Origin of the sequence: Chryseobacterium sp. SIMBA_028, from assembly GCF_046535285.1 — a bacterium.
Lineage (GTDB): Bacteria > Bacteroidota > Bacteroidia > Flavobacteriales > Weeksellaceae > Chryseobacterium.
In genome coordinates this window covers 230,686-288,356 of the sequence record NZ_JAWRWZ010000007.1, presented here as the reverse complement: position 1 = coordinate 288,356, position 57,671 = coordinate 230,686, and the positions used below count along the sequence as shown (strand labels likewise).

Sequence of the window (57,671 nt, the reverse complement as noted above, 5' to 3'; positions counted from 1 at the left end):
GCTGAGAAAAAAAGACTGAATAAGCAAAAATTAGTAACAGTAAAAATTTATATTTATGTATCATATTTTCGAGTAAACAAAAGCAATATTATATAATATTGCTTTTGTTGTTATTTTTTTTATATAAAATTTTAACCACAGAAAAGATTCTCCCCTTCCCATGCATTGATTAGCATTTGCATTGTAGTGCTACCGCACGCATAGCCTTTAACTCCACAACTATAAGCTACAGGAACACAATTAAACATAGCAGTTGTTTTACTTGCTTCTTTCTTTGATTCTGTTTTTTCTTTTGTTGTTACATTGTTTACTACAGCACTCTTTGCACTTACGATTCCCGTTGTACCTATTGCTGCAATTAAAAATAATTTTTTCATAATTGTTTAATTTTAAAAATTAATATTTTTGATTCTAAACTTAAACAAGTTTACAAAGATATTTTTAATCACCATTACGGGAATCTGTATTTACTAAAACTTTATTATTATAGAGAATATATGCAAGGTGAAAAATTGTTTTAGCTTCATAAAATTCTTTTATTTGCTTCAATCACTTTTCAACTGAACTCAAAATATTTGGTTTAATACCATTTTGTTTTAACCTTTTTGCTATATCTTGCTGTCTTAAAGTATTCTTTAGATAATCAAGATCAATCATTTCGGGAATAAAATTATTATGGGTTCCAATGGGTTTTATTTTTTATTGTTATTGATTTCTTATACAAAGTAAAAACAATATTACGCAGTATTACTGCGTAGTAATTCACTCTTGTCAATTTTAAAATTTTAAGAAAATATTACATTAAACAAATGTTTAAAAAAGTGTAAAAATTAATTAAAGTACAGTTAACAGCATTCTACAATAGATACTGTTGTTTTGCAGAAAAAATAATGATGGAAAACAACAACCAGATCAACAGAAGAAGGTTTCTCAAAAATTCACTATTGGCAGCAGGAGGAATCTTCATTGCTCCTTTAATTGAAAGTTGCAGTGATGATTTTACAGAGAATAGTAACGTCCCGAATGATCTTAAAAATGCAGGATTTGAATCTGGTGTAGCAAGTTTTGATCCTACAGCAACGGGTGTGATTATCTGGACAAGGTATTCTGTAGGTACAGATGCTGAAATTATCTGGGAAATAAGCAGAAATAGTAACTTTTCTGAGGTGGTAAGAAAGGGACAGGCTAATGCCTCATCAGTCAATGATTTTACGATAGCAGTGGATGTACAAAACATTCCATCCAATACAAAATATTACTATAGATTTTATAATTATAAAACCAAGGAAAGCAGTGTAATAGGAGAGACACTTACATTGCCCTCCAAAACAGATTCTGTAAACGAGGTGAAAATGGCTGTGGTATCATGTTCCAACTTTCCTGCAGGACTTTTCAATGTTTATGGGGCCATTGCTCAATCTGAAGCAGACGTAGTGGTGCACCTTGGTGACTATATTTATGAATATGCTCCTGGACAGTACGGAACAAACCCTTACACCAATCAACTTGGCAGAGCCCATAAACCGGCAAAGGAAATCCTTAACCTTAGTGATTACCGAGAAAGATACAGGCAGTACCGAAGTGATAAAAATCTTCAGCTTCTTCATCAGAAAAAGCCTTTCATTTGTGTATGGGACGATCATGAATTTGCCAATGATACCTATAAATCCGGTGCAGAAAACCATCAGCCGAATGAAGGAGATTTCCAGACAAGAAAAATGGCTGCATTTCAGGCATACAGTGAATATATCCCCTTGAAAACAGGGAAGGATTTAAGGATTTACAGAAGTTTCACTTTCGGAAATATTGTATCTCTTTACATGATGGATACCAGAGTGATTGCAAGAGATAAGCAAATGGAATATTCAGATTATCTGGATAGTGCAGGCAACTTTAATCAGGTACAGTTTAAAGCAGATTTTTTAAGTACAAACAGAAAACTGATTGGAAGTGAGCAGATGACTTGGCTGGGATCTCAGATCAATTCCGATACTGCAAAATGGAAAGTATTGGGACAACAAATTCTAATGACGAAAATGATGGTTCCGGCAGAACTTCTGATGTTACTAAACCAAATCCTTGCAGAAATAAAGCAGCATGGAAGTGCACAGCCCGCAACGATGCAGGCTCTTCAAACTACAATTACCCAATTGATTGTTCTTAAAACAAGATATAAGCAGCAGGATCCAACACTTACTCCGCAGGAAATTGCAAGAATTACAACCACCTTACCTTATAATTTAGATGCATGGGATGGATACTTTATGGAAAGAGAACAATTATATTCCATTCTGGCTGGGAAGAAAGTGGTAGTACTGGCTGGGGATACCCATAATGCATGGCTGGGAACACTTACTAATGCTCAGGGTAATTTTATTGGAACCGAATTGGCTTGCAGCTCTGTTTCCTCTCCCGGGCTTGAGGGGTATCTTGGTATCTCTTCTGATCCTACCAAGGCAATAGAATTGGCTCAGGCATTTTCATTGCTTATAGATGACCTGGATTATGCAAACCTTTATAAAAGAGGATATCTGCATGTAAAGTTTACTTCTGGAAGCTCTATGGCAGAATGGAGGTTTGTAGATAATGTAATCTCTGAAACCTATAACGTAACAACCGAAAAAACATATACAATCTCATAGTTTCAAAAAAATATATCTTATTTTCAATTTTGTATAAGAGCTGCAGGTACCCCTGTAGCTCTTTTTATTTTAACAATTTTTTTGTATCTTGAACATATGCAAGAGGATAAACGAAAAGAGTTTTTACCGTTAGTTTCTAAGCCATGGTTCTTCATGACATGGGTGACCCGATTTTTCGCAGCACTTTTATTACTGGTGATGTTTTTGGTGATCTTAGCGTTGCCAGCTGTCATTGGTGGGCAGTTAATATGGTTTATTATAGTAGGTGTGCTATATTATCCTGTTTTAGGATTTTTGCTTTACCGTTTTTTTCTTTATCAAAAAAAAATCAGAAAGAGAATCATCAAAAGAATTGTGGTTGATGACAAAGGGGTTCATTATGAAAGAGCAGATGGAACAATAGATGAGGTTCTTTACAGCAATTTAAAAGAATATTCCTTTTCAGATCAATATGATGTAGGTGTCAGTCCAAGAAACAAGCAGTATATGCTGAAAGTAAATAATGGTGGTCATATAGCAGATGTTGATTTTGATGGAATGGATGCCGGCTACAGTTATTATTTTACCAATCTGAGTGCCTTGCGCAGAAAGTATATTCAGGGAATTGTATACTTCAGACCAGACTTACGCATAAATCCTTTTGTTTTTGATGTATACTATATCGATCCTGTGGATTTTACTTTCGATTGGAAAACCTATTGGATGAGTATTCTAAAAGTAGGAGGAGTATTGATATTTTTAACTTTAGGAAGTGCTTTTTTACTGTATAAATTAGTGAGCTAATCTCTACAATAAACGAAAGAACAATTTTTTGTGTAATAAAACAAGATGGATCTTCTTTCTGTATTTTGAACATCTTTTTAAAGTAAAATACATTCTGATTCGTTCTGAAAATTAAAATCATATCCTTATATTTATTTTTCTATTAAGACTTATTAACCAGATAGAAACAGAGAGCGTTTCTCAAAAAATATATATAATTTGGTTTAGAAATTAATTGAAAAACAAATGGTAGAAAATTTTATTTATTACTTAGGGCTGGTATTGGTGATTATTGGGGCCATTATGCTGGCCAATCGTTTAAAAGTGGCCTATCCCATTATTTTGGTTATTGCTGGTCTGCTCATCAGTTTTATTCCTGGTTTGCCCACTATAAAAATAGATCCTGAGCTTATCTTTATTATTTTCTTACCACCACTTTTGTATGAAGCTGCCTTTGCCGTTTCGTGGAAAGAAATCTGGAAACTGAGGCGGATTATTACAAGCTTTGCTTTTATTGTCGTTTTTCTTACCGCAATATCTGTGGCTTTTATAGCCAATTCATTTATTCCAGGGTTTTCATTGGCTTTAGGTTTTGTGCTGGGGGGAATCGTTTCTCCACCGGATGCCGTGAGTGCCGGAGCCATTTTAAAGTTTGTAAAAGTTCCAAAGAATGCATCTACTGTCTTGGAAGGAGAAAGTTTGTTCAACGATGCTTCTTCGCTGATCATCTTTCGGTTTGCAATGGTTGCCGTAGCTACCGGACAGTTTGTATGGCAGGAAGCAGCTTTAAGTTTTGGCTGGATGGTATTTGGAGGTTTGGGAATAGGGGTGGTATTGGCTTTCATCTTTTTAAAAATTGAAAAAATATTTCCTACCGATGTCAATATGGATGCTATTCTCAGTTTGGTAGCTCCTTATGTAATGTATATTGCTGCAGAAGAGGTACATGCTTCAGGGGTATTGGCCGTTGTAAGTGGCGGGTTGTTTCTTTCCGTAAGAAGACATGAAATTTTCAGAACATCAGAATCCAGATTAAGAGGTTCCAATGTTTGGGAAAGCTTTGTATTTCTGATTAACGGAATCGTCTTTTTATTGATAGGGCTGGATCTTCCTGAAATAATGGTAGGTTTAGATAAAGAAGGAATCAGTTTGTCTGAGGCTATCAGCTACGGTTTATTGGTTACAGCAGTACTGATTGTTGTTCGTTTTTTAGCCTCATTTGGAGCCGTTCTCGTTACATTAATTATGCGGAATTTTATCGATGTAGCAGATAGAGATCCTGGTATGAAAGCCCCTATACTGATGGGCTGGACAGGGATGCGTGGGGTGGTCTCTCTGGCGGCGGCTTTATCCATTCCCGTCATGATGGAAAACGGGCAGCCTTTTCCACACCGTGACCTGATTCTCTTTATAACCTTTGTTGTGATTTTGGTTACCCTTATCATTCAGGGATTAACCTTGCCTGCATTGATTCAAAAACTTAATCTGTCAGATTCCCAAGGAGGGTATATCTCTGAGGAAGAATCAGAAAATTTCCTGCGAAAAGGAATGCGCCGTATAGCAATCAGCCATCTTAATGAAAATTATAAAGAAAGGAGAAATGAAAATGAATATTTCAATAGATTGATGGATCGTTGGGAGCAGGAAGATCGAGATGATTCCATTCACAAAGTTTCTGATGAGATCAAGGAAATCTACTTTGAAACATTGGAACAACAGCGTATCTGGCTTCGTGAAGAAAACAGACGCAATCCGAATATAGACGAAGAATATATAAGACATTATTTAACAAGGCTGGATCTGGAAGAAGAAAGACTCAGAATGTAAAAATACCAGAAATGAATTTAGTAAAACAACTCGGGCAGTTTCCCGATGATAAAAGAAAAGACTATTTCAGTACACTTTCCAATTATGCAAATGGAAAATTTCAGAATATACTCATTACTCCTCCTTTATTAGAGGGAGAAAGTATGACCAAGGCATTGCTTAACAGTCTCTGTAAAGTAGAAAATACTTCACCAAGAACGGCACTTCCATTTGTAGTAACAGACCTGAAAAATATAGCTCCGGAAGAGAATGTACTCATATGGTTCGGGCACAGTTCTTATTTCATTCAGATTGATGGGAAAAGGTTTCTGGTAGATCCTGTTTTCAGTGGAAACGCATCTCCTATGCCTGGATCCATCAAGGCATTTCAGGGAACAGATTACTATAAACCGGAACATATGCCGGAGATAGATTTTCTACTGATCTCTCATGATCATTGGGACCATTTAGACTATAAAACCGTTCAGGCTTTAAAGAATAAGGTTACTACTGTCATTTGTGGTCTGGGAACTGGTCAGCACTTTGAATATTGGGGCTGGGAGCCGGAAAAGATCATTGAAAAAAACTGGTGGGACAGTATAGATATTGCAGATGGTTTTAAGATTACACTGACTCCCGCAAGACACTTTTCCGGAAGACTCCTGAATCGGAATATCTCACTTTGGACTTCCTTTGTTTTAAAAACCCCTACCAAGAATCTCTTTTTAGGGGGAGACAGTGGCTATGGAAATCATTTTACCGAGATAGGAGAGAAATACGGACCTTTCGATTTAGCAGTAATGGAATGCGGACAGTACAATGAGAAGTGGCCCTACATCCACACCTTGCCCGATCAGCTGATCGGGGAAGTACAGGAATTAAAAGCGAAAAACTTTATTCCGGTGCATCATTCAAAATTTAAATTGGCTCAGCATGCATGGTTTGAACCTTTGGAACTGGCCGCCAAAAATGCAGAAGAAAGCCAGCAGCCAATTACTTTACCTGTTATGGGTGAAAAAGTAGATTTGGACCAATTAGGAAAAATAACCTGGAAGAAATGGTGGGAAGACTATAAATAAAAATAAAACCTGCCCATTATGGAGCAGGTTTTCCTTATTATAAAAAAAATAATCACTATTGAGGCTCGTTATGACTCACCTTAGTATGAATGATATCGTAAAATACTGCCGGATTTGTTGCATCAGGAGTAATTCTGTAAGTAAACGTAGTTTCGTTCAGCAGAAGAATATCCACAACACGGGTGAAAGTAACATTACCATTATTATCTAAACCAACAAGGGTTCTTTTCTTTCCATCAGGAGAAATAGACCATGTTCCCTGAGATCTCAACGCATCGTTTAATCCGAAGATTTTAAAAGTACCATTGGCTTTAAAGTAAGAATATCCTACATAACCAGCCACACTGGCATCATTTAAAGCTACGCTATTTCCACTTTTATCCTTAGCTCCGGTAGTTTCCCATGGAGTAGAAGCCAATGTAAGCTGTCCGTTACTTGGTTCCGCATGAGAAGTCTTCGTATGGATGATGTCATAATAAATAGACGGATCAGCTGCATTAGGACGAATTCTGTAAGTGAATTCATTTTTATTTAAAACAAGGATCTCAACATCACGTGTGAAGATGGTAGATCCATCCGGATTCAAGGCTGCAATGGTTCTTGTTTTTCCCTGAGGATCTACAGACCATGTTCCTCTGGATCTTAATACATCCGTTAGGCTGTAAATGGCAAACTTTCCGTCTGCTTTGAAGTAAGCAAAACCTACATAACCAGCTACACTAGCATCAGCTAATGCTACATTATTACCATTTTTATCCTTAGCTCCGGTAGTTTCCCATGGAGTAGAAGACAGAACCTGTGAAGGAGTCTGCTGTTCAATAACAATTTCAGTATCATCATTAGAGCATGATACGAAAGAAGCAGATAAAAGAACTGCTGCAGATAGATAACATAATTTTTTCAGTGTAATCATAAGAGTATTTTTTAAGTCTTTGCAAACTTATCTCTAATAAATATCAATACATTGTACAAAATATCTTTTTTGTTGTAAAATATATAACAGATGGTATGCAATGCAGATAAAATGATATTACCATCCGGTTACCAATAAATTTCTTGCCGCTTTCTCACTGCATTTTTGATATTTTGAATAGGCCAGTGCAGCCTTACTTCTGATCTGTTCCCCAGATTCATTATTGACGTATCCGGCTAATGCATCATGAAGAATATAAGCTTCCGGGGCCATAAGGTGGCTAGTCCATACCAAAGGATTAGCCTTGGTTTTCTGTAACAAAGGAGAAAAGAATTTTTTACTGTAACAGGCAAGAATAATACAGTCCCGGATTTTTCCATCCGTATTTTTAAAAGATTCCGACAACTGGAAATCCATTAACCCATCGTGACCTATATAAGAAACCAGGCTTGAATTTCCATAAATACCAATCCTTGTATTATTAACCCGAAGAACATCTTTCATTTGCCCCGAACTGCTGTAGAAAAAATCCTTTGTGCAGTTTTTGATGTATTGTCCATCATAGGCATCAGCAACCAAATAATAATTCTTTTGGGTGACATGCTGAAAAACAAGTCTTTCCATCCTTATCGAATCCTTTTTTTCAGACTTTAAAAATTTCCAGTCCTTACTTTTTTTGAAATATGTACGAACTCCATAACCTGCTCCCCAATATAAATTTTGATCAGGATCCTGACCATTTCCTATTTTTTCAGGAACAGGGACAATTCCCTGATATTTATTGTCGCACAAAGCTACTAGAACATGAATTGTTTTCGTATCCTTGTTAAAGTTGTCAATATTCTTCAGTTTTCCCTTTGCTGAATTTCCAGATAAGCCAACCTTGTTCGTAGACCTTCCTTTACCCTTATTTTCACAACCTATACAACATAATCCAAAAGAAATTAACAGTAAGAAAATCGAAACTTGATTTTGAATATTCATAATTCTGTGTATTTTCCTTAAAAATACAATAAACGATCAGTACAAGACAATTATTTATCGAAGTTTTGGATGAAAATTGCCCAAAATAGATCCCATTCAAACCGAAAATAAGTAGATTTTCAAAAATTTAAGTGAACTTCTTTAACTTGTATTTTTATAGCTAAAATTAATCTCCACTTCACAACAAAACTCTATTTTTGAGTATGAATAACAGAAACCGCGGGAAAAATACTGGTGACGACAATTTATTCGGTTCAGAAAAACAGATCAGCAAGCTGAAACTGGCAGTTGAGGATATGCAGTATTTGCTAACAAAGGGATATGCAGAAAAAGCTTCCTCCGAGCTTGTAGGAAATAGATATAGATTAAAAACAAGACAGATACAGGTGTTACGGGGAGCCTCAGCTTCAGATATACAAATTCAGAACAGACAGCTTAAGCAATTAAGTGCTTCTGATCTAAAGGATAAAACCATTTATCTTGATGGCTTCAATGTTCTGATTTTATTAGAAAGTTTATTGTCTGAAGCCTACATTTTTGAGGGTGTTGATGGGTGTTTTCGAGACCTTTCCGGAGTTCATGGGACCTATAAAAGAGTGAATCAAACTTTAAAAGCGGTAGAACTTGTTGCCGGATTCTTTCAAAAAAATCAGGTTCAGAAATTGGTTTGGGTTTTTGATCAACCTGTTTCCAACAGTGGAAGAATTAAACAGATTATTCTTGATTTTGCCATGGAAAATAAGCTCAGTTGGGAGGCTGAATTACAATACAATCCAGATAAATTTCTGGCTGAAAGTTCAGAAATAATTATTTCATCAGATGCATGGATATTAGATCATTGCAAAGAATGGTTCAACCTTATTGAGTATTTGATTGAAGAAGAAAAACTGGCTGTTAATCTGATCAAAACACGATAAAAAAGATGAGTTTATTCAGCAAATATATTCCCCTGATTTCAGATTCGTGGAAAGACAAATATCAGGGTATTTTAGAAGAAGAGCATCTGAAAAGCCTGAAAGAAAATATAAGGAAGTATAAAAATGATACTTTAGAATGGAACTTTCCTTATTTTAATGAAGAAATAAAAATAAACAGGGCAGATAGCTTTGATAGGTTGATCAATATCATCAGAAATACAGATTCTGATGAGGTCAAGGCAAAACATCTGGAGACTATTCCGTTTGAAGACTGGCTTATTGTTTTAGGACAAAGGCTTACTTCAGCGAGCATGCGTGATGAAAGCGCAATTCCTCCTCTTCAGGGTGTACTGATTGATGCTTGCAAAGAACCTTTTAACAATGAAATTACCATTGCCCAGCGAGCCTGGGAAAAGCATACCGGAAGAATGGATGATCATTTCTGGGGTGAAGTCAAAGGAAATAATCAACAAAAGCAGGAGAAAGTAATGCAGAAAATTCATTATATTCTTGAAAATAAAACATGGTGGAACGTCTTCTTTCACTATAAACACAGACTTGTTTTTGAAGTAAGGGAAAAGGAAGGACATGGAATCCGCTGGAGCCATGGAGGAAAAAAATTGATTGGTTTTCTGGAAAAATTTATCAATGAATAATTATACTACGCAAAAAGATTGCGTCATTAGCCCATAACTTTGCGTCCATTAAAAATTACTAAGATCAACAGGGCAAGATCACTATAAATTCTTCAGCGTTAATTGAAAATAATTTAACTTACGCTCTATAAAACCCAATCACATCCTATGAAATATATTTTACTTTCCACTTTGGTTCTGTTTTCATGTAAAGGAAAAGAAGATAAGAAAACCATTGAAAAAAAAGATTCCATAACAGTTGTAAAAACCGATGAGGTTGCACCACAAGAAAATTTTGATATTCTTAAAGTTCTGCTGGATGAAGAAGTGGGTAAAGAAAAGCCTGAAGAAATAGACTATAAAAACTATACTGTTTCTTTCAAAAATGATGATGATCCGTATACGGTAACCTATCAGAAAATAGCTTCTGATGATTTTAATAATGATGGGATCATGGATTATATTGTGGAAAGGAACTCAGAGGGAATGTTGGGTGGAAACTCCAATACCAACTCAGAAATTCTATATATCATCACAGGAAAAGACCATAAAATTAGTCAAAGACATGAGATACAGGCTTCCGCGCCCTTTTCATATAATGTTGTGGATGGATTGTCCTATGAAGGCGGAAAGTTGAAAGCCTCAGCAATGCAAAACTACCGCTCCTATAATAAACCCATAGACAGTCTGGAATCTACAGAACTCTCCTTTGTCTACAAGGATGGAAACGTTTACGAAGAATCCTATCTCACCAGCTGTGCCCTGGCAAAATGGAAAAATAAAAAGATCTTCAATTCCGGTACTGAACACCGAAGAAGTATAGACAGACATAATTATACGGAAACAGTTGAGGACAAATACACATCAGACGGCTTTAAAGCTTCAGCAGAGCTTTCGGGATGTGATAATTTGGAGATTATTTTTGAAGGAAACTATAAAATAAAAGATATAAACCCAAAATCTATTGAGGAAAAGAGAAGACAGTTTCTGAACTTTTTGGTTAACAATACAAGTGTTCAGAAAGATCTTTCCGTAATTCAGAACTATTATCTTACGCATCAGTCCTCTGAAGAATCTACTACTGTAGGAAATCTTTCATTCTATATTTTTACTCATAAAAATAAAGGAGAACTCAGCTTTCGACTTGTCATGACCGAAAATAATAATCCAAAACAAGAAGAAAACTGGGACATTGTAACCCGGAAAAAATAATAGTTATAAACAAATTAAAAACAATGAATACATACATTGATATTGGCATTAACCTGACCAATAAACAGTTCTATAATGAACACGAAGAAATTATCAACCGAGCCCTCGATAATGGGGTAGATCATATGATCCTCACAGGAACAAGTGTTCGTGGAAGTAAGGAATCTGCAGAAATCGCAGAAGAATATCCTGATATTTTATTTTCAACAGCAGGAATTCACCCTCATGATGCCAAATCTTTTCATCATGAAAGCATCAACGAGTTAAGAAAACTACTGAAACAAGATCATGTAATTTCTGTTGGAGAATGCGGGCTGGATTTTGATCGAGACTTTTCGCCAAGGCCCATACAGGAAAAATGTTATAAAGCACAGTTAGAATTAGCAATGGAAGTAGATAAGCCTCTTTTTCTTCATGAAAGATCAGCTTTTAAAAGATTTAATGACATTACCGATGAATATCTTTCTAGTCTTCCGAAAGCTGTTGTTCACTGCTTTACCGGAACATTGGATGAAGCAAAAATATACTTGGATAAAGGCTTTTACTTAGGATTTACCGGAGCCATCAGTGATGAGAAAAGATTTAAACATTTGGAAGATGTTATTAAATATGTCCCTCTAGACAGAATGATGATTGAGACAGATGCTCCTTTCATGCTGCCGAAGAACATGCCAAGAATGCAGAACAGGCGGAACGAACCCTCATTTTTACCTTATGTTGCGCAAACCATTGCCCATCTGAAAAAGATAAGTATTTCCGAGGTTGCAGATGAAACCACAGAAGTTGCCAGAAATTTTTTCAAGCTATAAAAAAGAGCTCTACTGATAAAGTAAAGCTCTTTTTTTATAGCAAACTGCTAATATATTATTGAAAAGTGAGAGGTCAATACACAAATTGCTTTTTCTCCCTTTTATTTTCTTATAAACTCTTAATTGCTGATTCTAAAGCCAGTTCCATCATTGGTTTCAAGGCTGTTTCTCTCTCGTCAGCAGAGATTTTCTCATGAGTCGGGATAATGTCAGTTACTGTAAGGATAGTAGCTGCATTTTTACCTAAATGCTGAGCATTGGCAAATAATCCGAAAGCTTCCATTTCTACCGCAGGGCAGTTATATTTTGTAGCAATCTCAGGAGTGTTAGGATCTTTTCTGTAGAAAATATCACTACTGTGGATATTGATTGCCTTAGCATTTAATGATAGCTCATTGGAAGTTTCATTGATAGTATTGAAAATATTTCCCTGGTGAGTAAGAATTTCATCTTCAATTCCCCATGCATACTTAGCATAAGTACTTTCGCTGGCAGCGTTTTCAATATTTAAAATATCAAAAAGCTTAAGGTCAGTATTGTACGCCCCACAAGTTCCGATTCTGATGATTGTATCTACTTCATACTCTGTAAATAACTCAAAAGAATAAATTCCGATACTTGGGAAACCCATTCCACTAGCACCTACAGTGATCTCCTTACCTTTGTAAAGTCCTGTATAATAAAATATTCCTCTGGTTTTGCTTACCAGTTTTGCATTTTCTAAATAATTTTCAGCAATATACTGTGCACGAAGCGGATCCCCCGGCTGCAATACTACTTTGGCAATTTCTCCTTTTTTTGCACTGATGTGAATACTCATAATTTTATTTTGACAGGCACAAATATAATAACTTTTATATTGATCATATCATTGCAGGGATGGAAACAACAGAGCAATTTCAGAGTGCTGGAATGCATAAAATATTATCAATAAATGCTTTAAACATGATTGTATATAAAGTCTGTTGAAAATGTCACATTCTGTAAAGTCAAAACTGAATATAGCCAATACAGAACAAGAATAGAATAACAGGGAGCAGGTATCACTGGATGAGACCTGTTAATTTTGCTGCATTTAATAGTATTAAAATAAAAAAATGAAAATAGAACATATTGCTATTTGGGTGAAAGATCTTGAAGTGTCCAGAGCATTTTATCAGAAGTATTTTGGAGCTACTTCCAATGAAAAGTACCATAATCCTGTTAAAAACTTTGAATCCTATTTTTTCAGCTTTGATAATGGCTGCAGAATAGAAATTATGAACAGACCAGACATTAGAAAAAGCGAAAACTCTTACCAGTTCCAGCAGTTGGGAATCATACATCTGGCATTTTCCGCAGGCAGTAAAGAAAATGTGAACGAGCTTACAGAGACATTGAGGAAAGACGGATATACAGTGGTAGGAGAACCACGGACCACAGGAGACGGCTACTACGAAAGCGTAATCCTAGACCCGGAAAACAATATTATTGAAATTGTCGCCTAAAGCAATATAGAAAGGCCCCTTCAAAACCTTAAAGATTTCTTACTTTAAGGTTTCTTTATTTTAAAGCTAAAAAGATTCAGTATTTAACATTAATCCCCGAATTAAAATTTTATTCTAAACGAAATAGTTTTATTTTTGTTAGATGATGGAACCCAAATCACCGTTTTTGGATACGATTTTTCTACTCAGAAAGAATGAATGTATAACCCTTTTCTCAAACTTGCAGGAAATTTCCCTAAAAGAAGAGAAAGAGGCAGGTGATTATTTTGAAACAGAATTTGAAAAAGAAAGACTTGAGTTTTTATCTGATCAATTAATCTGTGATAAAACGTCAGCAGTCTGGGCAGCGAAAGTTCTGTATCATAGTGCACAGTTGTATCTCATAAGAGAAAACACTGCAAAAAACCTTGAAAACCTCATCCCAAGGTTTCAGGGAACAAGAGATGTTTCCTCCCTATTGTCAGCAGATTTATCATTAAGGTTTCTACCCGAAGTAATTATTGCTTTGAACTCTGTAGATCCTGAAGATACTTTGATTACACTCCTTGAAGATATCCTCACAGAATTTCATTACTCAGGAATCGGATATGATCTTGATCTGAAACAGGTGAACTGGGAAGAAGAGCTGAAAGACAACACCTACCGGAAATTATATCTGGAAAGAATTGTTGATAAAAGAGATTACAAACTGGCGGAAATTCCGTTTATCAATAAACTGCTTATCGCAGAATTCGGAATGCATAAAGAGGCATTTTGGAGAGAATTAAAAATAATAACCGAAGAAAACTAATGACTCAGAATATCAATACACTCAATACCGTTCTCAACTACGTAAAAGATACTTTCGTAGGCAAAAATGATGTAGTAGACCTATTGGGAATCTGTCTTTTGGCAAGAGAAAATGCCTTTTTATACGGTCCTCCGGGAACTGCAAAATCAGCCATTGTAAGAACATTGTCAAAAACGGTAAAAGACGGAAAAAACTTTGAATATTTACTAACCCGTTTTACAGAACCTAATGAAATTTTCGGCCCATTTGATATCAGAAAACTAAAAGAAGGAGAACTTCTGACCAATACAGAAGGAATGATGCCTGAAGCCTCCATGGTTTTTTTGGATGAGATCTTCAATGCCAATTCCGCTATCCTGAACTCACTGCTTATGGCATTGAATGAAAAAATGTTCAAAAGAGGAAAAGAAACAAAGCACTTACCGGCTTTAATGTTTGTGGGGGCAAGTAACGTTCTTCCGGAAGATGAAGCCCTAAATGCCTTATTTGACCGTTTTCTGGTGAGAATAAATGTAGATTACGTGAATCCTGAATTATTACAGCAGGTTCTTTTGGCAGGAAGAAAATTAGAAAACGAAGAAGAAACGGAAGTTCCTGAAATTCATGCCGATGAGATAAGAGAACTGCAACATCTTTGCAGAACAGTAGATCTTAAGCCCATCTATGAAGTGTACCTGAATACCATCATGAGTTTACGCAATACAGGAATTGCCATTTCGGACCGTAGAGCAGTGAAGCTTCAAAACCTTATTGCTGCAAGTGCTCTCATCTGTGGAAGAAATGAAGCCGTTCTTTCTGATCTTTGGGTTTTAAAACATATCTGGGATACAGAAGAGCAAATCGAAATTCTTGAGGGAATCATCAATAGAACCATAGAGAAAGACGATCACCCAAAGTCTCATCCTCAGGCCATGCAGAATAAAACACCTAATCCGGAAGAGGTGATGAAAGATGTGAAAATTCTTATGGATAAATGGAATGAGGGGTCATTGAGTTTTGAAGAGCAAAACGTCATCAAGGATAAACTAAGATACTTACAAACACGTTGCGACTGGATCAGAAACCCTGAACAAAAGCAATATATTCAGCAGGAAATTGAAAGCTTATGGCAGAAAATTCTTCAAACAATATAAAGGAATTTTGGGCAGAAATTCCCCGTAAAGATGAAGACGCTCTTGGCTCTATAAGAGATTGGAAGAATGTTCAGATTGCGGTGGATGATGAAATGATATGGCTCAAAGGCTTTACCGATGAACAAGCGGTTTCCTCGGAAATGCATCAGTTACCCAACTTTTTGCTGTACGAGCTGCGTGATGGCCTTTTATTTAAAAAAGGAGCATTGGTTCCCAGCAAGAAAATGAGAACAGCCTTGCTTTGGATGCCTATAGATAAAGCATTGCGCCTCAATTTTCCGATTTCTAACAATAACTATTTCGGAATTAGTGAAAAAGTTCAGATTAGGTTAAAGGAAAGCGACGAAGAACATCCGGTAATTGGCTTGCTGTGCAACATAGCGGATAGTAAAGACTGTATTGCAACAGTACCCAAATTCAGATTGGAAAAAATAGAATGGACGGTGATCGGGGATAAAGCTTTTTTTTTAGGAACCCCTTTATTAAGCTTGCCGGGAAAAACCTATTGGCTAAAAGACAACCATTTATTGCCGTCCGGTTTTGATTTTGAATTTAAAAATCTGAGTTTGCCTTTACAGGAAAAATATAATAAAGAACTAGATGGGTGGCTTCTATGGGATGAAAAAGGGAATTATCTTTCACTTAAGAAAACAGATTTCCGGGACCTGTCCGTAAGCTCATTCCGTCTTACTGAAAAATCAAAAGAATGGAACTAAAGGCCTATTTCCAGTCCTATGAAAACTATTTCTGGGAATGGAAAACTGATGAAGATATTCCCGGAGATTCCGGATATAATGATAATAACCTCATTTCTGTACCGGGAGTGGGAGCTATTGCCTATAGGCCCTACATTATTGAGATTTTAAAAGAACTTCAGCCACAGGGTTGGCCTCCGTTCGGAGCTTTGTTGATGGTTTTGTATGCCATGCAGGATGGATACATCAACTTTGCAGTTCCCTTAAGACACACCACAAAACTATACAGTGTTGGAAACTTTGAATTCAATGCTGAAAAAGAAATTGAATTTCTAGAAAAAATAAAGGCTCTTCCTTTAATCTACAAACAAAAGCAGAACAAAATTATTCTCTTGCAGACTTTGTTTAAAAATGCACACAACAGAATATCATCCACAACTGCTGAAGCAATTCTGAAAGTTTATTATAAACGACCACAGGAGCTTGCCTATAGTGCTGATCAACAACATGCAGGACCATCTGTCCTGAATAAGGATCTTACTGCTATGGATCTTAACGAAAGATTTCCAACTACACAATCCATTATTGATGCAATGAAAGGGTTTATGGAGGGTCCGGAATTGGATAATGAAGTGATAGAGGAAGAAGCCACTGCAGATGCAGATAAAGATTTTATCAGGGAACTGATTGAAGAGCCAAAGACATTTCAGGTGGGAAGTCTTATCAAAAGAATTTGGAGCGGACTGAAGATCCCGATGCGTCACATTTCTCCGGGAGAACAACCGATAGGAGGAATTTCTGATATGACCAACAAAGGAGATTTTCACAGAATGCTTTTGTCGGAATTTGCCAATGAAGATGAGGTATTCATGAATCGGGTAGCCAATAATGAAGCATTGTACATTCAAAGAGAGATTCCCCCTGAAGAAAATATCTTTGAAAGAATAATTCTGATTGATACTTCCCTTAGAAACTGGGGTACACCAAAGGTATTAGCATTTGCATCAGCCATTGCTGTGATCAAGCATCCAAAGGCACATTCTGAGTGTCAGGTTTTTGCATTGGGACAGTCAGGAATTCCTATTTCCCTGAATAAAGTTGAGGATGTTATTGAAAACCTTAATCAGGTAAGTCCGATTCTGGAAGCTTCAGAAGCTTTGGAGAAATTTTTTATTGAAGAGCATACTGAGAAAGATATAGAAGTATTTTTCATTACCCATGAGGAAAATATTGCAGCCGAAAAAATTCAAAAAGTGATTCACCAGCACAGAGACAGACTTAAATTTTTGGTAACCACCAGCTCAGATGGTGAAATCAACTTTTATAAACATCATAAAGGAGCAAGAAAACATATTCAGAAAATAAAACTTCCGCTTCACGAATTATGGGCAAACCCGCCACAACAGAAAATATCAGGAATTAATTTGGATGGGAAGAAAACAGAACTTCCACTGAATTATCCAATTTTATACCCAACACCGGTTAATAAAATTGCACACTTTCTATACGAGGGTGAATTTTTTATACTGAGTTCCAAAAAGCAATTGCTGAAAACCTACCTTTCAGATAATTATTATGACAGACATTATTACGAATATTATAAAACCTATCATGGCTGTGAAATTTTGTTTGAAAATATCTCTGTAAAACCCACGGGAAATTTTGCTTTAGCGAAGAATAAGCAGCAACATTTTATACTTTGCCAGTACCAGCCGGCTAAAAAGTTAATATCAAAGCTTAATTTAAATACTAAAGAATATTCTGAGCAAAATGTTACCGGATTAAATATTCCGGATTCTTACGAACTGATCTATTTTGGGAAGAGTTTTTATCTTCATCAATTTTCCAATCCACTATTATACAAAATAAATATTGAGGGAAATATTTCGGTTGAAACAATTTCCGGAAAAGATAAAGAAATAGAAAAAAACAATACAAAAGCAGAAGCAGAAGTGGCTAAGCTGAGCCAAACCGGACTGAAAATCATCAATAGTTTTAATAAAATTGGAATTAATAATCAAAAGAATCTGGTTTTTTCAGGATGTGAAATAAGCAGTGTATATGATAATACATTGAGCTTGTGCAAAAACAGATTCGAAATAAAAATTTTTGCGGAGCAGGACAGAAACAAATTTACCTTTCCCGACGGCAGTGAAATCATTGCAGATTACCGTGGAATACTTACTTTCAGAAGCAGCAATAAAGGGATAGACGAATTTTATATGCCGGCTACATCATATGGTTTTCTTTCTCTGGCTACCTATACAGAATTTAGTGGACCAGAATATTATCTTCCGGAACATACTTTACAGAAAGTAAGAACCGTGGAGGAAATGTATTTCCAATACTTAAGACCATTTATAGATCAGATTTTGGATTATGGAGCTTAGAATTAAACCTTTCCCGAAAAATAATTATCCTAAAAAAGGGCTTTTAATCAAAGGCTCTTCCCCTGTGATATGGCTTCAGGAAATGGAAACACTTGGGATTAATCTCAATCAGGTAAAATCCTATGCTATTCCGGCAGATCTTCCGAATGTACTGTATGGATGCTTTCTTGTTTTTAATGATTATGCCCCACAGGAAATTGGTAAAAATGCTTATTTTCAATGTGTGGATAATAAATTTTTTATTCCTGAAAACACAACGTTTTATCCGAAAATAAATCCTGAGGACTGGGAATTGGTAACTTCAGATTTTCTCATTATGCATCCTGAATTTGGATTGGTAAAACTATCAGAACAGATCGATTGGATGATATTGATTCAGGAACCGGGAAATATTGAGGAAATAATCAGAAAACCTTTGAGTGGAGTTAGAATTCCTCACCAGATACAAAGCTATACGGTTGAAATGGATGATGAGAAAATGCTTGAAGCATTACAGAAGCCTCAAACCGAAGAAGAATGGATGAATAATCTGCCTTTTGATATGAAAAAAGTAATGGCAGGGAATAAAAAAGAGATTGAAAAATATTTAAAGTACATTGAAAAGTATCCTGAAAGAGTTGTAGAATTAGGTGTTCCTTTAGATATTATGGGAACATCCAGAGGTGATGGAGCCGGAAAATTTACATGGCTGGAAACATTGTTTGGTGGCAATTCTGGTGATAAACAGGAAAGTAAAGGGACCCAAAATTTCCGCAGAATATTCTGGGCTGTTATTGTGATTGCTATTGTTTTAAAAATAGCGCTTCCATCAGATAAAAAAGAATCTGAACAGGAAGAAAATGTTACGTCTTCAGGAAAAATTGTGAAAGATGCTGTAAAGGCACCATCAGATATGATAGCCTTTCAGTCCGGTATCACGGAAATAGATCAGAAGATAGATTCTATATACCAACAGAAAAGAAAAAGATTGTCCAACGAACTTCTGAATGCAGGAATACTGGAGGGGCAGACAGAAAAAGCAAAAGAGGAATATAGAAAGAAAGGTGGAAGAGAGGTAAGTGAAATAGGACGTGATATTCAAAAGCTTAACGGTAAGGAGCAACAAAGTAGAGACTCGCTCAAAATAATTTATAAAAAGAAAATAACAAGGCATATTGAAGAAAGAAGCGAAAACCTGAAACGTGAAATTTCAGATTCTCTTAAACAATATACCAAAGGAAAACCTGTAAACGGAGATGTTGTAAAATACCTTTTAAAGAAAAAACAGGTGTTGATGGAAGACTCTTTAGGAAAGCTTTACGGAACAATTGATTTTGCGGATATGTCACCACCATCAACAATAAAAGATTCAAAGGTAAAAGGAGTTGAGTCAGGGAATAACCAGTTGAAAAAAGACACCCCTGTTTCAGATATTCTGTATATGGTGATCCTGATGATTGCAGCAGTGGGACTATATTCATTTCTGTTTAAAAATAAATCCCTGAATCTTGGTGGGGATAACGTACCGGGTTGGGTAAAGTTTCTTTTGACAACAATACTTGTAGCCATGCTGGTATATCTGTTCTATCCATTGGTAAAGATGTTTGGGTACAACTGGTTTGTATGGGTACTTGTAATTTGTGTGATCTTACTTCTCTATCGTTTATTCAGAGATGATAAAACTATTTTAAACTCCGAAGATGATGAATAAGCAGAAATTTATAGACAAATTTATGGCAGCCTTTGTGCTGTTGGCCATGTTCAAAATCATCGGAATTGTTGCGCAGCTCTTCCATGAAAGCTTCTGGAGTGTTATCGGAACCTTGATTATTTTCCTGATCGTAGCCTTTATTATTCTTATGGTAATTGCTGCCCTGAAAGATAAAGAGCAAAACGAACGAAATTCAGGAAGAAAAGGAGCTGCTGGAGGAAATTTCTATCTGGAAACCTCATTGTTTGACAGAATCAGAAGTAAATACGAAGAACTTGCTGAAAAATACATAGCAGAAAAGGATTATAAAAAAGCAGCAAAAGTCTATATGAACTTGCTCCAAGACCATTACAGAGGAGCGAAAACATTAGAAAACGGAGGGTTTTATAACGAAGCCGCTGCAGTATATCTTAAAAAGTTAAAAAATAAATCTGATGCAGCAACCTGCTATGAAAAAGCAAAGCAATACAAAAAAGCAATAGATCTTTACAAGGAAATGGAGCAGAAAGAAAAAGTAGGAGATCTTTATAAAGAAATCAATGATCTTAAAAATGCCCATGCCTATTACCAAATGGTTGCAGATGATTATACAACCAATAAACAGATGGTAAAGGCTTCCCTCGTCTATCGTAAAAAAATGGAAAAAACAGACGAAGCTCAAAAGATATTGCTAAAAGGTTGGGAAGAAGACAAAGATGCATTCAACTGTCTGAATAACTATTTTGCCAATATTTTTGATTTTAAAAAACTGGAAACAGAAATACAGGAGCTATATGCAAAAACTCCAGCCTACAAAAAGATCATCTATCTTGATGCTCTAAAACATGAGTTTAAAAAAGACCCAAAACTACAGACTACTACCAGAAACATAGCCTATGAGATCATAGCTGAAAAAGTAGGAACCCGCTCAGAAATAATAAATGAACTGAAATATTTTAATCCCAATGATGAGGTGATTCTAAAAGATATTTCGAGATTCAAGACAGGACGTAATAAAATGTTTAGAAATTAAAAAATGGAATTGTTGTTCAACCTTAAAATGAGGGAGCGATTTGAATCTTCAGTTTCTGCATTATTAAAGCAGTTTTAAAGGCAAACTATTCCCCTTGTTGGTGAAGAATAATTGAGTGAAAAACATTTTTTCATATCTTTGCACCAGAAAATTATGACAATACAAAGAGCACATATCAATGCAGAACTATACGAAAGCCCATCAAAACTGGGATTATTCGGATATGATTGGATGATATGGAATGAGGCGAAATGTGCTGACTTTGGAAATTATTTACTGTAAACTCGTAAAAAATTAATCAAAATACTACAAAAACGCCTCGATTTTTCGAGGCGTTTTTTGTTTTTTAGGTCAGAAATTATTTAGAATGAAAAAAAATAACCATAAACATGAAAATTTTTTAATTAACAATGAAACTTTAATACGATAAAATAGAGTGATAAGCAACCCGATGAGAGACAGTCATTTAGGTATTTAAGATATCCGCAAAATATTGCGGACAGAAATTGTCTACTCTAGAAACTAGAAGTAACTATCTGATTTTCAATAATTTAATTTGATAATTTATTTGTGAGTTTCGAAAATTCATATTTACTTTGCAACCGAAAATTGAAAGCAACAGATTTTCAGGATTCAACAAAAATAATTTAAAGACAAAACAAAAATAAAATGAAACAATTGCCTAACATATTTAATCAATACTCAGAACTATTCGGACAAGAGCCGGCAGGAGCTGTGTGTGTTTATGATAGCAGAATTGTGGATAGAAGGTGCTTATATACGTGGGTCAGTTAATGATCTTTCACGTCAAAATATACCAAGCGCCTCCCAAAAAGAGGCGCTTTTTTTATGGTTCCGTAGCTCAACCGGATAGAGCATGGGTTTTCTAAACCCAGGGTTAGAGGTTCGAATCCTCTCGGAATCACAACATATAAGGTCTATTGAGGTAATGGCTAACCTGCCCGACTGTCTCTTGGGCACTGCGAGTTCGATTCTCGCATAGACCGCAAAGATTTATGGAAATTTCAGCTCCGACTGTCTCTCGGAAAAGAATGTTGAAGTGAATCTGTAAAACTGGAAAGATAACGGTGGTTGTTTACCCGTCTTGGACGCGGGAGGTCGCAAGTTCGAATCTTGCTTTCCAGACAAAATGCAAATGAATGAATAGTTAATTGTTTCAGGAGAAAAGTAAAAGTTTGTCGAGAGCAGAAGATCTTTACGCCAAAACACGAAAATACAGACAAGCTTTTTCTTATCTCAGTAAAGAACAATTAGAATTAAAAAATATCATTTATAAAATTTTAGGTAAAATAAAGTTTGTCGAGCGCAGAAGTTCTTATATCAAACAAAAAATTAGGACAGGCTTTATTTTTTTAATGAAAACTAAATAAAAATGATGGTTCGCCGAAGTGGAAGAGTCGGAGCGGTCTGCAAAACCGTTGCTTAAGCTGAGTGGGTTTGAATCCCATAGCCATCTCAAATAACTAAAATGAGATTAGTTCAGGAGAAAAAATAAAAGTTTGTCAAGCGTAGAAGTTCTTGTATCAAAAAATGAAGACAAACTTTATTTCCTCCAAAGAAAAATTAGGAAAAAGTATTCATTACTTATTATTCCTGAAAATTGGAAGTACGCCGAAGTTGGAGAGTCGGGGCAGACTGTAAATCTGTTGCTTCATTGCTGAGTAGGTTCGAATCCTACTACTTCCACCAAACCACTGATAATGTAATGGCAGCATGCAGGAAATATACTCTTGTTGTTTAGGTTCGATTCCTAGTCAGTTGGTTTTTAAAGGCTCTATTCGTCTAACGGTCAGGACGCCTGCCTTTCGAGCAGAAAATAAGGGTTCGATTCCCTTATAGAGTACAGGATGTGAATGAACTGGTCAATATTGAATTGATTATAACCATGAAAGTTCAAATTTGAAAATACATTGGCCAGTCATCATTCACAACAAAATAGGAAAAGAGAAAGATTTGTCGAGCGCAGAAGATCTTTACAAACAAAAGCAAGCATAGTTTATAGTAGACAGAGCTTTCTCAAACCTACTTTATCATAAAAATGAGTACAAGGTAATTTCAATACTATCAATGACTCATAAAACTGCGGGAATGGTGGAATGGTATACACTCTTGATTTAGGATCAAGCTTTTGGGGGTTCGAATCCCTCTTCCCGTACCAAAGTATCAATTATAACAGGGAAGAGTGGTGTAGAAGGTCTGCACGCTAGTCTGAAAAACTAGAGGTACAGGTTCAATTCCTGTCTGTTCCGCTAAAAATAGAAAGTAGAAACGTAGAGGTTAGAAAATAACCACTTAGAAATCAATATCAATTATAAATATGTAGAAAAAATGGAAACGCAACAACAAACATGGCAGAATATGAATGGAAAAATTTTCCAACACTCTATCACACAGCTGGTAGAAGAAGCCATCATTCGCGAACAGGCAAACGGACACCGTCTGAAGGTATGTGTGGGATCAGACTCCCACGTATACGGGGAAGCCATCAATTATGCTACGGCAGTAGTGTTTATTCGTGAGGGAAAAGGAGCGTTTACCTTTATTAGAAAAGAAAGAGAAATACAGAGTATCAGTATCAAGGAGCGAATGCTGAATGAAGTCAACAAATCCGTTGAAATTGCATACGCCATCTGCTCTGTGTTGGATACCTATGGTGTGGAAATGGAGGTACACGCAGACATTAATACAGACCCAGACTTCAAGTCCAATGCAGCATTAGGAGATGCTATGGGATATATTTTGGGAATGGGATATGTGTTTAAGGCAAAACCCTTTGCTTTCGCCAGCTCCAACTGTGCTGATATGATGGTTTAATTTTCTAAATAATAACTATAAAAAGTAATTAAAACATTGAATATTTACTTTTTCAATTAAAAACTAACAACATGACTCATAATAGAATAGCCGTTATCGGTTTACACGAACAGGAATATGAATATATAAGACAACATTACGAAGGGCTCATGATCTGGCATCAATCCATTCCCAAGATAAAAGTAATGGACGGAATATTATATGTCGAAAAAGCTCAGGGAGTAGGAATGCTTCCGGTTGATAAGGTCGTTTATCACGGGATTTTTGAGGATGATCTGGATTTTATTTCAGGATTGGCCCTGTGGAATGGTCCCTGTTTTCCAAACGCTTATGGAATGCTTGAATGCAGATTGAAAATTCCTTGTCTGGTTAAGGCAATGAAGTTTTCAAAATTTAACTCCCAAAGAGGATTTATCTCTGCAAATACTTATATAAATACAAACTATGAGCTGGTGGCCAAATGGGGAAACTGGCATTGTGGAGAAAACAAGCATAAGTTTACAGGAAGTTGGGAAAGTACAGAAGATAGTGTTCTGGAACCTTATTTTGAGGGTGAAGCCGTAAGAATTTTAAACATTGGTGAAAAGTCCTGGCAGATTAAACTTGAAGGAGAAACATGGTTAAAATCCATTCATCCTGATAATGCCCAATTCATGGAAATGGATGCAGAACTTTTACAGGATACATTAATGTTGAAAGATAAAATTGGAATGGACGTCATTGCTAATGATTATATCGTTCAAAAAAATGGAACCAGGCATTTACTGGAGATTAATCACATCCCCAATATAACAAGATTTGAAGAAGTAAGATTGCATTTTCTTGAAACTGTTGTGGAGTGGATTGATGAAGACTAGATAAAGCTTAATGATTAAAAAATAAGCAGAGGAAATGACAAAAAGATTATTGTTTCTGGATGATATACGATATCCGATTGAGGCTTATCATTATACCAAACAAGATGTTTTCCTAAAGAAGGATTGGCATATAGTTCGGAACTACGAGCAGTTTGTCAACAGAATTTTGGAAAAAGGACTTCCTGAAATGATCTCTTTTGACCATGACCTTGCCGATATGCATTATCTGAAACAGGATTCTCAGGAATGTATTGAAAAAACAGGCTACGATTGTGCAAAATGGCTGGTAGAATACTGTATGGATAACTATTTAGAACTTCCAAAATTCTATTGCCACTCCATGAATCCCGTAGGGAAGAAGAATATTGAGAGCCTTTTAAAAAACTTTAAAAAATTGTAATGGACATTTTTAGATTAATTCGAGATATTAAAAGCCATCTTAAGTTTAGTTTTGATGAAGTGGATAGGTGGTTTGAAAAAGACAGTAAAACGTTGAATTTCCAACCTTCAAATGGAGGCTGGACGATTCATCAGATTTTAGAGCATATTTACCTTACAAACTTTTACCTATTGATCCTGATTGAAAAAGGCTCAAAAAAAGCAATGCGAAACTCCATGAATTTGGATTTGGAAGCTGAAATAAAGAATTACAGTTTTGATAAAGAAAATTTTGAAAAAATAGGAGAGTATGGTGCTTTTGAGTGGATCAGACCAGTCCATATGGAGCCAAAAGGACAGCTAAGTTTAGAAGAAATCAAAAACTTGATATCTCAGCAATATCATCAATGTATAAGCTATTTGGATTTGATGAAAAATGGGGAGGGAGTTCTTTATAAAACCACAATGACAGTAAATGAATTGGGGAAAATCAATGTATATGAATACATCTATTTTCTCTCACTTCATGCTCAAAGACACCTTACTCAGATGAGGAACAATGAATTAGAAACAATTAAAAACTAAAAAAATGATTTTCAAAACATATAACTCTATAGAAAATGCTTACCAGGCCCGCATGATCGATCAGATCAGATTGCAGGGTTTTGGGGATGAGGTTTTCATCGTGCAGGAAAAAGTTCACGGGGCTAATTTCTCTTTCTTTACCGACGGAAAGGAAATTAAGATCGCGAAGAGAACAGCTTTTATTGAAAAAGATGAAAAATTCTATAATGCACATCATATTCTGGAACACTACAAAAAAAATGTAATTGATGTATTTCAAAAAGTGAAAACAAGGTACCCGAATGTAGAAGCGGTAGTCATCTACGGTGAATTATTCGGTGGCGGTTACAACCACAAAGAAGTAGAACCTGTAAAAGGTTCTGTAAGAGTACAAAAAGGTATTGAATATGCACCTTACAATGAATTCTACGCATTCGACATTAAGTTGAATGGAGTGACGTATTTGGATACAGATATCGTTAATGAAATTTTCGAGAAAACTGGATTTTTCTATGCTAAGACTTTATTTCAAGGGACTTTAGAAGAAGCTTTGAGGTTTCCGAATGTTTTCAATTCCAAAATTCCGGCTTGGCTGGGATTACCAGAATTGAATAATATGTGTGAAGGAACCATTATAAAGACTTTGAAAACCAAGTATTTTGGAAACGGTGCAAGAGTCATTCTGAAAAACAAGAATGAAAAGTGGATCGAAAAATCTAAAATGGTTAGAAAACAAGGGAAAACAGTTCATAAACAGATTGTTTTTAGTGAAAAGACTCAAAATATTTGGGAAGAAATCCAAAAATATGCAACTGCAAACCGCTTGAATAATGTTGTAAGCAAAATTGGTGAATTCGAACCCAAAATGATGGGGAAGATTATTGGCCTTTTTGCACAGGATATCTTAGAGGATTTTGAAAAAGACTTTCCATCAGTTTTCACTGCAATAGAAAAAGAAGAAGAGAAAAGGATCAACAAAAAGTTGAATACTTTAGTTATAGATTTTATAAAAGAAGAGCTAATGACTCTTAAAGTTTAGTTTCGGTAATTCATTATCGAAACTTTTTTACGTGTAAATTCAACCATAAAAGTCACAAAGGAATGTTGACAGGATGGTTTTAAAACAGGAAAAATGATACAAGCAGAAATTAAAAGTCTTTTAAAAGAAGACATCAGTATATTAATAAAAGTTCTCAATTCAGGAAAGCATTATGTATGTGATTGTGGTGAAGCAAGTTTATTGACTGTGAAAGAAATACAGTCTGTATCTGCAATATTCATCAGCCATACCCATATTGATCACTTTGCCAACTTTGACGGAATTTTCAGACACCAAATGGGGAGCGGAGAAAAAGTGGTCATCTGTGGACCGAAGAATATTCATCAGCAAGTGGAAGCAAGGTTAAAATCCTACACCTGGAATTTAGTAGATGAAAATGCCATTGAATATGAGATCAGGGAGATTGTTTCCAGAGAAGAAATCAATGTTTATACCCTTCGCCCACCTTATTGGAATCCGGAATTTATAAAGACTCAGAATTTTCTTTTTGAAGATGAGTGTGTGAATGTAGATTTTGCCATTCTTGATCATAAAACAGATTCTATTGCTTATCTGTTTAAAGAAAAAGATACAGTGACTTTTCATGAAGAAGCTTCCGGTTTCAGAAAGGGAAAATGGATTAGTGAGTTGAAAAGAGCTTTTGAATATAATGATTCAGAGAAAGAAATGGAGATAGAAGAAACAATTTATAAGGCATCAGAATTATTTCATCTACTCACAAGAAATGCGGGATATAAACTAGGCGTAATTATGGATCATGCAGTAGATGAAAACAATTATGAAAAGATCAGAACTGTTTTTAAAGATGCAGATAAGGTATACATCGAAACATTTTATAAAGATCTTGATCAGGAATTTGCAAAGATTAATTATCACAGCTTTGCGTCTGCATCAGGAAAAATTATGAATGAATGCAAGGTGAAAGAAGCCATCCCGATCCACTTTTCAAGAAGATATACGGAAAGTGACCAACAGGAAATTGAAACTGCTTTTTATAAAGCATTTCGAGAAAATTAATTAAACAACAATTAAAAAAATGAAACCCAATATATTTTTTACAGCAGACCATCATTTTGGTCATGAAAACATTATAAAATTCTCCGGAAGACCCTTTGAGTCTCCAGAACATATGAATGAAGAATTAATCAAAAGATGGAACGAGAAAGTCGGAGTCGGAGATACAGTCTACCACCTAGGTGATTTCAGCTTGGGAAAACCCGATTTTACAAAAGAAATTCTTGATCAGTTAAACGGGAATATTCATTTAATTAAAGGCAATCATGAGGGTTTAGCGTTAACTTACCCTAAACGATTTGCCTCCATCAGAGATTATCACGAATTGAAGATTGATGAGCCGGAAAACAATAACGGAAAACAGAAAATCATTCTTTTCCACTACTCAATGCGTACCTGGAACGGTTCACATCGTGGAGTCTGGCAGTTATACGGACATTCACACGGGACTTTACAGGATGACGAAATGGTGTTAAGCTTTGATGTTGGGGTAGATTGCCACAATTTTTACCCGATTTCCTACGAAGAAGTCAAGGAAATTATGAATAGGAAAAAATGGACACCTCCATTCGGACCAAGAGAATAATAATACAGGAAAGTTGTAAAGTAGGAGAGAATTAGAACTTAAATTCTACCATCTAACCTCTCCTCTGTACAACACCCATTTTATAAAACCATGAAAACAACCGATGAAATAGTAATTGTCGATTTGGAAGCTACCTGTTGGGAAAATGACAGGATTCCCATCGGACAAAAAGTCGATATTATAGAAATAGGGATTTGCAAACTGGATCTGATATCCAATGCTATTTCCCAAAAGCAAAGCATCTACATTATTCCTGAAAGATCAGAGATCAATAAATTCTGTACAAAACTCACAGGAATTACTTCACAACTAATCCAGGAAAATGGAATCTATTTCGAAGAAGCTTGTGAAAAGATCAGGGATGAGTACCATTCTGCCTCTCTTACATGGGCGGGATATGGAAATTTCGACAGGGAGCAGATCATTGAACAATGTGATTGGCTTGGAATAGAAAGCCCTTTTTCAGAACAATATTTGAACGTGATGTATGAATTCAAAAAACATTTCAGACTGTATAAATCAATAGGACTTAAAAGAGCCCTGGATTATCTGAAGATGGATTTTGATGGAAATCATCATAGTGGAGCAGATGATGCCTATAATACAGCTAAGATCTTAAGTAAGATTTTAGCATAATTTGAAAATTAACAAATAGAATTATTAAAAATTTAAACAAGTGAAAACAACAGAAAATATATTAATTATAGATCTTGAAGCCACGTGTTGGGATAACCGGCCGCCAAGAGGTCAAGAAAGTGAGATCATTGAAATAGGGGTTTGCATCATGAATGCGAAAACCGGACAGATCTCCAAGAATGAGGGTATCCTAATAAAGCCTCAATATTCAAAGGTAAGCCCTTTTTGTACAGAACTTACAACGCTTACACAGAGTTTGCTGGATAATGAAGGCATTATGCTGGATGATGCATTTGATATCCTTAGAGCAGAATATGATTCCGAGGAATTAACCTGGGCAAGTTATGGAAACTATGACCTTAATATGCTTAAGGATCAGGCCAGAAGATTCTACACAGATTATCCAATGGGTGATGATCATATTAATGTGAAAACATTATTTGGAGAGTTGCATCCAACGGTAAGAAAAAGTGTAGGAATGCAGAGAGCCTTGAATGAGCTGGGCTTTAAGCTTGATGGTACCCATCACAGAGGAGTAGATGATGCCAGAAATATTGCAAAGATTTTGCACTGGTGCCTGAAGAATTACTCAATGATAAGATAACCTCAATACGATCACTATGAAGGACTCTCTGCAAAGAGAGTCTTTTTTATTTTGACAGTAAGAATTGCTTTTAGTTTTTTATGATTTAAATTTGATAAAACTTTTTATTCATTGGAGGCACTCGTTGAATTACTTGAACAGACCAACAGAAGCGTGTTTTTGACAGGGAAAGCAGGAACCGGAAAGACTACTTTCCTAAATGATTTTGTGAAAAAGACCCGTAAAAAGCATATTATTGTTGCACCTACAGGTATTGCAGCCATTAATGCTGGCGGGGTAACCATTCATTCATTATTTGGAATTCCTTTCCGAACCTTTGTGCCTACTACAGAACTCATTGATCCTAATCTGGCCATGAATATTAATGAACTTTTTCCTCATTTTAAATATCGAAAAGATAAGCTGGACCTGTTTCGTGAGATAGAACTCATTATTATTGATGAGGTTTCTATGCTAAGAGCTGATCTGCTGGATATTTTGGACCATTCCTTGAGGCGTGTAAGGAGAAATCAATTTCCGTTTGGAGGAGCGCAGTTGCTGTTGATAGGAGATTTGTACCAGCTACCACCGGTTGTCAAAGATGATTCAGAAAAGATCTTGTCAAAATATTATCAGACTCCATTTTTCTTTTCTGCCCAGGCATTACAACGAATTCCATTAATAACAGTAGAATTAACAAAGGTTTACAGACAACAGAACAAAGAATTTCTAGAGATTCTTGAGGCAGTTCGGCACGCAGATATCCGTAATCTCGATTTTGAAAAATTGAACTCTCGGTATAAACCGGACTTTGAACCTGAAAATGAAACTTACATCCATCTTTGTTCCCATAATCGTATTGCGGATCATATCAATAGGAAAAAATTGAGTGAGTTACAGGAAACCTCTCAATTTTATAAAGCCACTATTATTGGTGAATTTAAAGAAACCCAATATCCCAATGATGAAACGATTGAATTGAAAGTAGGTTCTCAAATCATGTTTATTAGAAATGATTCATCTCCTGAAAAGAAATTCTACAATGGCAAACTTGCAAAAATTTCCTGTTTGGAAGAAAATCTTATAAAGGCTGTATTTGAAGAATCTGGAGTAGAATTTACACTCACAAAAGAAGTCTGGGAACAAAAGAAGTATACTCTCGACGTTGATAAGAATATAAAAACAGAAGTATTGGGAAGCTTTGAGCAATATCCAATACGTTTAGCCTGGGCGGTCACCATTCATAAAAGTCAAGGACTTACCTTTGACCGCATTATCATTGATGCCGGAAGATCTTTTGCCAGTGGACAGGTATATGTGGCATTAAGCCGATGCAGAACCCTAGAGGGAATTGTTCTGAAATCTAAAATTAGCCCTGAAGCTATATTTTGTGATCCCAGAATTGAAAAATTTCAGGAATCAACCAATGCTAATGATAGGTTAGAGCAACTCCTCGAGAAAGATAAATATAGTTTTACGCTTCTTAAAGTTCAGATGACACTAGATGCAGGCTGGTTAAAAGATTCGGTAATAAAGTGGATGGATGAGAAAGTATCGGATGAAAAAGTAAAAAAACAAGCAGAAAGCTTCACAATAGAAAGCGAAAAACTTTTTTATATCTCTGAGAAATTCAAAAAGATTATTCATCAGAAAATGGAAAGCTTTATAGCCGGAAGAATTCAATGGGCTGAGATTGAAGATAAATGTAAAGGTGCTGTAGACTTCTTTTATAAAAAGGTAGCTGAAGATTTTTTATTGCCTTTAAAAGATCTTTATTCAGAAACTATAAATACAAAAGGGCTTAAAAACTTCAACGAAAAAACTAAAATATTCCTGCATGATCTTGAAGATTATCTTGAAAAGCTGAAAGAATGCCGTCTTTTGGAAGCATCTTTATTTGATAAAACCCTGGAAGTAGACACTTCTGTAGTCGTTGTGAAAAAGCTTACTCATTTGATTACATTTCAGCTATTTGAAGAAGGAATACCTCCCTTTGAAATTGCCGAAAAAAGAAATCTTACCCTATCAACAGTGTACAGGCATCTGGCGAAAATGGGTTTAACCGAAGTTGAAAATATTTTCAAGAGGTAATGGCCTAATATTGTTGGTTTTCAAAAGTGTTTTTTTATTTAATAGCCTTTTATTGAATCATAAATATCAGAAAGAATAATTGAGTCTTTAAAAATAGTAAATAAGCAGCGATTTTAATACATATATCTTCAAACAGGGAATTTTTATTATGGAGATAAAATTAGAATTAGAAGTACTTTCAATACCTTAATTTTTTGTTAAAAAATTCACATTTTGGGGATAATTTACTGTCTGTCAATCAATTTTTGTTATTTTAGCCGGTAAGAATAAATTTATGCTTATTGAAGAGGAGTTTAGGGCAATATATTTAAACTATAAAATAAAGGAAATTGTTCCGTTTCTTGAAAAGCTTACACAAAAAGATAAAAAAGAAGTCGCTGCCATTTTAAAAAATAATATTAATAAAGAATGGGGGCACAACAATATTTCTGTGTTGGCTACTTTGGTATGCTCTAAAACGAAGAATGAATATGAAAAAATAAGCCCGGGATATTATTCGATGCCAGTTAACATTATTGATGAACTCTTTGAAACTTATGTTCCGGAATGGATTGGTGAATGCCATTTATTTTTAAGCGAATTTGAATATATAAAAGTGCTGGAATGGGAACAGAAAGGCTATTTAAAGCTAAATGATCATATAAGTGCTTTATTACTTTCCTCTTCATTGGTGTCAAGTTATACCCTGGAAGAAATTCTTTTTACCTATCCTGTGACTATAGATTCCCATATCTGGCTTTTATTTGAGCATGAATCCAACGTTACTTATCATTCTCATGGTAGGAACTGGAAAGAAATATTGAAAACCTTGGTTCAGGATAATAAAATTGAACGTAGTAAGGTTTTAAAATCAAGTCTTAATGCCATTAATTCCAATTTTTCAAAAGAGAATAATACTTGGTTTCTGGAGCTATTGATCTATCTTAAGCCAACCGACATGGAAATTATAGCGTTGCAGGAAGAATTGTTTGTCGTTTTTTATTCCTTGCAATATTCATTGTTTTCCGGAATACTCAAAATGGTCAGTCCGGTAATCACGCAGGATGGTTTTAAAACTGAAGAATTTCTACAAGCTATAGCATCTTTGATGACCCTTACAACGAAGAATATTGTAAATGCATTGCTTCAGATTTTGGAAAAAATAGCCAAGAATAGTAAAGAGTTTCATGAAGAAGTTTGCTTTCTCCTAATGCCTGTTTTTTTGAATAAAGATAAGGCGCTTCAGACAAAAGGCGCAAAGATTCTTGCCCAATATGGGGATCCAAAATCTATAAAAATACAGAAAGAACTGATGTTGTATACTGGGTCCATTCTTTCTGATGCCCGAACCTTGCTAACAAATTTCTTTGTAGAACATGAAATTCTTCAGAAAAAAGAAATCCAGAATTATGAAATATCTTCATGGTATTTATCAGAGCCTATTGCCCCTATTGAAACAGTAGATGACTTTATATTTTTAGCCTCCCAGATATTCAATAACAATGAAACCTATCACTTTGATTTGTTTTTGGATGCATTGGTTAGATTTAACGATGGCTTTAAAGAAGAAGATTTTAATAAACTTGAACCTGTTTTTAAGGCTGCACTGAAAAGAAAGGAAGTAGGAGGACTTCATCATTTATGGGCTACCTTTCTTATTAATTATGGCCTATTAAAACAGACAAAAAAGTCACAGGTCTTGCAGGATGCCTGCCTAGCCTTGCCAACCCTTGAAAATTGGAGTGAAAAGAAAACGCCCTTTATTTTCAAGGCATATCATCAGTTTTTGTTAGGCATATTTGAATTATTAAAACAAAATAAAAAACTCCCTGTTCTTTCTGTTCCGGATCATACGCCATGCTGGATTACTATCCATTCCCTTGTTGATAAGTTGAGGATCTATCAGCAATACAATGAGCAACCTATCTCTTTTGATTGGGAAATTGCCATGCTCCGTGCTATAAGAGAAAACCTAGAACAAGCAGAGCAGTATGCAAAAGAGCAGCTTAATGAAAAATATTTTGAGCTTTTAAAACCTGTTTTCGATCAAAACTATTTCAAAGATCAGTACAAAAAGGAATTTTTGGAAGGAAACTTTGATTGGGAATTAGGGTACAGGAAAGTTTATAAGTGGAATAATACAGAAGAAATTCCACAAATACTGATATCTGTTGAAAACCAAAAAGAACTTTCTGAAAATGCTACTTTTTTAGATTATTTATTCAACTCTTATCATGGTGTTTATGATAATGATCTGATTCATATTTTATATCTTGCTCCTTATTTTTCAGGATCTGTTGTGGCAAAAAAACATAATGAAGATTTGTCAAATGCTGTTTATCAATATGATATCAAAGGGAATGTAAGGTTTCTTGATGCATGGATGAAACTGAATCTGTCTTTCCAACCTGTACATTATTTATTCCTATCAGCGGGACTGTTTAATAAAGATAAGACCTTCTCTGGTATGGCTTTTGAAGTCTTAGTGAACAAAGCAGTTTCGGAGGATTTCAGAGTACAGGAACTAGGAGTAATGATTGGTAAAAAGATCAATTTTGAATGGGCACCCGTAAAACGATTTACAGATGGTTTGTCAGGGTTTATCAATTTGAGTACCAGTCATAACCAGGCTTTTGAGAAATTGCTGATTTCCATTCTTTCAGCGATTGAAAAACCAGTTTTTAACCTTAAAAAGCTTTTAGAGCTTTACTATGAACTGCTCAACCAAAATCAAACCAAGGTCGATAAAACGATTGTCAGTTTGCTTATAGAATGGGAAAAAGAGAATAACCTGAAAAAAATTATACATCAAATTAAAAACCAATGAAAGAAAGACTCTATGAAATTCTTAATGAGGAAAAAATACATGAGATTATCCCTTTTTTGAAACAGCTAAGTGTAGAAGAAAAGAAAACATTAGTGCCTACGATAAAGAAAATGGGGCGTGAGATCAGTAAGATTGTCATGACCAAAAATTCTTATCATACCGCAGGATCTGTAAATCAACACTCAATTATTGACATTGCATCATTTGTCTGCATGGATCAGAAAAACTTTGGTAAAAACTACTGGAGTCTTTTCCGAAACATTGAACAGACAGAGCAAATATTGGAGTGGGGATGTCCGGACTGGTTTTCAGACTTTATCAATGATTCTATAGATGCTGAATTTACAGCCTTTAATTATCAGCATATTTTAGGATGGACAGAAAGAGGCTATGTACAGCCTAAGCCTGAATTGCTGGGACATCATTTAAGTAATTATCCCTCTAATCTGGATCATCATCCGGAAACACTCAGTACTCACTTCTGGTATTTATGTGAATATCCATCCAAATCGTTGCCGTTCCGTAAAGAATGGTTTCCATTGGTGCAAAAACTTATTACAGAACAGAAAATAGAGAGAAAGAGATTTCTAAAAGAATGCCTTCTGGCTTCCAACAGAAACTTTAATAAGAACGTTACAGGCTGGTTTATGGATGCATTTACAGCATTAAAACCAACCGAAGAAGAACTGGTTGAGCTTCAGGATGAGTTGCTTGCCGGATTGACATCTGCACAGTCAAAGGCAGTCAATACCATTCTTGTACATTTGAAGAAATTAGTAGAATTATCTACCTTTAAAAGTGATGAATTTTCACACTATCTTCCCAACTTACTGAGCTCAGAAATTAAAACAGTAGTTATTTCCGGATTGGCTTTAACAGAAAAAATATTCCAGCACAAAAAGCTTGATCCCGAAATGTTGGGAATAGCCCTAAGTACTGCATTTGTAAGCAAAGATGACGGTATACAGTCCAAAGCGGCAAAGATTATTGTGAAATACATCCCCGCCTCTGAAAATATAAAAGAAGCACTTTCTCATTATTCGGACAATATACTGAGTAATGTACGTCCTGTTTTGACAAAATATATTGAAGATAAACAACAAGAGCTTGAAGCTATAGCCTCAGAACGAATATTACTGACAGCAAAGGAAAATAAGGTCAAAGAGCTTGAAAGCTTTGAGGATTTAATGTTTTTCCTTCCTTTGGCAATAGAAGACCCATACAGCTTTCACTGTGATATTGCTTTGGATGGGCTGATGCGCTTTGCTAATAAAACCGATGCAGAGTCTGTTAAATTAATAGAACCTGTATTTCTAAAAGCCTGTAAAACAATTGCCAAATGGGAAGTTCCCTATTTGAATGTTCTCCTGTGCAATCTGATTATAAATTATGGATTAAGTTTATTGGAAAAATATCCAATTCAACTTAAAAATCTGGAGAAAATATATCATAAGACCTGTGAAGATGAAGCTTCAAGAGAAATCTATTCAAATTATCATAAAAAACTAGGTCCAATAGAAAAGGTTGGGACAAAGGATGCTGTTACAAAAGCTTTCAAGGAAATGGCTGTGTATATTTCTCAAAAAATAAAATCTGGTGAAAATATTCCATTGTTATTTACGGTAACTCATACTCCTTGTTGGATTTCTCCCGTTAGCCTGGTGGAAAGATTAGAAACTTATCAAAATAAAAATATTGAACCCAATCATTTGGACATGCAGTTGGCATTGCAACGCTGTGCTCTGGACAATACTTCGGAAGCTGTGCAGCTGGTTGAGGAAAGATTAAAAGGTGAATATAAAGAGCTGCTGCTTTTCTTCTTTGGTAAAAATGAAAAACCAAAAGGAGAACTTATCCACTCATCATGGTGGATGACAGCTGGAATTACACGCTCACCGGAAACTGTTTTTGAGGAGTTTGGTAGTTTCGGATATGATGATATTCCAATGGAATTCCTTTCGGGAGCTTACCAATGGAAAACAATTGACAGCAAGAAAAACTCATATTATCCTGTTGAATTGAATATTGTTATTCCAAAGTATCATCTTGAAAAAAGAGAAGCGCCTTTGTTTCTGGAATATTTTATTGCTGAACAAAAAGAGCTTTCCGAAATTCCTGCAATGATGTGGTGCTTTCCAAATACACCGGCAAATACTTTGGCAAAAGTCATCAGATATTGTCTTTTCTATTCCGGTATTGCTGAAGTTTATGAAAGAAACCTGGTTTTAAATACAGTACAGGCTTTTTATCAGATCAAAAGACCTTTGGATGAAATGGGTTATCTGTTTTTAGGAACCATCTTTTTGGATGGAGATAAAACCATCAGAGGTACTGCAGCTGAAATCTGGCTGGAACAGGTTTCTTATCAAATGATTGACAATGCACAGCTCGGTAAGGTAATTGGCTTGCACGAAAAACTGGAGTGGGCTCCCATTAAAAGATTAACAGACCTTATCCAACATCATATGCTGAATGTGAGCAAAAATCATAATGCTGCTCTGGAAGAGTTGATTTCAGGTATAGTGCTTCAGATGGAAAATCCGGTGACCAATTTGAAAAAATTGTTAGAGATTTATCATGAGGTATTGGCTTTAAATCAATCGGAGGCGAAAGAAAATATAATAAAAAAACTGAACAGCTGGAAAGAAAATTCGAGCCTGAAAAAAATCTGCAATCTTCTTCTAAAAAAATAAATTATGGAAGATATGCTTACTTACAATTATTCCAGATCATCTGCACTGGTAAAGAAAGATGCCCTGGAAGAACTGTTTCTCTCCAAATATAGCGAGATACAGAAAAATACCGATGTCCCTTGTTTTTTCTGGGGAAATGTAGGACAACCTTTTATTTTGGCCCGCTGCCTAATTATACTTTCCAATATTGTAAAGTCAAGCTTTAACCTGTCACCGTTCCAAATGGCATTACTCAAAGATCCGATTGTGACAGCTGGAAATGAGAGATTACGATTTGAGGGGTTCTCTCATTGTGCAGGAGTGTATGCACGAGTGGATGTTCTTCCGGATGGTTTGGATGGAGAATTCTTGGAAAATGGAACGACTAATGTAGATTTCAATCAACCCATGATAACTGCCCTTGGAAGTATCCGTCCCAATGAAAAAATTATGCTTTCTGTTGGTGACAAAGAATTCGGGTTATATAAGGAAGAAAAAAAAGTGGTGGAAAGAAAAGTTCCATTACCTACAAAATGGATTAAGGGATTGGGAACGGTACAGGTATATCTTTCTGAATCACAAAAACAACATAGTTTTAATAAGATACAAACCCAGCAGTTATTCAGAGGGATGCCAAAAGGGATTATAAAATCAGACTATTATCTTATTGTGAGAGGAAACAAACCTATGTTTTCTCCTGTAAAGTCAGCTGATGCTGTTTGTATTGGAGGGCTTCACAGGCTTCGACTATTGGAGCCGTTGCTTCCCTACATAGATCATATGCAGGTATTTCCACATCCTAATATGCAGTCTACTACCTGGCAGCTTTATATGGGGAATATAAAATTTAGTTTTTCTCTGTCAAGAGAGAGCTGGAGAGGATTTTCAGGAGAGGGGGCTGTTTTGGATAGTCTTACCACAGAAGTATCAGATGAATGGATTGATGCTCTAGACAAATATGCCTACGCCAATCAATCATTCAATGCAACGATTTTAGCATTAGAGGATAACCTCAGCCTGAGTAAAACGGATAATATTACCGGAAGATTGGCTGCAATGGGATTATTGGGATATGATCTTGATGATAATGAGTTTTTCTACCGCAGATTACCTTTTAGGCTAAGCCGTATTTTAGAATTAAATCCACGTATGAAGAATGCTGAGAAATTGATTGAGGATGGAAAAGTTGAGATTTTAAGCAATCATAAACAAAGAACAGAAGCCAGGGTACAAGGGACAGGAGTACACCACACTGTAATTATTGAAGACGAAAAAGAACGTTGTACCTGCGAATGGTTCAGTAAATATCAAGGTGAAAGAGGGCCTTGTAAGCATGTGCTTGCAGTGAAGAAGCTTGTAAATAATTAATAATAGAAATGTTGATAAGCGCAGAGGCGTAAAGAAAATGCTTGTGATTCTTAAAATCTATTGCGTCTTTGCGATTACCAACACATTAAAGCACCATTTTATCAGTGTTGTGCCTGTTTTATCCATTCTTCATAAGTCAAAACACCTAAATCAGGTTTCCCATCACCTTCCAAAATAGAAATAAACTCAAGTTGGTTGCCATCAGGATCATTGAAATAAATGGCCAGTGCAGGCATCCAGGAAAATACCATAGGTTCAATACTGCCATTTTTCAGAAAATTGTACGGCTTTAGGTTCTTGTTCTCCAAAAATTTTACAGAGTAGTTTAGAATATCTTCTTTACTGCTGGAAAAAGCAAAATGTCTGGGTTGAAGATTCTCTTTCTGCTCCCACAATCCCAGCATAAACTCTTTCTTTTCTCCGATCCATAAAAATGCTATAGGTCTTGCTTCATCTCTGTGAGCCAACTTTAATCCCAATATTTCTGTATAAAATTGAATGGCTTTTTCCAAATCACTTACCTGAACATGGGTTTCATATAATCCTTTAATCATAGCTTTAATCTTAATGAAGACAAAGCTAGAGAACAGAGGTGAAAAAACCGGAGATTGCCGATTTCTTTATTTGAAATGAATGATAGAAGCTTTAAATGAATGATGTTTTATCATTCCGATATTCATTTAGTCGGCTTAAACGGAAAAATCATCTTTATTTGGCTTTAGGCAAAATTTGATTTTAAAATATATTTCTCACAATTTTCTTAAAATAAAAAATAAAATTTTCACAGAAAAATAAACTACGTAAAATGATTGCGTAATACTGTTTTTACTTTGCATTAGAAATCAGAGAGGAAGTAATAATCCTCTTAATGTTTAACAAAAAAACAGTAACTCATGAAATTTAATTTTTTGAAAAAAGAAAATAAAATAGTCTTGAACTATGAGGGAGCAAAAGCATATGTGATGACTCCTGCAGAAGAATTGTATAGTGCTGTGGTTACAACAGGACTGTCTAATATTACCTATGAAAAAGGCAATGAGAGATTGGAGAGAATACAGGCTCTGATTAAGAAAAATGATCCCGAATTTGTAGCAAAACTAGCTGTATATGCGAGAAAAGATATGTACTTGCGTTCCATTCCCTTAGTTTTGGCTACAGAGTTGGCAAGAGAAGCTTCAGGTTCTGATCTGGTAAGCAAAACAGTAGATGGAGTTGTTCAAAGAGCTGATGAAATCACAGAACTGTTAGCTTATTACCAGATTGCCAATGAAAGAACAGAAACAAAAAAACTGAACAGGCTGTCTAAGCAGATTCAGAAAGGATTGGTAAAGTCATTCAATAAGTTTGATGAATACCAGTTTGCAAAATATAACAGGAAAGGAGAGGTAACCTTAAAAGATGCTCTTTTCCTGGTACACCCAAAAGCTAAAGATGAAGATCAGCAAACCATTTTCAATAAAATTGTATATGACATGCTGGAAACTCCCTATACCTGGGAGGTTGAGCTTTCAGTATTGGGACAGAAAAAATATGCTCATCAAGCAGAAAGAAAACAGGCTTTTAAAATCAAATGGGAAGAACTGATCTTCAGTAACCAACTGGGATACATGGCAACCCTTCGAAATCTAAGAAATATTCTGGAGGCAGGCGTATCATCAGATGCTATGAATAAAATTTGTCGTTATCTGGCTGATGAAAAAGCAGTAAGCTATTCAAAACAATTACCATTCCGATTTTTGGCAGCATACAGAGAATTGAAAACCATTGATTCGCCTTATTTATCTTCTGTACAGGAAGCATTGGAAAATGCAGTTGTGGTAAGTGCTCAGAATATCAAAGGCTTTGGCTTCAATACTTCAGTGGTTATTGCGGCTGATGTTTCAGGCTCAATGCAAAAACCGGTTTCTCCAAAAAGTAAGGTCTTGCTGTATGATATTGGTTTGTTGATGTCAATGATCTTGCAGTCACAATGTAAAAATGTAGTAACAGGGATGTTCGGTGATCGCTGGTTGAGAGTTCCAATGCCCAAAAATGGTATTTTAAGAAATGTAGACGCATTCTATAAGCGCGAAGGCGAAGTGGGATATTCTACCAACGGTTATCTGGTCATCGAAGACTTGATTACAAGACAAGAAAAAGTGGAAAAAGTAATGCTTTTCACAGACACCCAAATGTGGGATAGTTCCGGAAGCAAACATTCATTTGAAGATTCCTGGAACAGATATAAGACCATAGTTCCTGATGCAAAACTGTATATTTTTGACTTGGCAGGCTATGGCAGGCAACCCATCGATGTGAAAAAAAATGATGTATACCTTATTGCGGGTTGGTCAGATAAAATCTTTGAGGTGCTGAATGCTTTGGAAGATAAAATGTCCGCCATAGAAATGATACAAAAAGTAGTGCTGTAACAGGCACTGCTTTTAATTTGAACAGAACATTGTTACTTGGTTTTAATATAAAATATAACTATGGGTGATTTATTGTATAAAATTGAGCAAGATATTAAAGAGGGCCGAAAGAAAAAAGCATGTGACAGACTAAGAAATATGATCAATCAGTTTCCTAATGATCTTTCCCTGAGAAACAAATTAGGACAGATTTATTTTGAAGCAGGATTTCTTGATGAAGCAGGCAAATTTTGGATTTTATCAACACCGGAGAATAATGAAATGGAAAATGCAGTAGAAATTTACAGACAATCTTTAAAAAATTCGGGAAATACGATTTTAAAAGATATTGTTTTCAGAGGAGATAAAGAGCTGCTTGACGGGCGTACAAAGAAAATAATCAATGATCTTGAGTATAATAGTTTTAAGCAAACAAAACAAATTCCTGTTTTTAAAGCTAAATCAAAAGAAAAAGGAAATTATTCAGAAAATCACATAAATCTTCTAAGTAAAGTCGGGATTTTTTTGCTCATTGGATTGATTATTTTGCTTCCGATTTTGGGGATTTTTAAATTGTTTGAATTGATATCTTCATTGTTTGTCTAATAAAAATAACTACGTAAAAAGATTGCGTACATACAATGTAATTTTGTAGTGTTAATATTACTGGTGCCGTTAGAAAGACATTCTTCGATTCCAAACATGCAGAGTCTTTCACCAGATTGCCCGGTAGCTAACCAATGCCGTTAATAAGAGTTTCATCGTCAACTTTTAATTGAATACCATTTACTCTTATAAATTATTGCTTGGTTTTTAATGAAAAATAACTACGTAAAAAGAATGCGCAGTAAGTATGTAAATTTACAACCATAAAACTAATAACGATGAATCAATATAAAAAGCAAGTGTCGTAAAATAGAGTTACTTCTTAAGGGACGGTAATACAGGTTCGAATCCTGTTCTGCATCAGCAGATAGTAGAAATGGCAATACCCCGTATAGATCTCTGTTTGATTTAATTACCTTGCTTACATCCTATCAAGTGTCGTTTTAGAATCATACTTCGATTACACGTCATCCGGTCGCAGGTTCGAGCCCTGTCATTCTTGTTGTAAACGGGATGTAGCTCAGGTGGTAGAGCAGATGGAAAAGAAAGATTCCTCCATTTTTACCTTGATAATTTATAAAAGAGTGCCGTAGAAAAGGCTTACTTCGGTAAATCTTATGATATTGGTTCAATTCCAAAACAGATCATGAAAATGATCTGGCGAGTCTTTTCAATCTTTTGCCTCTTTTAAAAAAAATAATTACAATGAATATACCAAGTAACCTGACTGAATTCCTGTACTGGGTCAAGGAACGTACAGAAAAACTTTGGTCTGTGAATGATGAAAATTGTCCTAAAGGATTTTATGGTGCCAAATGGCAAGGGCTTTCTAAAGAACAGATTGATCAAATTGAGAAAAAATATAAAATCAGTTTTATCCCTGAGCATAAAGAATTTTTAAAGATTCTTCATACGATTGACAAAAAAGAAATTATTGAATATGAGGATGATGGAGAACTGATTACTGAAGAACGTAATTTCTTTTATAATTGGCTTACTGATGAAAAAGAAGTCTTAGAAATAATAGAGGGCTCATATAGTTGGATGAAGCACGATGTGAATGAGGAAAGTCAGGTTTGGCTTAATTCATGGGGGGTAAAACCTGTATCTTTGGAAAAGAGAATAGAAGTTTTTGAAGAATGGTTTTCTCATCTTCCGGCTCTTTTACCTTTAAAAGGTCTCCGATATATTATAAGTGATGAAAACCTTGAATGGAAGCCTATTATTTCTTTAGGATCTTCTGATATTATTGTTATGGGTTGGGATTTAAGAACTTATTTATTAAATGAATTAAGTAACTATCTTGATATTTATATTGATGTATTTGATGAAGAAGAACAAATGTTTTATCCTGAACTTATTGATGAGGTAAAGAATATATTTGATGAAAATTTTAAGTATGACCAAACCAAGGATATTCCTTATCTGAAAGAAAGAATTCTCTATTGCTCTAGCGGATGGAGTAGTTTCGGTTTAAGCTATTATCCGGAAAATGCCATAATTCATCCTGTTGTTAAAACGGATATTGTTGGAGAAGAAAAATAAACTATAATCAGGTGTCGTCTTAGAATCATACTTCGAGATTGAGTAAACATTGGGTCGCAGGTTCGAATCCTGCCTTTTCCCTCGAAAAGGAAAGGTAGCTCAGCAGGTAGAGCAAATGCACGGAAGATTCTGAAAATATTACCTTGATTTACACAAAGAGTGCCGTAGAAAAGACCTACTTCGGTTTAATTTGGTTCGACTCCAGAAAGTCATGAAAATGATTTTGTAAAAGTCTTTTTGAACTTAGCCTCTTTTTTATTTAGAACAAAACAAGTGCCGTAGAATAGTGTTACTTCGATCATCACGACGGGGACACGGGTTCGAGTCCCGTCTCTTCCACAACAAAAAACACAATCATTATAGGAAGAGTAGCTCAGTTGGTAGAGCACGACATCACTTTTTGCTTGTTGCCTTGTTTTATCATAAGTGTCGTTAGAAAAAGCTTCATCGTCACACAATTTTGGAGAGGAATAGCGAAGTCGGTAATTCCGGCAAGGTTATCCGGTTCGACTCCGGCAAGTGTAGCCCCGTACTTTTTCTTATGGTTACCTGTACAAAAAAGCCGATATATTATTTATCGGCTTTTTTTATTGGATCTTCAAGATCTTCGTCAAACATCAGTTTCCATTTTGTAAGAGTAGTTCTGCTTATTTTATATTTTTTAGACATATAACTGGTAGAATGGCCATGTTTCTTTTTATACTGAAGAAGCTTGAGCATTGTCTTCTTGTCATAGGTTTTAAGCTTTTGATTATTTTTCTGACCTTCTCTGGATGGCCTGAAAAGTCTTTCATTGAACTTAAGTACATCTTCAGTGGTATCCAATTTGCCAAGAAGTTCCTTGATCTTTGGATCTTTTAATTTGTCCGGATATTCTAGCTTAAGCATATCCTGGTAAATCCTTTTATAGTTGGGGCGCATTTTTTATCAGTTTATCCGTTCATATTATCACTTTTCTGAAGCCATCTGTGAAGAGTACTTTTAGGAATAGAGTATTCTTTAATGACTTCGCTTTGTGTCATTTCACCGGAAAGAATTCTTTTCATAATAAATTCTTTAATTTCCTGAGTGTAAATATTTTTTCTGAAATAAGGGATTTTATCCGATTTTTGCTGATTTTTGTTCACTGCTGCAGGTGGTGCATATAGAATTAGATGTGAGCTGTAAAGTCTGAAAAAATCATATTCCAATAATTTACTCCATCTTAAAAGAAGATCTGCATCTATTGATCTGCTATTGTACATGTCTTCTACGGCATCCTCGTCCCTCCCCAGAAACTTACATATCCTCTCTACTGTTATTTCATTTTCATCAACCCTTTCCTTGATAAACTTTCCAATATGGATCTCTTTGTATAACATTTTTATTTAATATTATCTATATTATTAAAATTATGCACGAGAAAACATGAAATAGGAAATATATTATTATATATTACAGAATATAATTCACTTAAATCTGAAATTGAAAAAAATCAGGTGATTACTTAAGGATGTAGGATACCATAAATAAAAACCGTAAAATCTTTAAAACTGATAAGGATAGCTTAATATCTTAAAAAAGGTGTGCTCATTGTCACTTTAGTGTACCTTTAGGTATATTGCTTATTCTCAATGGGTTTATAATTCTTCTTCTTTTTCAAACTTCTTTTTTCTACCATCTGTGTAAATAATATATAACCTATTTAAAGCTTTTCTATGCAATTTTATTTACGCTAAGCTTTTATTTATTGTATGATTGTAAGTGTATTGACAACCAGTTTTTTATGCTTTGAATATTGTGTTTAGTACCTAATAATCTGCTTAATTGCTTTCAAATTTAAACAAAAATAAGAAGCTATGTTAGAGAGGAATATAAAAAAGTTTATTTATGACCTAATTTTAAGTAAAATTAACATATTATGTGATTTAATGTGTGAATTATTTTAAAGATAAAATGATGATGAAAGAAGAAAGATAAAATATTGTATTCCATTGAGTAAGTATTTACCTTTGCAGTTCAATGAAAAATACCATAAGCTTATTCGATTTTTCGAAGAAAATTAATTATAAAAATGAATTGCTGGCAGGCTTTACCGTAGCCATGACGATGATTCCGGAATCTCTGTCGTTTGCAATACTGGCGGGGCTTTCTCCACTTACGGGATTGTATGCAGCTTTTCTGATGGGATTGATAACAGCTATTTTAGGTGGACGTCCTGGAATGGTATCAGGCGGGGCGGGAGCTACTATTGTTGTGCTGATTGCCCTTATAAAATCCCACGGAATAGATTATCTTTTCGCTACTGTAGCATTGGCGGGAATTCTTCAGATGCTGGTAGGTATTTTTAAGTTAGGGAAATTTGTAAGACTCATTCCGCAACCGGTTATGTATGGTTTTTTGAATGGATTGGCGGTCATCATTTTTATGGCGCAGGTGGAACAATTTAAAATTATAGACAGCAATGGGGTAGTAAGCTGGCTTCAGGGAGTTCCATTATATATTATGGCAGGTTTAACGGCCCTTACCATTGCAGTCGTATATTTTTTTCCTAAACTCACCAAGGCAGTTCCCGCGTCTTTAGCCGCAATTATTGTAATATTTGCTGTAGTTTTAGGTTTTAATATTCAAACCAAAACAGTTGCGGATATTGCCCATATCAGTGGCAGCCTTCCAGATTTTCATGTTCCAAAGGTTCCTTTTTCCATGGAGACTTTACAGATTATTTTTCCTTATGCACTCATTATGGCAGGTGTAGGTCTTATTGAATCTCTTTTGACCCTCTCTATGGTAGATGAAATTACCAATTCAAAGGGAAATGCCAATAAAGAATCTGTAGCTCAGGGATTGGCCAATATTACCAACGGATTTTTTGGTGGTATGGGCGGTTGTGCCATGGTTGCACAAACACTGGTGAATCTTAATGCTGGTTCCAGAGCAAGGATGTCTGGGATTATAGCTTCCGTTATGATTTTAATGATTATTCTTGTTGGAGCACCGATTATTGAAAGAATTCCTATGGCGGCATTAGTAGGAGTAATGATGATGGTTGCCATAAGTACCTTTCAGTGGGTTTCCATCAGAATTGTGAATAAAATGCCGAAGTCGGATATATTTGTTGGAATTACAGTAGCCCTTATTACTGTTGTTTTGCATAACCTTGCCTTGGCAGTGCTGGTAGGAGTAATCATCTCAGCCTTGGTTTTTGCATGGGATAATGCCAAAAGAATTCGGGCAAAAAAATATACTGATGAAGAAGGTATAAAACATTATGAAATATATGGTCCGCTATTCTTTGGATCCGCTACAGCTTTTGCAGACAAGTTCGATCCAATGAACGATCCGGATGAAGTGGTTATAGACTTTAAAGAAAGCCGTATTGTGGATATGAGTGCCATTGATGCTTTGGATAAACTGTCAAAACGCTACAAGCAGCAAGGAAAAACAGTCTTCCTCCGCCATCTCAGCGAAGATTGCCGTAAAATGCTGAAAAATGCAGAAGCCGTAGTAGAAGTTAATATACAGGAAGATCCCACCTATAAGGTAATGCCGGAAAGATAAAGATAAAAATTAATAAGCCATGTGATTAAGGAGTAACCATTCACAATAAAAATATATAATAATTAAACAAGGATTATAATTCATTTTATGGTCCTTGTTTTTGATTAATGCTTCCTCAAATCATAAAATATCTTAAAACAGAAAACTAAAGTTATGCATTTATGATAAAAATTTTATCTTTGGGAAGAATAGAAAATTAAACACTTGTTGACGATTAAAAAAAAATAAATCTTTTTCAAGAAAGCTAAATAAAACTTTTAACTTAAAACATATTGAAAACAGATATCGACATTCATAACCACTGTCATTTTTCCTTTGACCTGTGGCTCACCCTAATCAAATCTCATCCTGAATTTAAAACAAAAAGAGTTGAGCTGTTCTCCTCGTTTTTTAATGTAGATAAACCTATAGATGAAGTTGCAAAAACCGTAAAATACTATGATGATCTTTGCAATACCATTAATGAGGTTACAGGAGGAAATATAGATACTTTTGAAATTTATCTGATGATCCTAGGATCATTGAATGTAGATATAAAGCTTTTAAACAAAGAAAAGCTGAATGAGTTTTATGTAAAAAGTGAAGATCTGTTCTTAGAGTATAAACCAGTTGTCATATTTGAAAATATTCATGATTTTTTTGATGAAATTAAAAATCAGGGTAAGACAATTAATATTCTAAGCAATACAGGGTTTATCAAAGGAACAACAATGCGAAAGTTTTTGATTCATGAAAACCTGGATCAGTATATCGATTTTCACATTTATTCTGACGAGATGAACTGTTCCAAACCGAATCCGCTTATTTTTCAGGAAGTGAAGAATAATATTAAGGATCAGGACTTGCCCATGAGTCAGATTTTACACATCGGAGACAATCCGGTTGCTGACTATGAAGGGGCAAGAGACTTCGGTTTCAGTGCACATTTACTTAAACACTAAAAATAAACATGAATAAAAGATACAGCTTACACCACATTCATTCAGCGGATGAGTTTACATTCTCACCTGCGGAATACAGCTATTTTAAGTATGGCGATAAGTCGTATGCTGAAAAATTTGCAAAAGAATTATTCGAGGGATTTATTTCCAAAAATGAAGAACTTCTACAGACAGATAAAGAAATTGTAGTGCTTCCAAGCCCGTATATGGCTATTCCTACCGCATCCAACTTTTTATGTTTTTACTTTAAGAAGTATCTGGATTTTTATTTGTTTCAGAAAGGTGAGAAATCCAGTATTTTATCCAAAATCAACCGAAATCATACCTATATTACAGATTATGGGAACCTGAATTTTGAGGATCGCAAAAATCTGATATCCAATGATACTTATTATATCGATAAGGACTTTTTACGAGGAAAACTTTGTATTTTTATAGACGATATAAAAATCACGGGAAGCCACGAATATACAGTACACAAAATCCTGGATGAATATGAGGTAAAGGCAGATTTCATGTTCTTGTATTATGCGGAGCTGATGAATTTTGAGCTTGACCCTAAAATTGAAAACTATTTCAATTACTATGCTGTGAAAAATGTAAGACACATCACAGAGGTAATGAATAAGCCAAGTTTTGAGTTCAATACAAGGATTGTAAAATATATTTTAGGGTTGGATTCAAGTAATTTTGACTATCTTACGTCTAAAGTAAAAAAAGGACAGATGGACCTCCTCTTGGAACTTGCCATCAGTAACAATTATCATTTAATAAAAGAATATAAAAATAACATCAATACTTTAACACAAACGGAATTATATTATGGCTATTAACTTACAAAAAGGACAAAGAGAAAATATTAACGCACCTAAATTCACTGTAGGTTTAGGATGGGATATCAATAATACTTCTACAGGAACAGGGTTCGATCTTGATGCATCTTTATTTTTGTTGGGTGACGACAAGAAATTAGTTTCAGATAACCACTTTATTTTTTATAATAACCTTGAATCTCCTGACAAATCAGTGATTCATACAGGAGATAACCTTACTGGTGAAGGGGCTGGAGATGATGAGCAAATCAAAATTGATCTCACAAAAATTGATGATGCTATCAAGGAAATTACTGTAGTAGTAACCATCCATGATGCAGATGCAAGAAAGCAGAACTTTGGACAGGTAAGAAATTCTTTTATCAGAATCTTCAATACCGATACGAATGAAGAAATCTTAAAATATGAATTAGATGAAGATTTCTCAATCGAAACTGCAGTAGAATTTGGAAGAATCTACAACAGAAACGGAGAATGGAAATTTGAGGCTGTAGGGGCAGGTCAAAGAGACGGCCTTGACAAATTTGTATCAATTTATCAGAAGTAATCTAATCATGGATAATCAAGAAAATCAACCAATGGATCCACTTGGATCTATTGAACCCCTTAAAACATTTGAGCCCGCTCCAATGACTACCCCGAATATGCCTGTTCAAAATGCAGCACCAGCAGTTTTAGTAGACAGGGATGGAAATGTAAATCTGGCTCAGATGCAGTCGGAAGAACGTCAGAAATATGAAGTCCTTGCCAACTCTATTGATGAAGCCAACCCAGGATCTATTGTAAATTTTGGAGCTGAACTTCAGAAAACTTTAACCAACCAGAGTGACAGCTTCCTAGGAAATGTAAGAAGATCAAACTCAGGAGAAGTAGGTGGACTTATTAATGACTTACTGGTAGAGCTTAACTATGTAGACGTAGATGAGCTTCACGGAAATAAAGTTAAAAGCTTCCTAAGCAAATTACCTTTCATGAAGAAAGTAATTACTCAGGTGGAAAATTTGTTTGCAAAATATGATAAAATTATCAATAACATTGAGCAAATCTCTTATAAGGTAAATGCAGGAATTATTACTTCTACAAAGGATAATGCTGTTCTACAGACTATTTTTGAAAGTAATGTGAATTCCATTAAGCAGATTGAAGATCTTGTGATTGCAGGAAATATAAGAATGGAAAGAGCAGCGGTAGAACTTGCAGAAATGGAAGCAAGCCCTCAAAGTTTTCAGGATTATCAGATTGCAGATAAAAGAGATTTCATTGCAAGACTAGACAGAAGAATGGCTGATCTTAAAGTCGTACGTGTTATCATGATGCAGTCGCTTCCACAGATCAGATTGGTACAGAATAACAACGTTTCTATTGCAGAAAAAGCGCAGACCATTCTTACCACTACCCTTCCTGTATGGAAAAACCAACTTTCTCTTGCCGTTGCTATGTACAGACAACAGCAGAATATTGAAATCCAGCAGAAAGTCTCTGCTACTACAGAAGAGATCTTAAGAAAGAATGCAGAACGTCTTGGTCAGAACTCTGTAAATGTAGCTAGAGCCAATGAGCAGACGATTGTATCTGTAGAAACATTAAGAGAAACAACTTCAATGTTGATCAATACTTTAAATGAAGTGAAACAGATCCAGAAACAGGGAGCAGATAACAGAAGAAAACTTGATCATGATCTTCAGACATTAGAGCATGAATTAAAAGCTAATGTCAGAGGTTAATTTATAGGATACTAAGGTGGAGGAGGATGCAGCAACCATATTGTCACAAAGCAAAAGAAGGTTAACAAGACTTAAGCTTCTGGCTAATTTTTTTGAACATATTGACATAATATCAATTTACATCAAAACAGATATTATCCACAATCTGTTTCAGGAAAATACGGCCTTAGATTACAATAAACTGGAGCTTTTCCATCTGCAGTATACAGACAGCCTCATTGAACTGCTTACTAAGATTAAAAGGCAGAAAGAAAATGATATGCTGGCTGTCATTAATGAAATCGGCATCAACAAAAAATATATTGCAGGTTTTGAAGAAAGACGCGTAGATAGTTTTCAGACCGATAGGAAAATGTACAGTGGTGTATTTTCTCAACATTTGAAAACTTTGTATAAAGATCTTACAGAAGATATTTTTACAGTCAACTGGGATAATGTGCTATATTTTCATAAGAAATATGCTCAGGAATTTTATAGAACAGATGCAGATGAATCGCTGTTGAAGACTGGAGCTTTTCCGGCATATCAGTATAAAGATTATTCCATTGAAAGAAAACTTTTAGGAAGACTTAATATACAGGGATTTAAAGTTCGTTTTGTTTGTGGTTACCTCATCGGAATCCATGAATATGAGCTTTTCAAGATCTTTCAGTCTGATGATTATTTTATTTTCGATATAGATGATAAAAAGCTTTATCTTTTCGACAAGGAATTAGATAAGCTTGATATTTCTGAAAATCAGTCGAATCAAAGTGCGATTATCGATCAGCTTAAAACAAAAAATGAGCAGTTGGAAAATAGTATGAACGAAAGAAAACGAAACCTCCCTATAGAAGTAGAGGCCGTTTTGAAAGACTACATCAGAAATCTGGAAAATATAGATATTATGAGCAAAATATTCGACTTTGATGAAGAAACAAATATTCTGCGTGCAATGCTTAATTTGAATTTGAATAACAACTAAACATAAAAAGATGGCTATTAACTTACAAAAAGGTCAGAGAATCAACCTTAAAAAAGAAAACGGAGCTGAGCTTTCCCAAGCTTGTGTAGGAATCAACTGGGGAGCAATTGAAAAAAAAGGCCTTTTCGGAACTAAAAAAGAAGCAGTAGACTTAGATGGAAGCTGTATTTTATATGATTCCAACAAAAATGTTACAGAGGTAGTTTACTTTGGTAATCTGAAATCCAGAAACGGATCTGTAAGACACAGCGGAGACGACCTTACAGGTGATGTAAATGGTGATGATGGATTGGATAACGAAGTTATCACGGTAGACTTCAGTAACCTTGAGCCAAATGTAGACCATGTTGCATTGGTGCTAAACAGCTATCAAGGGCAGGATTTTGGAACGATTCCTTTCGCTTCTATCCGTATTTATGAGGGAACTCCTACCAATGTAAAAGAAGTTTTTGCTAAATATGACATCGCAAACGACGCTTCTTTCAAAGGACACGTTGCTATGGTAATGGGAGTTTTTTATAGAAGAAACGGAGAATGGAAATTCAACGCTATCGGAGACCCTACAGCGGACAGAAAGCTTGAGCAGACCATCCAAACGGTACAGATGAATTATTTATAATCATTTATAAATCAAAAAAGTAAATAAAATAGCAATATTTGTACTCAGTACATCTATTGCTTTTATCATATAATAACATAACTCAAGTGGAACATCAAAGTATTTTAGAACTGCACCCTGGCCTGGTGTGGGGATTTGCGATAACAGTGGTTATCATGCTACTCCTGGACTTAGGAGTTTTCAACAAAAAAAGTCATGAAGTATCTTCCAAGGAGGCTACCATTTGGTCTATCGTGTGGATCTCACTTTCAATGGTATTTTCAGGAGTCGTGTATTGGGTTTTCAATACAGACGGAACCCCTGAAAGTCATGCATTGGCAATAGAGAAATTTACACAGTATCAGGCTGCCTACTGGATTGAGAAAGCTCTTTCTGTGGATAACCTCTTCGTATTTATCCTTGTTTTCGGGTTCTTTAAGGTTCCGAAATTTCTCCACCATAAGGTCCTTTTCTGGGGAATCATTGGTGCATTGATCTTCAGAGCAATATTTATTTTTGCCGGAGTAGGACTTATTAACCTTACTTATCTTCCTGAAATGAACATCTTCGGAGAAGCAGTGAAAATTAATGTAGTAATGGCTCTGTTCGGTTTATTCCTTGTATATGCAGGAATCAAATCATGGGGAGATGGTGGCGATGATGAAGACGAAGATTACAGCAATACAGCCGGAGCGAGATTGATTAAAAGCTTCTGGAAAGTTTCAGATAACTATGATGGAGATAAGTTCTTCACTATTCAAAACGGTATCAAAATGGCAACCCCTCTTTTGGTAGTGGTGGGTGTTATCGAATTTACAGACGTTCTTTTTGCAGTAGACTCTATCCCTGCGATCTTTGCAATCTCAAATGACCCGTTCATTCTTTATACATCAAATATCTTTGCGATTTTAGGACTTAGATCATTGTATTTCCTATTGGCGAACTTTATTCACATGTTCAGCAAACTTCCATATGGCTTAGCTATTATCCTGTCATTCATTGGAGTTAAAATGCTTATTGCCCCTTGGATTCATATCTCTTCACCTGTTTCCTTAGGGATTGTAGGAGGAGTATTAGTAATCTCGGTTCTTTTATCTATTATTTTCCCTGAAAAAGAAGAGGATAAGAAAGAAGAGTTGGAAGAAAAATAATCCTATTTAAAATATATAAAAAAAGCCTCCGGAATTAAATTCCGGAGGCTTTTTTGTTTACAAAGATTCTTGTTGGAAAACGTTATGCACAAAGAGAATAAACATTTTATTTTTTTAGACGCAGGAAGATCGAAGATTTTTAGCAGTATTCTTTCTTAACCGCCAGCTTTATCAAGAATCATAGTTTACAGTATTAATTTTATCGAAGATAAAATCCTTGCGTCTTTAATACTCAGAGTTTATAAAAATAGCGTCTTTGCGTTTTCCAAAACTCTCATCAAAAATAAAACAGACAGATCAGTCTGTTCTTTAATTTTTTTCATACATTTGTTCCAGAAAATAAAAGCAATATGAAACCTCCAAGAGAAAGAATCATAGAAACCACATTCCAGCTATTTGCCAGACAGGGGTATAACTCTACAGGAATCAACCAGATCATTTCCGAAGCAGAAGTAGCCAGAGCAAGTTTCTATCAGCATTTTAAATCCAAGGAAGATTTGTGCGTAGAATTTTTAAAAGTGAGACATGAATATTGGTTTAGTGAACTCAATAGCTTTTTAGAAAAAGAAAAAGATCCAAAATCTAAGATCATCAAAGCTTTTGAATTTCTTATTTATATGAATGAAAAAGAAAACTTTAGAGGTTGTAGTTTCCTAAATATCTTATCAGAAATTCCTGGTGATAACATTAAAATTCTAAATGTGATCCAATCCCATAAAGCTGACCTTAGAAGCTATTTTTTAGAAATATTGAAAGATGAGCAGATTTCCGATCATATATACATGCTTTTTGAAAGTAGTATCATAGAAAGCCAGCTTTTTAAATCCAATGAATTAATTGAAAAATCAAGAAAAATAGTCACCAATTTAATACAATAAATTATGGAACAGAAACATCCGCTTCCTCCTTTTACGCTTGAAACGGCAAAGGAAAAGATCCAAATAGCAGAAGACGCCTGGAACAGTCAGGATCCTGAAAAGATCTCGAAAGCATATACCATCAATAGTGAATGGAGAAACAGAGATACATTTGTTAATGGAAGAGAAGAGATTGTTGGCTTTCTTCAAAAAAAGTGGGGAAAAGAACTTCATTATAAGCTTAAAAAAGAATATTGGGCACACACCGATAATCGCATTGCTGTTCGCTTTGAGTATGAATATCAAACAAAAGACGGAACCTGGTTCAGAGCCTATGGAAACGAGAACTGGGAATTTGACGAAAATGGATTGATGGCAAAAAGATATGCAAGCATCAATGATTTGGCTATCAAAGAAGAAGACCGGATATTCAAATAAAGGAGTAAAGACTGTTGTAATGACAGTCTTTTTTATGGTTATTCTTAATAGGTAACAGGTTTAAAGTTTACAATTCACTTTTTTTCCCGTGTAGTAACTTATTAATCTTTCTTCTTGTCTGCACAGATACTTTATAGGCTTCATCACGAAGCTTCTGTATCTTTCCAACAGGTTGAAAAATAGCCTTACTTTCAAACGGATTAAACGAAAGAAGCTCATTACTGCAGTCACGAGGATCCAGTAAAGAGCCCTTATTTATTTTTACTTCACCGATTTTAATGAAAGGCGAATTTTTCCATTCAACATTCAATTTATTAATAGGCTGCTCTTTCAAATCATAACAAAGCTGAATCAACACATCAGCCGTGAAATTATTGTCATGGAAAAAATTTTTTAAGGCCTTTTTTGTGTTTTCTTTTTTACCTATATTTTTATCTACAGACTTTGGGCTTAGTTTTATTTTCATCATATGATCTCCCAAACGATAAGCTCCTACAGAATGATAATCAAAAGATAGGATAAAATCATTCTTTTTACTGATCAGTTTTATTCCATTTTTGATAAAAGAACCCGTTAAAACAGATGGAAATACTTTAACTATTTGGGTAATCAGAGGAAATAGACTGCTCCATTTTTTGATATAAAAGTGATTAATGGCAGTAAATAGTTTTAAAAAAGTAGAAACGGAATTAACAGGGAATAATGGAAAATTGACCAACGGATAATTGGAAAGTAAATTATTATTCTCATCCCGGATCTGTACAGCAAATCCATAGGCCGGAAGATCCTTTTTGGAGTTTTTAATTTTCAATTGAGCATTGGAAAACCTGATCGTCAGATCAAACTTTTCCCTATCAAAAAATGGGTGTAATGATTCCGGAATTCCCGGATCTATCCAAAAGGTTCCCTTTGCTACTGCATAGGTTTTTGCATGAGCATTTCTGGTAGCATAGTTAACGTCACTTATAGAAGAGGATTGTTCAACAAAATCTGCAATAGATTTTTTATTGATTTCCAGAAGCATTTTTTCCTCTTCATTAAGTTCATCGAACTTCTTGGTATATTTTAGTGGATTTGGCATTTAGTTTTTAAATTCAATTATAACACCAAGTTTTGGAATCTGTGTTAAGAGATTATTACAATTGTTTGAATTTTGTTAAAAGAAGAACGGGAAATACTAAATTGAACATGTGATGAATGCTTTATTTAAAAGAAATGAATATTTAAGTAATTGAATATTAGTACTTCCTATTTCTTACTTCTTACTTCCGGTAACAAATCTTATCTTTGTAAAAAATTATAATATGGGAGTAGCAGATATGTTATTTAAACGTAAAAAAGAATTAGCAGAAAAGAACCTTAACGATGGTAAGGAATATATGGAAGAGTATGGTAAGAGAGAAAGCGTTGTGCAATTGCCTAGCGGCTTACAATACGAAATCATCACTGAAGGTGATGGGGCAAAACCAGGACCTAAATCTACCGTAAAATGCCACTATCATGGAACTACTATCTCAGGTAAGGTTTTTGATAGTTCTGTAAAAAGAGGAACACCAGCAGCTTTTCCTTTAAACAGAGTTATTAGCGGATGGACTGAAGCTCTTCAGTTAATGTCTGTTGGGAGCAAGTGGAGATTAATTATTCCTCCGCACTTAGCTTATGGTGATCAGGAGATCAGCAAGGAAATAGGCCCAAACAGTACGCTTGTTTTTGAAGTGGAATTGTTAGAAATTAAATAATCCGATTTAAAAATAGATTAAAAATTTACCTGAATTCAGGTAAATTTTTTTATTTGTACTATATTCGTATTGTAAATTGTAATGCAGCAGATTGACAGTTTTTTAAATAATTTCCCAACGACACACAAAAATAGATTGAATGAAAAAACTTTTTTATCTTTTTATTGTTCTCGGTCTGCTTACTTCTTGTGTTTCCAAGAAGAATCAGATGATCCAACAGAATATATTAACCCTTAAAGATAGTTACTGTAAGGCTCCTTTTAAATATAACTACAGCAACAGAGTACCCTCTCATAATTCTGATTCTATCTTACTGGCCAATAAGGAATTGAAAGCGATGTTCTCTGACCAAAGCATTCTCATTCTAAATGCTCTGGATAATTTAGATGAGGTTCATGACATCATGGATCTTAAAAAAGATTCATCCTTGGCTTCTCAAGTTAAAGTTTTGCAGCTAAAGACTAAGATAAATAGCAAAATAACCATTGCCCTGACAGAACTGGATGCAGTGGCTGCAGAATTTGATTGCGAAGGAGAAAGGGTAGCCCAAATAGGAAACTACGTAGATAATCTTAATTCTTCAAGAAACAATAAACTGATCTTATACTCAATCATTGCGGGGGCAGCAGCTTCCATAGCCGGCGGAATTGTAAAAGATGAAGGCTGGAGTAATGCCATTGATATCAGTGGTGGGGTATTGGGAGCAGGATTTGGTTTGGCAACACTTAATCCAAAAGGAAAAAAAGTGGAATTCATTCATCAAAGAAATCTTTTGAGGGATATTTGGAGAGAAAAACTGGAGTCTCCAAACTTCCCCCCATTTATCTGGTATATGTATACAGAAAAAAAGTTTTCCAATAGGGAAGAACGTTCCATTATCGGAAATATGAAAGAAAGATGGCTTCATTATCAATTTGACGATGATAATAATAAGGCTGATCAATCTGTTATTTTTAGTGATGGTGGTTTTTATAGGGCAGATGATCTTCACAATAGAGCTGCAATGCTTAATCAGATGCAGTCTGCAACAAGAACGATCAATCAAAACATCAATTATTTACTGCTGGATTTGGATAAATTAATCCTTTAAGAAAAAAATAACTGTAATAATATTTGTTACATTTAAAAAATTGTTTACCTTTGCAATGTAATTACAATGAATAATACAAGATTTGCTACGGCAGTACATATCATGACCTTATTGGCAAAAAGTCCTCAGGAATGGCTCACTTCTGAATGGATTGCTGGTAGTATCAATGTAAACGCTGTTATTGTTCGTAAGGAGATCAGTGTATTGAGAGAAGCAGGAATGATTATTAGCAGACAAGGAAAAGTTGGAGGAACTCAACTGGCAAAGAGTGCTGAAGTAATTACTATTTCCGAGATTTATAGAGCGGTAAAGAATACAGAGGTTTTAGGAAAGAAAAATCAGAATCCTAATCCTGCCTGCAGCGTTGGAAAAGAAATTAATACTCATTTAAATACATTATTTGAAGAAACAGATCAATTGGTAATTAAATTTTTAGGAGATAAGTCATTGCAGGAATTCGCGGATCAGTTCGAATAAAATTTTTTTAACCATAAATGTAACAATATTTATTACAATTTAATTTTAAAAATAAAACATTATGAAAAAAGTAGCAGTAATCGGTGCAACCGGATTTGTAGGATCACACATCGTAAAAGAATTATCACAAAGAGGGTATGCCGTAGAAGCTTTAGTAAGAGATGCATCTAAGGTACAGACACAAGACAATGTAACCGCAAAAAGTGTTGATGTAAACAATGTAACAGAATTAGCAGATGCTTTAAAAGGAAGTGATGCTGTCATCAGTGCTTTCAATGCAGGATGGACAAATCCTAATCTTTACAATGACTTTTTGAACGGTTCTGAAAACATTGAAAAAGCTGTAGAAACATCAGGGGTAAAAAGATTAAT

Annotated in this window: 55 protein-coding genes and 9 tRNA genes (2 of these 64 only partly in view); 55 read left to right on the top strand and 9 right to left on the bottom strand. The window is 35.1% G+C overall.

The genetic code is table 11. From position 1 onward, the window contains the following. Both SCA31_RS11700 and SCA31_RS11695 read right to left on the bottom strand, forming a co-directional pair. Positions 1 to 64 carry the 5' end (the start) of a GLPGLI family protein gene (locus SCA31_RS11700; protein ID WP_410697173.1) on the bottom strand. It extends 725 nt beyond the left edge of the window, so 64 of the gene's 789 nt are visible here — the first part of the coding sequence; it begins with the start codon at positions 62 to 64; its stop codon lies beyond the left edge, outside the window. A 67-nt stretch (positions 65 to 131) separates the two neighbouring features. Then, on the bottom strand, positions 132 to 377 hold the full coding sequence (locus SCA31_RS11695; protein WP_410697172.1) for a hypothetical protein: 246 nt from the start codon (positions 375 to 377) through the stop codon (positions 132 to 134). A gap of 513 nt (positions 378 to 890) precedes the next feature. Here SCA31_RS11695 and SCA31_RS11690 point away from each other — a divergent pair. From SCA31_RS11690 to SCA31_RS11675, 4 genes are all read left to right on the top strand, one after another. Next, complete coding sequence (locus SCA31_RS11690; protein ID WP_410697171.1) at positions 891 to 2,642, top strand: alkaline phosphatase D family protein; 1,752 nt, start codon at positions 891 to 893, stop codon at positions 2,640 to 2,642. Positions 2,643 to 2,738: 96 nt separating this feature from the next. Continuing rightward, positions 2,739 to 3,425: a hypothetical protein gene (locus tag SCA31_RS11685; protein WP_410697170.1), complete on the top strand. Its 687-nt coding sequence runs from the start codon at positions 2,739 to 2,741 to the stop codon at positions 3,423 to 3,425. A 225-nt stretch (positions 3,426 to 3,650) separates the two neighbouring features. Next, positions 3,651 to 5,231 (top strand): Na+/H+ antiporter, encoded by a 1,581-nt coding sequence (locus tag SCA31_RS11680; RefSeq protein ID WP_410697168.1) that lies wholly within the window; start codon positions 3,651 to 3,653, stop codon positions 5,229 to 5,231. A gap of 11 nt (positions 5,232 to 5,242) precedes the next feature. Continuing rightward, positions 5,243 to 6,289: an MBL fold metallo-hydrolase gene (locus SCA31_RS11675; protein WP_410697167.1), complete on the top strand. Its 1,047-nt coding sequence runs from the start codon at positions 5,243 to 5,245 to the stop codon at positions 6,287 to 6,289. A 55-nt stretch (positions 6,290 to 6,344) separates the two neighbouring features. Here SCA31_RS11675 and SCA31_RS11670 read toward each other — a convergent pair whose 3' ends face one another. Both SCA31_RS11670 and SCA31_RS11665 read right to left on the bottom strand, forming a co-directional pair. Beyond that, positions 6,345 to 7,202 carry a DUF4822 domain-containing protein gene (locus tag SCA31_RS11670; protein WP_410697166.1) on the bottom strand — a complete coding sequence of 286 codons (858 nt, stop codon included), beginning with the start codon at positions 7,200 to 7,202 and terminating at the stop codon, positions 6,345 to 6,347. 117 nt (positions 7,203 to 7,319) lie between these two features. Continuing rightward, entirely contained in the window at positions 7,320 to 8,186 is an 867-nt protein-coding gene (locus SCA31_RS11665; protein WP_410697165.1) for a hypothetical protein, read from the bottom strand. Positions 8,187 to 8,389: 203 nt separating this feature from the next. On the opposite strand from SCA31_RS11665, the gene SCA31_RS11660 reads away from it, so the two are divergent. The 4 genes from SCA31_RS11660 to SCA31_RS11645 all read left to right on the top strand — a co-directional run bounded on the left by SCA31_RS11660 (position 8,390) and on the right by SCA31_RS11645 (position 11,759). Continuing rightward, positions 8,390 to 9,103 (top strand): DUF434 domain-containing protein, encoded by a 714-nt coding sequence (locus SCA31_RS11660; RefSeq protein ID WP_410697164.1) that lies wholly within the window; start codon positions 8,390 to 8,392, stop codon positions 9,101 to 9,103. Between the two features lie 5 nt (positions 9,104 to 9,108). Beyond that, a complete protein-coding gene (locus SCA31_RS11655) occupies positions 9,109 to 9,759 on the top strand; it encodes a hypothetical protein (protein ID WP_410697163.1) in 651 nt (216 codons plus the stop codon). A 147-nt stretch (positions 9,760 to 9,906) separates the two neighbouring features. Continuing rightward, positions 9,907 to 10,950 carry a hypothetical protein gene (locus SCA31_RS11650; protein WP_410697162.1) on the top strand — a complete coding sequence of 348 codons (1,044 nt, stop codon included), beginning with the start codon at positions 9,907 to 9,909 and terminating at the stop codon, positions 10,948 to 10,950. Between the two features lie 23 nt (positions 10,951 to 10,973). Beyond that, positions 10,974 to 11,759, top strand: a complete 786-nt coding sequence (locus SCA31_RS11645; protein WP_410697161.1) for a TatD family hydrolase — start codon at positions 10,974 to 10,976, stop codon at positions 11,757 to 11,759. Between the two features lie 109 nt (positions 11,760 to 11,868). Here the strand turns inward: SCA31_RS11645 and deoD are convergent, their stop codons facing one another. Further along, positions 11,869 to 12,579 (bottom strand): purine-nucleoside phosphorylase, encoded by a 711-nt coding sequence (deoD, locus tag SCA31_RS11640; protein ID WP_410697160.1) that lies wholly within the window; start codon positions 12,577 to 12,579, stop codon positions 11,869 to 11,871. Positions 12,580 to 12,856: 277 nt separating this feature from the next. Here deoD and SCA31_RS11635 point away from each other — a divergent pair, with 277 nt between their 5' ends. The 29 genes from SCA31_RS11635 (at position 12,857) to SCA31_RS11495 (ending at position 38,406) form a co-directional block, all read left to right on the top strand. Beyond that, complete coding sequence (locus SCA31_RS11635; RefSeq protein ID WP_410697159.1) at positions 12,857 to 13,246, top strand: VOC family protein; 390 nt, start codon at positions 12,857 to 12,859, stop codon at positions 13,244 to 13,246. Between the two features lie 166 nt (positions 13,247 to 13,412). Continuing rightward, complete coding sequence (locus SCA31_RS11630) at positions 13,413 to 14,036, top strand: hypothetical protein (protein WP_410697158.1); 624 nt, start codon at positions 13,413 to 13,415, stop codon at positions 14,034 to 14,036. After that, positions 14,000 to 15,169 (top strand): AAA family ATPase, encoded by a 1,170-nt coding sequence (locus tag SCA31_RS11625; RefSeq protein WP_410697157.1) that lies wholly within the window; start codon positions 14,000 to 14,002, stop codon positions 15,167 to 15,169. Before SCA31_RS11630 ends, SCA31_RS11625 begins: the two co-directional genes overlap by 37 nt. Further along, a complete protein-coding gene (locus SCA31_RS11620) occupies positions 15,142 to 15,885 on the top strand; it encodes a hypothetical protein (RefSeq protein ID WP_410697156.1) in 744 nt (247 codons plus the stop codon). Before SCA31_RS11625 ends, SCA31_RS11620 begins: the two co-directional genes overlap by 28 nt. Further along, positions 15,876 to 18,254: a hypothetical protein gene (locus tag SCA31_RS11615; RefSeq protein ID WP_410697155.1), complete on the top strand. Its 2,379-nt coding sequence runs from the start codon at positions 15,876 to 15,878 to the stop codon at positions 18,252 to 18,254. Before SCA31_RS11620 ends, SCA31_RS11615 begins: the two co-directional genes overlap by 10 nt. Then, positions 18,244 to 19,944 (top strand): APC family permease, encoded by a 1,701-nt coding sequence (locus SCA31_RS11610; RefSeq protein WP_410697154.1) that lies wholly within the window; start codon positions 18,244 to 18,246, stop codon positions 19,942 to 19,944. The genes SCA31_RS11615 and SCA31_RS11610 overlap by 11 nt, the downstream gene beginning before the upstream one ends. Next, the gene (locus SCA31_RS11605) at positions 19,937 to 20,956 is read left to right on the top strand and encodes a hypothetical protein (protein WP_410697153.1); all 1,020 of its coding nucleotides are present in this window, start codon (positions 19,937 to 19,939) and stop codon (positions 20,954 to 20,956) included. Before SCA31_RS11610 ends, SCA31_RS11605 begins: the two co-directional genes overlap by 8 nt. Before the next feature lie 153 nt (positions 20,957 to 21,109). Continuing rightward, entirely contained in the window at positions 21,110 to 21,238 is a 129-nt protein-coding gene (locus SCA31_RS11600) for a penicillin-binding protein (protein WP_410697152.1), read from the top strand. A 569-nt stretch (positions 21,239 to 21,807) separates the two neighbouring features. Beyond that, positions 21,808 to 21,881: transfer RNA gene (locus tag SCA31_RS11595), tRNA-Arg, on the top strand. Positions 21,882 to 21,891: 10 nt separating this feature from the next. Further along, positions 21,892 to 21,963: transfer RNA gene (locus SCA31_RS11590), tRNA-Asp, on the top strand. A gap of 67 nt (positions 21,964 to 22,030) precedes the next feature. Further along, positions 22,031 to 22,102, top strand: a tRNA-Pro gene (locus tag SCA31_RS11585). Positions 22,103 to 22,351: 249 nt separating this feature from the next. Further along, positions 22,352 to 22,433, top strand: a tRNA-Cys gene (locus tag SCA31_RS11580). A gap of 146 nt (positions 22,434 to 22,579) precedes the next feature. Beyond that, positions 22,580 to 22,666: transfer RNA gene (locus tag SCA31_RS11575), tRNA-Tyr, on the top strand. Between the two features lie 82 nt (positions 22,667 to 22,748). Further along, positions 22,749 to 22,820 (top strand) — tRNA-Glu (locus SCA31_RS11570). Between the two features lie 239 nt (positions 22,821 to 23,059). Beyond that, positions 23,060 to 23,135: transfer RNA gene (locus SCA31_RS11565), tRNA-Leu, on the top strand. 18 nt (positions 23,136 to 23,153) lie between these two features. Beyond that, a tRNA-Phe gene (locus SCA31_RS11560) sits at positions 23,154 to 23,226 on the top strand. A gap of 79 nt (positions 23,227 to 23,305) precedes the next feature. Next, complete coding sequence (locus tag SCA31_RS11555) at positions 23,306 to 23,791, top strand: ribonuclease H-like YkuK family protein (RefSeq protein WP_106917340.1); 486 nt, start codon at positions 23,306 to 23,308, stop codon at positions 23,789 to 23,791. A gap of 71 nt (positions 23,792 to 23,862) precedes the next feature. After that, the gene (locus SCA31_RS11550; protein ID WP_410697151.1) at positions 23,863 to 24,648 is read left to right on the top strand and encodes a hypothetical protein; all 786 of its coding nucleotides are present in this window, start codon (positions 23,863 to 23,865) and stop codon (positions 24,646 to 24,648) included. A gap of 34 nt (positions 24,649 to 24,682) precedes the next feature. After that, the gene (locus SCA31_RS11545; RefSeq protein ID WP_410697150.1) at positions 24,683 to 25,048 is read left to right on the top strand and encodes a cyclic-phosphate processing receiver domain-containing protein; all 366 of its coding nucleotides are present in this window, start codon (positions 24,683 to 24,685) and stop codon (positions 25,046 to 25,048) included. Continuing rightward, entirely contained in the window at positions 25,048 to 25,611 is a 564-nt protein-coding gene (locus SCA31_RS11540; RefSeq protein ID WP_410697149.1) for a DinB family protein, read from the top strand. The genes SCA31_RS11545 and SCA31_RS11540 overlap by 1 nt, the downstream gene beginning before the upstream one ends. A 4-nt stretch (positions 25,612 to 25,615) precedes the next feature. Beyond that, entirely contained in the window at positions 25,616 to 26,629 is a 1,014-nt protein-coding gene (locus SCA31_RS11535) for an RNA ligase, Rnl2 family (protein ID WP_410697148.1), read from the top strand. Between the two features lie 93 nt (positions 26,630 to 26,722). Beyond that, complete coding sequence (locus SCA31_RS11530; protein ID WP_410697147.1) at positions 26,723 to 27,667, top strand: peptidase; 945 nt, start codon at positions 26,723 to 26,725, stop codon at positions 27,665 to 27,667. A gap of 19 nt (positions 27,668 to 27,686) precedes the next feature. Beyond that, entirely contained in the window at positions 27,687 to 28,250 is a 564-nt protein-coding gene (locus SCA31_RS11525; protein WP_410697146.1) for a metallophosphoesterase family protein, read from the top strand. Positions 28,251 to 28,340: 90 nt separating this feature from the next. Further along, a complete protein-coding gene (locus SCA31_RS11520) occupies positions 28,341 to 28,886 on the top strand; it encodes an exonuclease domain-containing protein (RefSeq protein WP_410697145.1) in 546 nt (181 codons plus the stop codon). A gap of 40 nt (positions 28,887 to 28,926) precedes the next feature. Continuing rightward, positions 28,927 to 29,490, top strand: a complete 564-nt coding sequence (locus SCA31_RS11515; RefSeq protein WP_410697144.1) for an exonuclease domain-containing protein — start codon at positions 28,927 to 28,929, stop codon at positions 29,488 to 29,490. A 111-nt stretch (positions 29,491 to 29,601) separates the two neighbouring features. Beyond that, complete coding sequence (locus SCA31_RS11510; RefSeq protein ID WP_410697143.1) at positions 29,602 to 31,560, top strand: AAA family ATPase; 1,959 nt, start codon at positions 29,602 to 29,604, stop codon at positions 31,558 to 31,560. 274 nt (positions 31,561 to 31,834) lie between these two features. Continuing rightward, a complete protein-coding gene (locus SCA31_RS11505) occupies positions 31,835 to 34,366 on the top strand; it encodes a DUF6493 family protein (protein WP_410697142.1) in 2,532 nt (843 codons plus the stop codon). Then, positions 34,363 to 37,059, top strand: coding sequence for a DUF6493 family protein (locus SCA31_RS11500; protein ID WP_410697141.1), 2,697 nt, complete (start codon positions 34,363 to 34,365; stop codon positions 37,057 to 37,059). The genes SCA31_RS11505 and SCA31_RS11500 overlap by 4 nt, the downstream gene beginning before the upstream one ends. A 3-nt stretch (positions 37,060 to 37,062) precedes the next feature. Further along, on the top strand, positions 37,063 to 38,406 hold the full coding sequence (locus tag SCA31_RS11495) for an SWIM zinc finger family protein (protein WP_410697140.1): 1,344 nt from the start codon (positions 37,063 to 37,065) through the stop codon (positions 38,404 to 38,406). Between the two features lie 101 nt (positions 38,407 to 38,507). Here SCA31_RS11495 and SCA31_RS11490 read toward each other — a convergent pair whose 3' ends face one another. Next, positions 38,508 to 38,960: a VOC family protein gene (locus SCA31_RS11490; protein ID WP_410697139.1), complete on the bottom strand. Its 453-nt coding sequence runs from the start codon at positions 38,958 to 38,960 to the stop codon at positions 38,508 to 38,510. Positions 38,961 to 39,299: 339 nt separating this feature from the next. On the opposite strand from SCA31_RS11490, the gene SCA31_RS11485 reads away from it, so the two are divergent. The 4 genes from SCA31_RS11485 to SCA31_RS11470 all read left to right on the top strand — a co-directional run bounded on the left by SCA31_RS11485 (position 39,300) and on the right by SCA31_RS11470 (position 43,028). Next, entirely contained in the window at positions 39,300 to 40,817 is a 1,518-nt protein-coding gene (locus SCA31_RS11485) for a TROVE domain-containing protein (RefSeq protein ID WP_410697138.1), read from the top strand. A 60-nt stretch (positions 40,818 to 40,877) separates the two neighbouring features. Then, complete coding sequence (locus SCA31_RS11480; RefSeq protein WP_410697137.1) at positions 40,878 to 41,402, top strand: DUF6584 family protein; 525 nt, start codon at positions 40,878 to 40,880, stop codon at positions 41,400 to 41,402. A 705-nt stretch (positions 41,403 to 42,107) separates the two neighbouring features. Further along, on the top strand, positions 42,108 to 42,947 hold the full coding sequence (locus SCA31_RS11475; protein ID WP_410697136.1) for a hypothetical protein: 840 nt from the start codon (positions 42,108 to 42,110) through the stop codon (positions 42,945 to 42,947). Continuing rightward, positions 42,933 to 43,028 (top strand) — tRNA-OTHER (locus SCA31_RS11470). Before SCA31_RS11475 ends, SCA31_RS11470 begins: the two co-directional genes overlap by 15 nt. A gap of 489 nt (positions 43,029 to 43,517) precedes the next feature. Here SCA31_RS11470 and SCA31_RS11465 read toward each other — a convergent pair. After that, positions 43,518 to 43,835, bottom strand: coding sequence for a helix-turn-helix domain-containing protein (locus tag SCA31_RS11465; RefSeq protein WP_410697135.1), 318 nt, complete (start codon positions 43,833 to 43,835; stop codon positions 43,518 to 43,520). Positions 43,836 to 43,879: 44 nt separating this feature from the next. After that, positions 43,880 to 44,308 (bottom strand): transposase, encoded by a 429-nt coding sequence (locus SCA31_RS11460; protein ID WP_410697134.1) that lies wholly within the window; start codon positions 44,306 to 44,308, stop codon positions 43,880 to 43,882. Between the two features lie 640 nt (positions 44,309 to 44,948). Here SCA31_RS11460 and SCA31_RS11455 point away from each other — a divergent pair. The 10 genes from SCA31_RS11455 to SCA31_RS11410 all read left to right on the top strand — a co-directional run bounded on the left by SCA31_RS11455 (position 44,949) and on the right by SCA31_RS11410 (position 53,993). Beyond that, positions 44,949 to 46,487 (top strand): SulP family inorganic anion transporter, encoded by a 1,539-nt coding sequence (locus SCA31_RS11455; RefSeq protein ID WP_410697133.1) that lies wholly within the window; start codon positions 44,949 to 44,951, stop codon positions 46,485 to 46,487. A gap of 272 nt (positions 46,488 to 46,759) precedes the next feature. Next, positions 46,760 to 47,428, top strand: coding sequence for an HAD family hydrolase (locus SCA31_RS11450; protein WP_410697132.1), 669 nt, complete (start codon positions 46,760 to 46,762; stop codon positions 47,426 to 47,428). An 8-nt stretch (positions 47,429 to 47,436) separates the two neighbouring features. Then, positions 47,437 to 48,261, top strand: coding sequence for a phosphoribosyltransferase family protein (locus SCA31_RS11445; protein WP_410697131.1), 825 nt, complete (start codon positions 47,437 to 47,439; stop codon positions 48,259 to 48,261). After that, entirely contained in the window at positions 48,251 to 48,808 is a 558-nt protein-coding gene (locus tag SCA31_RS11440; protein WP_410697130.1) for a TerD family protein, read from the top strand. Before SCA31_RS11445 ends, SCA31_RS11440 begins: the two co-directional genes overlap by 11 nt. 7 nt (positions 48,809 to 48,815) lie before the next feature. Further along, positions 48,816 to 49,985, top strand: a complete 1,170-nt coding sequence (locus tag SCA31_RS11435; RefSeq protein ID WP_410697129.1) for a toxic anion resistance protein — start codon at positions 48,816 to 48,818, stop codon at positions 49,983 to 49,985. A gap of 16 nt (positions 49,986 to 50,001) precedes the next feature. Next, positions 50,002 to 50,949, top strand: a complete 948-nt coding sequence (locus tag SCA31_RS11430) for a hypothetical protein (RefSeq protein ID WP_410697128.1) — start codon at positions 50,002 to 50,004, stop codon at positions 50,947 to 50,949. A 10-nt stretch (positions 50,950 to 50,959) separates the two neighbouring features. Then, entirely contained in the window at positions 50,960 to 51,568 is a 609-nt protein-coding gene (locus tag SCA31_RS11425) for a TerD family protein (protein WP_106917320.1), read from the top strand. Between the two features lie 86 nt (positions 51,569 to 51,654). Next, positions 51,655 to 52,698: a TerC/Alx family metal homeostasis membrane protein gene (locus SCA31_RS11420; RefSeq protein WP_410697127.1), complete on the top strand. Its 1,044-nt coding sequence runs from the start codon at positions 51,655 to 51,657 to the stop codon at positions 52,696 to 52,698. A gap of 350 nt (positions 52,699 to 53,048) precedes the next feature. Continuing rightward, positions 53,049 to 53,576, top strand: a complete 528-nt coding sequence (locus tag SCA31_RS11415) for a TetR/AcrR family transcriptional regulator (protein ID WP_410697126.1) — start codon at positions 53,049 to 53,051, stop codon at positions 53,574 to 53,576. A 3-nt stretch (positions 53,577 to 53,579) separates the two neighbouring features. Then, on the top strand, positions 53,580 to 53,993 hold the full coding sequence (locus tag SCA31_RS11410) for a DUF1348 family protein (RefSeq protein WP_410697125.1): 414 nt from the start codon (positions 53,580 to 53,582) through the stop codon (positions 53,991 to 53,993). A 67-nt stretch (positions 53,994 to 54,060) separates the two neighbouring features. Here the strand turns inward: SCA31_RS11410 and SCA31_RS11405 are convergent, their stop codons facing one another. Further along, positions 54,061 to 55,074 carry a catalase gene (locus tag SCA31_RS11405; RefSeq protein ID WP_410697124.1) on the bottom strand — a complete coding sequence of 338 codons (1,014 nt, stop codon included), beginning with the start codon at positions 55,072 to 55,074 and terminating at the stop codon, positions 54,061 to 54,063. A gap of 223 nt (positions 55,075 to 55,297) precedes the next feature. On the opposite strand from SCA31_RS11405, the gene SCA31_RS11400 reads away from it, so the two are divergent. From SCA31_RS11400 to SCA31_RS11385, 4 genes are all read left to right on the top strand, one after another. Then, complete coding sequence (locus SCA31_RS11400) at positions 55,298 to 55,732, top strand: FKBP-type peptidyl-prolyl cis-trans isomerase (protein WP_410697123.1); 435 nt, start codon at positions 55,298 to 55,300, stop codon at positions 55,730 to 55,732. A 139-nt stretch (positions 55,733 to 55,871) separates the two neighbouring features. After that, a complete protein-coding gene (locus SCA31_RS11395) occupies positions 55,872 to 56,822 on the top strand; it encodes a hypothetical protein (RefSeq protein WP_410697121.1) in 951 nt (316 codons plus the stop codon). A gap of 66 nt (positions 56,823 to 56,888) precedes the next feature. Continuing rightward, positions 56,889 to 57,299 (top strand): Rrf2 family transcriptional regulator, encoded by a 411-nt coding sequence (locus tag SCA31_RS11390; protein WP_410697119.1) that lies wholly within the window; start codon positions 56,889 to 56,891, stop codon positions 57,297 to 57,299. A gap of 61 nt (positions 57,300 to 57,360) precedes the next feature. Continuing rightward, on the top strand, positions 57,361 to 57,671 hold the 5' portion of the coding sequence (locus tag SCA31_RS11385) for an NAD(P)-dependent oxidoreductase (protein WP_410697118.1). 343 nt of this gene lie beyond the right edge of the window; only the first 311 of its 654 coding nucleotides appear in the window; its start codon is at positions 57,361 to 57,363; its stop codon lies off the right edge, out of view.

What these genes read in the sequence shown, in the direction of transcription:
- SCA31_RS11425 (WP_106917320.1), top strand. Translation starts at nt 50,960, where the DNA reads ATGGCTATTAACTTACAAAAAGGTCAGAGAATCAACCTTAAAAAAGAA.
- SCA31_RS11530 (WP_410697147.1), top strand. Translation starts at nt 26,723, where the DNA reads ATGATACAAGCAGAAATTAAAAGTCTTTTAAAAGAAGACATCAGTATA.
- SCA31_RS11620 (WP_410697156.1), top strand. Translation starts at nt 15,142, where the DNA reads ATGGCAGAAAATTCTTCAAACAATATAAAGGAATTTTGGGCAGAAATT.
- SCA31_RS11660 (WP_410697164.1), top strand. Translation starts at nt 8,390, where the DNA reads ATGAATAACAGAAACCGCGGGAAAAATACTGGTGACGACAATTTATTC.
- SCA31_RS11675 (WP_410697167.1), top strand. Translation starts at nt 5,243, where the DNA reads ATGAATTTAGTAAAACAACTCGGGCAGTTTCCCGATGATAAAAGAAAA.
- SCA31_RS11490 (WP_410697139.1), bottom strand. Translation starts at nt 38,960, where the DNA reads ATGATTAAAGGATTATATGAAACCCATGTTCAGGTAAGTGATTTGGAA.
- SCA31_RS11415 (WP_410697126.1), top strand. Translation starts at nt 53,049, where the DNA reads ATGAAACCTCCAAGAGAAAGAATCATAGAAACCACATTCCAGCTATTT.
- SCA31_RS11600 (WP_410697152.1), top strand. Translation starts at nt 21,110, where the DNA reads ATGACAATACAAAGAGCACATATCAATGCAGAACTATACGAAAGCCCA.
- SCA31_RS11485 (WP_410697138.1), top strand. Translation starts at nt 39,300, where the DNA reads ATGAAATTTAATTTTTTGAAAAAAGAAAATAAAATAGTCTTGAACTAT.
- SCA31_RS11445 (WP_410697131.1), top strand. Translation starts at nt 47,437, where the DNA reads ATGAATAAAAGATACAGCTTACACCACATTCATTCAGCGGATGAGTTT.
- SCA31_RS11695 (WP_410697172.1), bottom strand. Translation starts at nt 377, where the DNA reads ATGAAAAAATTATTTTTAATTGCAGCAATAGGTACAACGGGAATCGTA.
- SCA31_RS11690 (WP_410697171.1), top strand. Translation starts at nt 891, where the DNA reads ATGATGGAAAACAACAACCAGATCAACAGAAGAAGGTTTCTCAAAAAT.
- SCA31_RS11460 (WP_410697134.1), bottom strand. Translation starts at nt 44,308, where the DNA reads ATGTTATACAAAGAGATCCATATTGGAAAGTTTATCAAGGAAAGGGTT.
- SCA31_RS11435 (WP_410697129.1), top strand. Translation starts at nt 48,816, where the DNA reads ATGGATAATCAAGAAAATCAACCAATGGATCCACTTGGATCTATTGAA.
- SCA31_RS11540 (WP_410697149.1), top strand. Translation starts at nt 25,048, where the DNA reads ATGGACATTTTTAGATTAATTCGAGATATTAAAAGCCATCTTAAGTTT.
- SCA31_RS11400 (WP_410697123.1), top strand. Translation starts at nt 55,298, where the DNA reads ATGGGAGTAGCAGATATGTTATTTAAACGTAAAAAAGAATTAGCAGAA.
- SCA31_RS11480 (WP_410697137.1), top strand. Translation starts at nt 40,878, where the DNA reads ATGGGTGATTTATTGTATAAAATTGAGCAAGATATTAAAGAGGGCCGA.
- SCA31_RS11550 (WP_410697151.1), top strand. Translation starts at nt 23,863, where the DNA reads ATGACTCATAATAGAATAGCCGTTATCGGTTTACACGAACAGGAATAT.
- SCA31_RS11525 (WP_410697146.1), top strand. Translation starts at nt 27,687, where the DNA reads ATGAAACCCAATATATTTTTTACAGCAGACCATCATTTTGGTCATGAA.
- SCA31_RS11535 (WP_410697148.1), top strand. Translation starts at nt 25,616, where the DNA reads ATGATTTTCAAAACATATAACTCTATAGAAAATGCTTACCAGGCCCGC.
- SCA31_RS11410 (WP_410697125.1), top strand. Translation starts at nt 53,580, where the DNA reads ATGGAACAGAAACATCCGCTTCCTCCTTTTACGCTTGAAACGGCAAAG.
- SCA31_RS11635 (WP_410697159.1), top strand. Translation starts at nt 12,857, where the DNA reads ATGAAAATAGAACATATTGCTATTTGGGTGAAAGATCTTGAAGTGTCC.
- SCA31_RS11645 (WP_410697161.1), top strand. Translation starts at nt 10,974, where the DNA reads ATGAATACATACATTGATATTGGCATTAACCTGACCAATAAACAGTTC.
- SCA31_RS11395 (WP_410697121.1), top strand. Translation starts at nt 55,872, where the DNA reads ATGAAAAAACTTTTTTATCTTTTTATTGTTCTCGGTCTGCTTACTTCT.
- SCA31_RS11455 (WP_410697133.1), top strand. Translation starts at nt 44,949, where the DNA reads ATGAAAAATACCATAAGCTTATTCGATTTTTCGAAGAAAATTAATTAT.
- SCA31_RS11500 (WP_410697141.1), top strand. Translation starts at nt 34,363, where the DNA reads ATGAAAGAAAGACTCTATGAAATTCTTAATGAGGAAAAAATACATGAG.
- SCA31_RS11390 (WP_410697119.1), top strand. Translation starts at nt 56,889, where the DNA reads ATGAATAATACAAGATTTGCTACGGCAGTACATATCATGACCTTATTG.
- SCA31_RS11615 (WP_410697155.1), top strand. Translation starts at nt 15,876, where the DNA reads ATGGAACTAAAGGCCTATTTCCAGTCCTATGAAAACTATTTCTGGGAA.
- SCA31_RS11405 (WP_410697124.1), bottom strand. Translation starts at nt 55,074, where the DNA reads ATGCCAAATCCACTAAAATATACCAAGAAGTTCGATGAACTTAATGAA.
- deoD (WP_410697160.1), bottom strand. Translation starts at nt 12,579, where the DNA reads ATGAGTATTCACATCAGTGCAAAAAAAGGAGAAATTGCCAAAGTAGTA.
- SCA31_RS11520 (WP_410697145.1), top strand. Translation starts at nt 28,341, where the DNA reads ATGAAAACAACCGATGAAATAGTAATTGTCGATTTGGAAGCTACCTGT.
- SCA31_RS11680 (WP_410697168.1), top strand. Translation starts at nt 3,651, where the DNA reads ATGGTAGAAAATTTTATTTATTACTTAGGGCTGGTATTGGTGATTATT.
- SCA31_RS11465 (WP_410697135.1), bottom strand. Translation starts at nt 43,835, where the DNA reads ATGCTTAAGCTAGAATATCCGGACAAATTAAAAGATCCAAAGATCAAG.
- SCA31_RS11655 (WP_410697163.1), top strand. Translation starts at nt 9,109, where the DNA reads ATGAGTTTATTCAGCAAATATATTCCCCTGATTTCAGATTCGTGGAAA.
- SCA31_RS11670 (WP_410697166.1), bottom strand. Translation starts at nt 7,202, where the DNA reads ATGATTACACTGAAAAAATTATGTTATCTATCTGCAGCAGTTCTTTTA.
- SCA31_RS11495 (WP_410697140.1), top strand. Translation starts at nt 37,063, where the DNA reads ATGGAAGATATGCTTACTTACAATTATTCCAGATCATCTGCACTGGTA.
- SCA31_RS11605 (WP_410697153.1), top strand. Translation starts at nt 19,937, where the DNA reads ATGAATAAGCAGAAATTTATAGACAAATTTATGGCAGCCTTTGTGCTG.
- SCA31_RS11650 (WP_410697162.1), top strand. Translation starts at nt 9,907, where the DNA reads ATGAAATATATTTTACTTTCCACTTTGGTTCTGTTTTCATGTAAAGGA.
- SCA31_RS11505 (WP_410697142.1), top strand. Translation starts at nt 31,835, where the DNA reads ATGCTTATTGAAGAGGAGTTTAGGGCAATATATTTAAACTATAAAATA.
- SCA31_RS11555 (WP_106917340.1), top strand. Translation starts at nt 23,306, where the DNA reads ATGGAAACGCAACAACAAACATGGCAGAATATGAATGGAAAAATTTTC.
- SCA31_RS11665 (WP_410697165.1), bottom strand. Translation starts at nt 8,186, where the DNA reads ATGAATATTCAAAATCAAGTTTCGATTTTCTTACTGTTAATTTCTTTT.
- SCA31_RS11610 (WP_410697154.1), top strand. Translation starts at nt 18,244, where the DNA reads ATGGAGCTTAGAATTAAACCTTTCCCGAAAAATAATTATCCTAAAAAA.
- SCA31_RS11475 (WP_410697136.1), top strand. Translation starts at nt 42,108, where the DNA reads ATGAATATACCAAGTAACCTGACTGAATTCCTGTACTGGGTCAAGGAA.
- SCA31_RS11440 (WP_410697130.1), top strand. Translation starts at nt 48,251, where the DNA reads ATGGCTATTAACTTACAAAAAGGACAAAGAGAAAATATTAACGCACCT.
- SCA31_RS11545 (WP_410697150.1), top strand. Translation starts at nt 24,683, where the DNA reads ATGACAAAAAGATTATTGTTTCTGGATGATATACGATATCCGATTGAG.
- SCA31_RS11685 (WP_410697170.1), top strand. Translation starts at nt 2,739, where the DNA reads ATGCAAGAGGATAAACGAAAAGAGTTTTTACCGTTAGTTTCTAAGCCA.